This is a genomic window from Arthrobacter sp. CAU 1506, assembly GCF_005047635.1.
Taxonomy (GTDB): domain Bacteria; phylum Actinomycetota; class Actinomycetes; order Actinomycetales; family Micrococcaceae; genus Crystallibacter.
The window spans coordinates 54,146-94,980 of sequence record NZ_SUKC01000017.1; the positions used below are offsets into that span (position 1 = coordinate 54,146).

The 40,835-nt window shown below is 66.2% G+C and carries 43 protein-coding genes and 1 riboswitch (1 of these 44 cut by a window edge); of the genes, 25 read left to right on the forward strand and 18 right to left on the reverse strand.

The features are described from left to right. Positions 1-208: the 5' end (the start) of a SurA N-terminal domain-containing protein gene (locus E4J89_RS16515; RefSeq protein WP_240691940.1), read on the reverse strand. The gene continues 560 nt to the left of window position 1, outside the view; 208 of the gene's 768 nt are visible here — the first part of the coding sequence; the start codon lies at positions 206-208; its stop codon lies beyond the left edge, outside the window. 244 nt (positions 209-452) lie between these two features. On the opposite strand from E4J89_RS16515, the gene E4J89_RS16520 reads away from it, so the two are divergent. From E4J89_RS16520 to E4J89_RS19910, 4 genes are all read left to right on the forward strand, one after another. Next, a complete protein-coding gene (locus tag E4J89_RS16520; RefSeq protein WP_136787314.1) occupies positions 453-890 on the forward strand; it encodes a glutaredoxin domain-containing protein in 438 nt (145 codons plus the stop codon). Positions 891-1,048: 158 nt separating this feature from the next. Beyond that, positions 1,049-1,585 (forward strand): flavodoxin domain-containing protein, encoded by a 537-nt coding sequence (locus E4J89_RS16525; RefSeq protein WP_136787315.1) that lies wholly within the window; start codon positions 1,049-1,051, stop codon positions 1,583-1,585. A 26-nt stretch (positions 1,586-1,611) separates the two neighbouring features. Then, positions 1,612-2,142, forward strand: a complete 531-nt coding sequence (locus E4J89_RS16530) for a flavodoxin domain-containing protein (protein ID WP_136787316.1) — start codon at positions 1,612-1,614, stop codon at positions 2,140-2,142. Positions 2,143-2,187: 45 nt separating this feature from the next. Next, positions 2,188-3,978 (forward strand): DUF4389 domain-containing protein, encoded by a 1,791-nt coding sequence (locus E4J89_RS19910; protein WP_276606353.1) that lies wholly within the window; start codon positions 2,188-2,190, stop codon positions 3,976-3,978. On the opposite strand, the gene E4J89_RS16540 is transcribed toward E4J89_RS19910, so the two are convergent. Both E4J89_RS16540 and E4J89_RS16545 read right to left on the reverse strand, forming a co-directional pair. Continuing rightward, the gene (locus E4J89_RS16540) at positions 3,975-5,102 is read right to left on the reverse strand and encodes an EAL domain-containing protein (RefSeq protein WP_240691941.1); all 1,128 of its coding nucleotides are present in this window, start codon (positions 5,100-5,102) and stop codon (positions 3,975-3,977) included. The genes E4J89_RS19910 and E4J89_RS16540 overlap by 4 nt on opposite strands. Before the next feature lie 29 nt (positions 5,103-5,131). After that, positions 5,132-5,308 (reverse strand): DUF1059 domain-containing protein, encoded by a 177-nt coding sequence (locus E4J89_RS16545; protein ID WP_136787318.1) that lies wholly within the window; start codon positions 5,306-5,308, stop codon positions 5,132-5,134. A 237-nt stretch (positions 5,309-5,545) separates the two neighbouring features. On the opposite strand from E4J89_RS16545, the gene E4J89_RS16550 reads away from it, so the two are divergent. After that, positions 5,546-6,613 (forward strand): enoyl-CoA hydratase/isomerase family protein, encoded by a 1,068-nt coding sequence (locus E4J89_RS16550; protein WP_136787319.1) that lies wholly within the window; start codon positions 5,546-5,548, stop codon positions 6,611-6,613. 226 nt (positions 6,614-6,839) lie between these two features. Here the strand turns inward: E4J89_RS16550 and E4J89_RS16555 are convergent, their stop codons facing one another. From E4J89_RS16555 to E4J89_RS16570, 4 genes are all read right to left on the reverse strand, one after another. Further along, a complete protein-coding gene (locus E4J89_RS16555) occupies positions 6,840-7,643 on the reverse strand; it encodes an ABC transporter permease (protein WP_136787320.1) in 804 nt (267 codons plus the stop codon). A 10-nt stretch (positions 7,644-7,653) separates the two neighbouring features. Beyond that, positions 7,654-8,583: an ABC transporter permease gene (locus E4J89_RS16560; protein WP_136787321.1), complete on the reverse strand. Its 930-nt coding sequence runs from the start codon at positions 8,581-8,583 to the stop codon at positions 7,654-7,656. A 225-nt stretch (positions 8,584-8,808) separates the two neighbouring features. Further along, on the reverse strand, positions 8,809-10,005 hold the full coding sequence (locus tag E4J89_RS16565; protein ID WP_136787322.1) for an extracellular solute-binding protein: 1,197 nt from the start codon (positions 10,003-10,005) through the stop codon (positions 8,809-8,811). Between the two features lie 48 nt (positions 10,006-10,053). After that, the gene (locus tag E4J89_RS16570; RefSeq protein WP_240691942.1) at positions 10,054-11,121 is read right to left on the reverse strand and encodes an ABC transporter ATP-binding protein; all 1,068 of its coding nucleotides are present in this window, start codon (positions 11,119-11,121) and stop codon (positions 10,054-10,056) included. Between the two features lie 182 nt (positions 11,122-11,303). On the opposite strand from E4J89_RS16570, the gene E4J89_RS16575 reads away from it, so the two are divergent. After that, positions 11,304-12,089: a winged helix-turn-helix domain-containing protein gene (locus tag E4J89_RS16575; RefSeq protein ID WP_136787324.1), complete on the forward strand. Its 786-nt coding sequence runs from the start codon at positions 11,304-11,306 to the stop codon at positions 12,087-12,089. Continuing rightward, positions 12,086-13,096 carry a cache domain-containing protein gene (locus E4J89_RS16580; protein ID WP_136787325.1) on the forward strand — a complete coding sequence of 337 codons (1,011 nt, stop codon included), beginning with the start codon at positions 12,086-12,088 and terminating at the stop codon, positions 13,094-13,096. The genes E4J89_RS16575 and E4J89_RS16580 overlap by 4 nt, the downstream gene beginning before the upstream one ends. A 296-nt stretch (positions 13,097-13,392) precedes the next feature. Here the strand turns inward: E4J89_RS16580 and E4J89_RS16585 are convergent, their stop codons facing one another. The 4 genes from E4J89_RS16585 to E4J89_RS16600 all read right to left on the reverse strand — a co-directional run bounded on the left by E4J89_RS16585 (position 13,393) and on the right by E4J89_RS16600 (position 17,650). Next, the gene (locus E4J89_RS16585; protein ID WP_136787326.1) at positions 13,393-13,851 is read right to left on the reverse strand and encodes a hypothetical protein; all 459 of its coding nucleotides are present in this window, start codon (positions 13,849-13,851) and stop codon (positions 13,393-13,395) included. A gap of 11 nt (positions 13,852-13,862) precedes the next feature. After that, positions 13,863-15,368, reverse strand: coding sequence for an SDR family oxidoreductase (locus E4J89_RS16590; RefSeq protein WP_136787327.1), 1,506 nt, complete (start codon positions 15,366-15,368; stop codon positions 13,863-13,865). Between the two features lie 79 nt (positions 15,369-15,447). Continuing rightward, positions 15,448-16,941, reverse strand: coding sequence for an oligopeptide:H+ symporter (locus tag E4J89_RS16595; protein ID WP_136787328.1), 1,494 nt, complete (start codon positions 16,939-16,941; stop codon positions 15,448-15,450). 193 nt (positions 16,942-17,134) lie between these two features. Continuing rightward, positions 17,135-17,650 (reverse strand): DUF6328 family protein, encoded by a 516-nt coding sequence (locus tag E4J89_RS16600; RefSeq protein ID WP_136787329.1) that lies wholly within the window; start codon positions 17,648-17,650, stop codon positions 17,135-17,137. A 189-nt stretch (positions 17,651-17,839) separates the two neighbouring features. Between E4J89_RS16600 and E4J89_RS16605 the strand changes: the two genes are divergently transcribed. From E4J89_RS16605 to E4J89_RS16650, 10 genes are all read left to right on the forward strand, one after another. Continuing rightward, positions 17,840-18,394, forward strand: a complete 555-nt coding sequence (locus tag E4J89_RS16605) for a dihydrofolate reductase family protein (RefSeq protein ID WP_136787330.1) — start codon at positions 17,840-17,842, stop codon at positions 18,392-18,394. A gap of 87 nt (positions 18,395-18,481) precedes the next feature. After that, on the forward strand, positions 18,482-19,303 hold the full coding sequence (locus E4J89_RS16610) for a DUF4397 domain-containing protein (RefSeq protein WP_136787331.1): 822 nt from the start codon (positions 18,482-18,484) through the stop codon (positions 19,301-19,303). A 102-nt stretch (positions 19,304-19,405) separates the two neighbouring features. After that, positions 19,406-20,173, forward strand: a complete 768-nt coding sequence (locus E4J89_RS19800; protein ID WP_240691943.1) for a class F sortase — start codon at positions 19,406-19,408, stop codon at positions 20,171-20,173. Positions 20,174-20,240: 67 nt separating this feature from the next. After that, positions 20,241-20,813, forward strand: a complete 573-nt coding sequence (locus E4J89_RS16620) for an RNA polymerase sigma factor (protein ID WP_240691944.1) — start codon at positions 20,241-20,243, stop codon at positions 20,811-20,813. Next, the gene (locus tag E4J89_RS16625; protein ID WP_136787333.1) at positions 20,800-21,540 is read left to right on the forward strand and encodes an anti-sigma factor; all 741 of its coding nucleotides are present in this window, start codon (positions 20,800-20,802) and stop codon (positions 21,538-21,540) included. Before E4J89_RS16620 ends, E4J89_RS16625 begins: the two co-directional genes overlap by 14 nt. A gap of 57 nt (positions 21,541-21,597) precedes the next feature. After that, the gene (locus E4J89_RS16630; RefSeq protein ID WP_136787334.1) at positions 21,598-22,401 is read left to right on the forward strand and encodes a TspO/MBR family protein; all 804 of its coding nucleotides are present in this window, start codon (positions 21,598-21,600) and stop codon (positions 22,399-22,401) included. 149 nt (positions 22,402-22,550) lie between these two features. Continuing rightward, complete coding sequence (locus tag E4J89_RS16635) at positions 22,551-23,111, forward strand: DNA starvation/stationary phase protection protein (protein WP_136787335.1); 561 nt, start codon at positions 22,551-22,553, stop codon at positions 23,109-23,111. A gap of 14 nt (positions 23,112-23,125) precedes the next feature. Beyond that, on the forward strand, positions 23,126-24,154 hold the full coding sequence (locus E4J89_RS16640; RefSeq protein ID WP_136787336.1) for an acyl-CoA dehydrogenase: 1,029 nt from the start codon (positions 23,126-23,128) through the stop codon (positions 24,152-24,154). Next, positions 24,148-25,623 carry a bifunctional PIG-L family deacetylase/class I SAM-dependent methyltransferase gene (locus tag E4J89_RS16645; RefSeq protein WP_136787337.1) on the forward strand — a complete coding sequence of 492 codons (1,476 nt, stop codon included), beginning with the start codon at positions 24,148-24,150 and terminating at the stop codon, positions 25,621-25,623. The genes E4J89_RS16640 and E4J89_RS16645 overlap by 7 nt, the downstream gene beginning before the upstream one ends. After that, complete coding sequence (locus E4J89_RS16650) at positions 25,620-26,414, forward strand: glycosyltransferase (protein ID WP_169304038.1); 795 nt, start codon at positions 25,620-25,622, stop codon at positions 26,412-26,414. The genes E4J89_RS16645 and E4J89_RS16650 overlap by 4 nt, the downstream gene beginning before the upstream one ends. Positions 26,415-26,878: 464 nt before the next feature. Next, positions 26,879-27,010, reverse strand: a riboswitch (SAM riboswitch). An 88-nt stretch (positions 27,011-27,098) separates the two neighbouring features. On the opposite strand, the gene E4J89_RS16655 is transcribed toward E4J89_RS16650, so the two are convergent. From E4J89_RS16655 to E4J89_RS16665, 3 genes are all read right to left on the reverse strand, one after another. Further along, on the reverse strand, positions 27,099-27,488 hold the full coding sequence (locus E4J89_RS16655) for a VOC family protein (protein WP_240691945.1): 390 nt from the start codon (positions 27,486-27,488) through the stop codon (positions 27,099-27,101). A 165-nt stretch (positions 27,489-27,653) separates the two neighbouring features. Beyond that, on the reverse strand, positions 27,654-29,006 hold the full coding sequence (locus tag E4J89_RS16660; RefSeq protein ID WP_136787358.1) for a protein kinase: 1,353 nt from the start codon (positions 29,004-29,006) through the stop codon (positions 27,654-27,656). 147 nt (positions 29,007-29,153) lie between these two features. Beyond that, positions 29,154-30,074: a DMT family transporter gene (locus E4J89_RS16665; protein WP_136787340.1), complete on the reverse strand. Its 921-nt coding sequence runs from the start codon at positions 30,072-30,074 to the stop codon at positions 29,154-29,156. Between the two features lie 178 nt (positions 30,075-30,252). Between E4J89_RS16665 and E4J89_RS16670 the strand changes: the two genes are divergently transcribed. Together E4J89_RS16670 and E4J89_RS16675 are read left to right on the forward strand one after the other, a co-directional pair. Beyond that, entirely contained in the window at positions 30,253-30,999 is a 747-nt protein-coding gene (locus tag E4J89_RS16670) for a GAF and ANTAR domain-containing protein (RefSeq protein WP_136787341.1), read from the forward strand. A 191-nt stretch (positions 31,000-31,190) separates the two neighbouring features. Then, positions 31,191-31,508 carry a hypothetical protein gene (locus tag E4J89_RS16675; protein ID WP_136787342.1) on the forward strand — a complete coding sequence of 106 codons (318 nt, stop codon included), beginning with the start codon at positions 31,191-31,193 and terminating at the stop codon, positions 31,506-31,508. 72 nt (positions 31,509-31,580) lie between these two features. Here E4J89_RS16675 and E4J89_RS16680 read toward each other — a convergent pair whose 3' ends face one another. The 3 genes from E4J89_RS16680 to E4J89_RS16690 form a co-directional block, all read right to left on the reverse strand. Continuing rightward, complete coding sequence (locus E4J89_RS16680) at positions 31,581-32,981, reverse strand: FAD-dependent oxidoreductase (protein ID WP_136787343.1); 1,401 nt, start codon at positions 32,979-32,981, stop codon at positions 31,581-31,583. 137 nt (positions 32,982-33,118) lie between these two features. Continuing rightward, a complete protein-coding gene (locus E4J89_RS16685; RefSeq protein WP_136787344.1) occupies positions 33,119-33,769 on the reverse strand; it encodes a class I SAM-dependent methyltransferase in 651 nt (216 codons plus the stop codon). Further along, on the reverse strand, positions 33,766-34,827 hold the full coding sequence (locus E4J89_RS16690) for an NAD(P)/FAD-dependent oxidoreductase (protein WP_136787345.1): 1,062 nt from the start codon (positions 34,825-34,827) through the stop codon (positions 33,766-33,768). Before E4J89_RS16690 ends, E4J89_RS16685 begins: the two co-directional genes overlap by 4 nt. Before the next feature lie 74 nt (positions 34,828-34,901). Here E4J89_RS16690 and E4J89_RS16695 point away from each other — a divergent pair, with 74 nt between their 5' ends. Both E4J89_RS16695 and E4J89_RS16700 read left to right on the forward strand, forming a co-directional pair. Then, the gene (locus E4J89_RS16695) at positions 34,902-35,474 is read left to right on the forward strand and encodes an XRE family transcriptional regulator (protein WP_136787346.1); all 573 of its coding nucleotides are present in this window, start codon (positions 34,902-34,904) and stop codon (positions 35,472-35,474) included. Then, the gene (locus tag E4J89_RS16700) at positions 35,474-36,094 is read left to right on the forward strand and encodes a phosphoribosylanthranilate isomerase (protein WP_136787347.1); all 621 of its coding nucleotides are present in this window, start codon (positions 35,474-35,476) and stop codon (positions 36,092-36,094) included. Before E4J89_RS16695 ends, E4J89_RS16700 begins: the two co-directional genes overlap by 1 nt. Before the next feature lie 17 nt (positions 36,095-36,111). On the opposite strand, the gene E4J89_RS16705 is transcribed toward E4J89_RS16700, so the two are convergent. Next, the gene (locus tag E4J89_RS16705; protein WP_136787348.1) at positions 36,112-36,804 is read right to left on the reverse strand and encodes a TetR/AcrR family transcriptional regulator; all 693 of its coding nucleotides are present in this window, start codon (positions 36,802-36,804) and stop codon (positions 36,112-36,114) included. A gap of 111 nt (positions 36,805-36,915) precedes the next feature. Here E4J89_RS16705 and E4J89_RS16710 point away from each other — a divergent pair, with 111 nt between their 5' ends. From E4J89_RS16710 to E4J89_RS16725, 4 genes are all read left to right on the forward strand, one after another. After that, positions 36,916-37,644, forward strand: coding sequence for a DUF2306 domain-containing protein (locus tag E4J89_RS16710; RefSeq protein WP_136787349.1), 729 nt, complete (start codon positions 36,916-36,918; stop codon positions 37,642-37,644). Further along, positions 37,641-38,618, forward strand: coding sequence for an NAD(P)-dependent alcohol dehydrogenase (locus E4J89_RS16715; protein ID WP_136787350.1), 978 nt, complete (start codon positions 37,641-37,643; stop codon positions 38,616-38,618). Before E4J89_RS16710 ends, E4J89_RS16715 begins: the two co-directional genes overlap by 4 nt. 188 nt (positions 38,619-38,806) lie before the next feature. After that, complete coding sequence (locus tag E4J89_RS16720) at positions 38,807-39,742, forward strand: HNH endonuclease (RefSeq protein WP_240691947.1); 936 nt, start codon at positions 38,807-38,809, stop codon at positions 39,740-39,742. Between the two features lie 357 nt (positions 39,743-40,099). Further along, entirely contained in the window at positions 40,100-40,711 is a 612-nt protein-coding gene (locus tag E4J89_RS16725; RefSeq protein WP_205754519.1) for a MarR family transcriptional regulator, read from the forward strand. Positions 40,712-40,835: the final 124 nt, after the last annotated feature.

Below are 40,835 nucleotides of genomic sequence, written 5' to 3' on the forward strand. Positions count from 1 at the left end.
TGGTGATCTTCGTTCCGTTGACCTCGGCCACTACATCGGGGATGTCCTTCAGGTCCGGCTCCGGCATCTGTGCCTGTCCCTCGGCGCCGGCGCTGGCTTCGGCCGACGCGGCCGGGCTGGCACCGCCGTCAGAAGGCGCTCCGCCGCATGCGGTGAGGACGGCGATGGAGCCGGCAACAGCCAGGCTCAACAACCATTTTTTAGTCACACTGATCTCCCATCTCGGTGGCCAGTGTGCGACGTTAGTCGGCGCAGATGGGCGCCGCCATGGCAAAAGCTGGGAGAAACCTTGGCGCCGCGCGCGGAACGCCGTCCGGAACCTCGAGCGGGATGTCTCCCGCACCCGAACGGAAGGTCTCGCTGCCCCCGCGCACGGAACGTCGGGCTGCGCCCGAGGAATCCCGACCGGCGCGTTGGAAAGAGCGGTTTCCGCGACCGGGTAGTCTGTGGCCATGAAACGCTTCGAGCGCTGGTTTGGGGCAGTTGCTCTTGCTGCTGCCGCGGTGGCACTGCTGGTCTCGTCCGGGCGGGACGGGGACTGGCTGGCCGGCATCGTTTTTGCCGCCCTGCTGCTGGCCGCAGCCTGGGCGGTCAGCCCGTTCTTCGGCGGCCGGCAGGAGCCATGGGCGTCGATCAGAGACAAGAACGACGACGGCGGGGTGGTGATCTTCTGGCGGCCCGGCTGCGTCTACTGCCTGCGGTTGAAGGCATCCTTGGGCCGCGGCGGCCGCCGAGCGCAGTGGGTGAACATCTGGCGGGACCCGGACGGGGCCGCGTTCGTACGCGAACACAACGACGGTAATGAAACCGTCCCCACCGTGCTGGTGGGCAGCGAGGTGCTGACCAATCCGGAACCCGGGATTGTCAGCCGAGCGCTGGCCGGAAGGTAAGCACCGCCGTCGTCAGCCAGTGGCACTACCATCCGGTGCTGCCACAGCCCTATTCACGTAACGGGCGGCTGAGTACCATGGTGCCTGCAGCCGTACGGGGTCGTGGGGGCCAGCCATCCGGCGGAATGGGGAAGCACGCCAAGGGGGGTGGTGCCGCAGTGCGGGTCTTGATCGGCCATGCCAGCGCCCACGGATCTACCGTGGACATCGCGCAGCGAATTGCTGGCGTGCTGGAACATGACGGCCTGGCAGCGGACGTCGTTCCGATCCGCCAGCTGGGCGGCCTCAAGGGTTATGACGCAGCGGTGCTGGGCAGTGCCATTCACCAACAGGCCTGGCTGCCGGGGGCCATGGCATTCGTCCAACAGCATGTCAATGAACTGCAGGCCCGCCCGGTGTGGCTCTTCAGCGTGGGGATGTCCGCCAGTTTGCCGCGCCCGGTCCGCTCGTCGGCCCGCACAGCGCAGGACCGGCGCTTGGCCGGGGCGTTGCGGGATCTGGTGCGTCCGCGCGGGCACGGTTTGTTCTCCGGGGTAGCGCGGGAGGAGGACTTTCCGCGCTGGATCGGCGTCCTGTTCCGCATAGTGGGTGCGCGTTTCGGGGACTTCCGCGACTGGGACCGGATCGAGGACTGGGCACGGGGAATCGCGCATGACCTTCGCTCGGCCAGTCTTCAGACGTCCGGTGGGGTGTAAGGGGATACGGGCAGAAGGAGCATGGCATGGCAGTAGTAGTGGTTTACGAATCCATGTATGGCAACACCCACCAGATTGCACGAGCCATCGGCCGTGGCCTGACCGAAGCGCATTGCCCGGCCGAAGTTTTCTCCGTCGAAGCTGCTCGCGATCGGGGGACGCGTCCTGGCGATGTGCTGGTGGTAGGTGCGCCGACCCACGTGCACGGACTCAGCCGGGACTCTACCCGCAAGGCGGCAGCGACCGATGCCTCGAAGAATGAACTGGAGTTGGACCCTGCCGCCCAGGGACCGGCGGTGCGGGACTGGTTGGCGTCGCTGGGAAAGAGCACCGGCAAGGCCGCGGCGTTCGACACCCGGATCAAAGCTCCCGCGCTGTTCACCGGTCGGGCCAGCCACACCATTGCCAGGGCCCTGCGGCGGCACGGATTCGAACTGTTGGCCGAACCGGAGAGCTTTCTGGTCACCTCGACCAATCAATTGATGCCGGAGGAGGAGGCCCGGGCGCGTCAGTGGGGAGCCGATCTGGCCGCCAAGATTCTATCCATCCAGACCTAGGCGGCCGCGCCGACCACGGTATTGGCGCGGTGCGAAAGGATCGCCATGACCGCCCAACCAGCCCCATCGTACGCACCCCCTCCCGGCCCGCCACGGGCACACATGAAGCCCGGCAACTGGGTCATGCTGATCATTGGCGTGCTGCTGAGCATGCTCGGGATTGGGATGACCATCGCCGGATCGATCGTGTTGGGCGCCTCTGCCGCGCAAAGCGGCGGCGGCTACCTCACGGGCGGCACTGAGAGATTCCAGAGCACCGGCTACGCGCTGACCAGCCCGTCGGTGGTGGTCGACCCCTGGACCGAAGGGATGCCGCCGGTCGGAGACCTTGCCAGCGTGCAAGTGCGTGCCGAGGCAGCAGTCCCGGACCAGGAGGTCTTCCTGGGCATCGCCAAGGCCTCCGACGTCCAGACCTATCTGCAGGACGTACCGGTGAGCCCGCTGCGTGGTGCCTCATGGCCCCAAGCCGGAGACGGGCCCATGTCTTGGCGGAACGTTCACGACCGGACGACGCCCGGCAACCGTGCCCCGGCCGCACCGGCGGAGCAGGATTTCTGGACCGAATCCGCCACGGGTCCGGGGTCCCAAACCATCTCTTGGAAAGTGCAACCGGGACAGTGGTCGCTGGTGGTCATGAACGCCGATGCCAGCCGGCCGGTCTGGGTGGATCTGCAGGCCGGGGCGCGCTCTGACTTGCTGGGGCCGATCGGGAGCGGTTTACTGATCCCCGGCATCATCGGGCTGGTCATCGGAATTCCACTGCTGCTGCTTGGATCCGCGGGACTGGGCCGGAATATCGACCTCGCCCGCCCCCGCCCCGGCGAAGGCCCAGGCGCTGCGCTGGCCGCAAACGCGGGCTGGGAGAGGACACCGACGACGGTGTATCCCGTCCGGCTTGCAGGCTACTTGGACAGCCGACTCTCGCGGGGGCTGTGGCTGGTCAAGTGGTTGCTGGCGATCCCGCACTACATCATCTTGGCGCTGCTCTGGTTCGCCCTGCTGATCAGCACCATCGCCGCCGGAATCGTCATCCTGTTCACCGGCCGCTACCCGCGGTCCTGGTTCTGCTTCAACGTCGGTGTGCTGCGCTGGTCCTGGCGGGTGGGCTTCTACGGATACTCGGCGCTGGGCACCGACCGGTACCCGCCGTTCACGCTGGCTACCGCCGAATACCCCGCAGACCTGGACGTTGCCTATCCGCAGCGTCTCTCCCACGGGCTCGTGCTGGTGAAATGGTGGCTGCTGGCGATCCCGCATCTGCTGATTGTCGGCATCTTTACCAGTGGCAGCGGACTCGTCTGGAGCCGTGGCTGGGGCGACGATGTCTCGGTGTCCTCTTGGGGCTGGTCCCTGCTGGGACTGCTCATTCTGATCACCGCCGTGATCCTGCTGTTCACCGCCCGCTACCGCTATGACTTGTTTGCCTTCATCATGGGGATCAACCGCTGGACTTATCGGCTCGCCGCTTACGTGCTGCTGATGCGCGATGAGTATCCGCCGTTCCGCCTGGACCAGGGCGCCGACGAACCTCCGGCCGGAGCACCGCCCGAGGGGGCGGGAATGCCCGGCGCGCCCGGGACGGCAACGGGAACTTGGAGCCCGGGGCCGGGCGTCGGGCCTGGAGCGCCTGGAGCGCCTGGAGCGCCTAGAGCGCCGGGGCCGTATCCCGGTGGCCCGGGGACAGCGCCAGGAGCGCCGGGGCCGTATGACGGTGGCCCGGGGGCAGCGCCAGGAGCGCCGGGAGCCCCAGGAACACCGGGACCGGGTCCTGCCGGGCCGGGCCCCGATACTGGCGGCCCGGGAGCGGAACCCGGCGGCCCGAGGCCCGGCCCCTAGGAGGTCGCTGAGGATCCGTTCCCGGCCAGTGCCGTAATCAGGCGCTCCATGCGGACGATGCCCGCAAACCGGCCGGCATTGTCCGTCACGGCCATCGGCTCGAACCGGTGCTCTTCCGGGCGCGTCACGGCGCGGGCAAGCGCGGCGGGGATCGGCGTGTCCAGGTTCAGGCGGAGCCCGGGGGACGTCTCGCCGCGGGCCGCCGAGAATGGGGTGAGGACGCGGATCGGTCGCCGATCGTCGGACAGGAGCACAACGAACTGCAGCCGCGCATCCACGGCGAAGGCATCTGCTGCGGCTTCAACCGTTGACGCCGTGAACGCCGGCTCGACAAGATGGCGCACGGCGTGCCCCTGATCTGTCCTGTCCCGGGCGGCCAGACGATGCGCGGTTTCCAGCGGGATCGGTGCCCACGGGTCGGAGGGCTTGGCCAGGTAGTAGCCCTGAACCAGTGGGACTCCAAGGGCCGCGACCGTGTCCAGCTCCTCAGCTGTTTCGATTCCCTCGGCGAGGATCCAGGCATCCACACGATTGGCGAATGTGCCAAGCATGTCGATCAAGGCCCGCTTGGCTTCATCACGGTCAACGTCGCGGATCAGGTCCCGGTCAATCTTGATGATCGACGGGCGAAGGGAGATCAGATGCCGGAGTCCCGCATAGCCGGCGCCGGCGTCGTCCACCGCTATCAGCGCACCGGCCGCCCGCAACTGGTCCAGATCCGGCTCAAGGTGCCCGTAGGAATCAATCGGTACTTGCTCGGTGAGTTCAATGACGAGTCCGGAAAGGTCTCCCTGCTCACGCCAGACGTGGCGGATGACATCACCGGCGAGCAGGTCGGGCGAGACATTGACGGTGAGGAAGCAGTTGGCCGGAAGCCTGTTCCGCGCCCCAAGGGCCAGCCGGAGGGCAGCAGCCTCCAAGTCCGCGGCGCGGCCCGCCGCGCGCGCGGTCGAGAACCACACCTCGGGGCTCTTCTCATCGAATCCCGGAAACCGGGCCAAGGCTTCGTAGCCGACGACTGTGCCGCGGACGGTGTCCACGATGGGCTGGTACGCGACGCCCAGGCCCTCTCCGCGGCAAGCCTGATCCAGCAGGTCGGTCCACTCAGAGCGGTCTGGTGCCATCCCCAAAGTCATGGGTAGCGGAGGCCAGCTCAGCCGACCGACACGATGGACCCACGTACCGCCTGTTCAAGTTCATCGGTGATCTGGGCGAGTCCGTGATCTTCACGGGCATGGGAAGCGACGTTCACCAGGATCTCGTCCTCGGAACTGCACACCCAACGGGCCTCGCAGCCAGGAACAACATCTCCACAAGCAAACGCTTTCACAAATACTCCCTATCAGTGGCAAACGACAGCCCTGGCATCACGTGCCTTCAGCTGGCGCAGAGTCTCGACTCGATGTCTTCCACAGTCGGCGCCAAGGGACCATAAGTTAGCTGTTCATCCGACCGGATTCGACCAATCTGTGAGGCCGCCGCCCGAACTCGGACCGCCCGGACGTCGCCGGTCCGTTCTTGGTGCCAGCCCTGCCGGGCCGGCCGCGTCGGGGTAGGCTGTGCTGCGATGAGTACTCAAGAGATTCTGCTGCAGCGTACCGGCCGTCTGGGGCACATTGTGCTGAACCGCCCGAAGGCCATCAATGCCCTGAATGACTCGATGATCACCGCGGCCACCGCAGCGCTGCGCGAGTGGGCGGAGGACGACGCCGTGGAGACCGTCCTGATCTCCGGGGCCGGTGAGCGGGGGCTGTGCGCCGGAGGGGACATCGTGGCCATCTACCGCCATATGAAGGACGGCGGCGACGAAATCTTCTGGGAAGACGAGTACCGGATGAATTCGTTGATCTCCCGGTATCCCAAGCCGATCGTGGCCTTCATGGACGGGGTGGTGCTCGGCGGTGGCATCGGCATCTCCGCGCACGCCTCGCACCGGGTAGTGACCGAGCGGACCAAGATCGGCATGCCGGAGACCCGCATCGGCTTCATTCCCGACGTCGGCGGCTGCTTCTTGTACTCCAGGGCACCAGGGGAGCTGGGCACCCATTTGGCGCTCACCGCCGGCACCGGCACCGGGGCGGATGCCATCGCCCTGGGCCTGGCCGACTACTTTGTGGACAGTGCCGAGCTGCCCGCTTTGGCCGCCGCGCTCGCCGAGGTCCCGGCGAAGGAAGCTCTGGCGGCCTTCTCCCACACGGATGTGCCGGCGTCGGAGCTGATGAAGGAACGCGACTGGATCGACGAGTGCTACGCGCACGACGACGCGGAGCAGATCCTCGCCGCGCTGCGGAACTCGCCGGAGCCGGCCGCCCGGGCCGCCGCCGAGGAGATCGCGGCAAAATCGCCCACGGCGGTAAAGCTCACGCTTGAAGCGCTGCGCCGTGCCGGCACGATGCAGACGTTGGAGGAGGTGCTGGACCAGGATTACCGGCTGGGGGTCCGGCTGGTCAGCGCCCCGGACTTCGCCGAAGGCGTCCGGGCCCAGGTCATCGATAAGGACCGTAACCCCACCTGGAAGCCGGCCACGTTGGCCGAGGTGGACCGCGCCACCGTCGAGTCCTACTTCGCCGATCTCGGCGACGCTGAACTCGGCCTCGCGGCATCCGTGCAGGCGGAGCCGGCAGCCGGAAACTGAAACGACGCCTGCGCGGGCCGCAGTCGTCCGTACAGGATGCGCCACATTGGCTTCCGGCTGGTTAGTGAAACTGGTGCTGGGCCGCCTCCATGGCCGGGAACACAGGTGCACCGCCAATCAAGCATGAGGAATGCTGGCTCTCCAGCCACCAATGTGGCGCCCACTGTCCGCGCCGGCGGCACAACCAGGCCGGAGGCGGCCGGCAAAGGGCCGGCCGCCTCCGTACCTACTTCTTGTCGTCGCCGGTCATCCGCTGGCTCAGATACACCGGAATCATCGACACTATGATCAGTACGGCGGCGATCACGTTGACCACCGGCGCCTGGTTGGGCCGAGCCATGTTGTTGAAGATCCAGATCGGCAGCGTCTCAGTGCCGGGCGGGGCGGTGAACGTGGTCACCACAATCTCGTCGAAACTCAGCGCGAAGGCCAGCAGGCCACCGGCCACGAAAGCGGAGCGGAAACCGGGGAATGTGACGTGGAAGAAGGTCTTGACCACGTTGGCGCCCATGTCCATGGCCGCCTCTTCCAGGCCCTTGTTCATCCGGCCCAGCCGGGCCTGCACGTTGTTGAACACCATCACGATGCAGAACGTCGCATGCCCCACGATCACGGAGAACAGGCCCAGCCCGATGCCCAGCGGCTCCAGCACGGTCTTGAACGTGTTGTTCAGCGCGACGCCGGTGACGATGCCGGGCAGCGCAATCGGCAGCACCACCAGCAGGTTGACGGTGTTCTTGCCGAAGAAGTCGTAGCGTGAGAGCGCAAACGCGATCATGCTGCCCAGCAGCAGCGCGATCACGGTGGCTACCGTGGCCACTCGCAGCGAGGTCCAGAGGGCCTCGCGCACGCCTTCGTTGTGGAAGGCGGCCTCCCACCAGCGGGTGGTGAACTCGGTGATCGGAAAGGCGCCGGACGTGGTGGCGTTGAAGGAATTGAGGATCACCAGCAGCAACGGCAGGTAGATGGCGGCCATCACCAGGCCGGCGAAAACGCGCAGGGTGACCTTGGCGGAGGAGGAAAGTCTCATCGGTCGGCTCCTAAAGCTGCTTGAGGGCGCCGGACTTGCGGGCCAGGAAGAGATACAGGACAACCACCACAATGGGCACGGTGCCGAAGGCGGCGGCCAGCGGCGGATTGAGGTTGATGTTGGACGCGATCACGGTGCCGATCACCTGCGTCTTGCCGCCCACGAACTGCGCGGCAATGTAATCGCCCAGGCTCAGCGAGAAGGTGAAGATGGAGCCAGCGATGAACGCCGGCTTCAGCAGCGGGATGGCCACCGTCCGCACCGTGGACCAGGCCTTCGCGCCCAGATCGGAGGACGCGTCGAACAGGTTGTCCGGGATCTGCCGGAAAGCCGAGTACACCGGGACCGCCATGTACGGGAACCACAGGTAGGCCAGCGTGATCACCAGCGCCGTGGTGCCGTAGCCCGGCCCGGTCATGCCCAGCGGTGCCAGCAGCCAGTCCAGCGGGCCGCCGCTCATGAACGTGATGCGCCAGGAGAACACCTTCACCAGGTACCCGGCCCACAGCGGCAGCGTGATGCCAATGGCCAGCACTGCCCGCATCCGCGGCGAGGCCACCTTGGCCATGTAGAAACCCAGCGGCAGCGCCAGCACCGCGCACAGCACGGTCACGGCCAGCGCAATGCCGATGGTCCGCAGCGCGGTCAGTTGGTAGGCCTGCACGGTGAGGATCTCGATGAAGTTTTCCAGCGTGAACGCCGGGATCACCTTGGAGGTGAAGGTGTCCGTGGTCCAGAACGCGGTGATGAACAGCAGGATCAGCGATCCGATGTACAGCACGCCCAGCCAGGCCAGCGGCAGGGTCAGGAGCGCGGTCAGCCGCAGTTTGGGCCGCGCGTAAAGCAGGCGGGAGAGCTTGTCGCCCAGTCCGCCGCGCGTGCTGCCGGGCGCCGGGGCGGTGCCGGATTCGGCTTCCGGTTCGATCGTGGGTGCTGCCATGGCGGTTTCCGGCGGGCTGGCCGCCGATCCTCCTTCAGATGCGGTATTCATCAGGTGCGGTGCTGATCAACGTGTGGTGATCAAGGTGCGTTGTTGATCAAGGTGCGGTGCACACGGCCGGCGGGCACCGGCGTCGTGCTGGGGAAGTGCCTCCCCGGCAGGGGTACGACGGCGGTGCTCACCGCGCGCCGCACCCCTGCCTCTGGATGGGCCGCCGGGGGAGGGCTAGCCCTTGACCTCGGTCCAGGCCTTGGTCCACTCCTGGTAGTTGGTGCAGGTGACGTCGGTGCGGCCGTCAACGCACTGCTCTACCGGCGTGGTCCACATCCACACCTGTTTATAGTAGGCCTCGTCCGTGGCGTGGTAGGTGGCGCAGTGCTCCTCGTTCTCCTTGGAGCCCTCGCAGGCCAGCGCGTTGGCCGGGGCCATGCCGAAGTTCTGCGAGATCTTGGCATTCACCTCGGCGGAGGACGCCCAGTCCATCCACTGGTAGGCGCAGTTGGGGTTCTTGGACTTCGACGAGAGCATCCAGGTGTCGGACCAGCCGGTGGCGCCTTCCTTCGGCAGCACGGACTCGACCTTGCCGCCGTCGGCCTGGGCGATGTTCACGATGACCTGCCAGCCGGTGCCCAGCGACGCCGTGCCGGAGGAGATCGAGGAAACTGCCTTGAGCGCGTCGTTCCAGTACTCGCCGGCAATCTTGTTCTGGGACTTGAGCAGCTCGACCGCTGCGGCCAGCTGGTCCTGGTCCAGCGCGTAGGGGTTGGTGATGCCGAGGTCCGGCTGGGTGGCCATCAGGTACACCGCGGCGTCGGCAATGAAGATCGGCGAATCGTAGGCCATGATCTTGCCGGCGTACTCGCTGCTCGGGTCCCAGGTGGCTGCCCACGAGTCCGGTGCTTCGGGTACGGCTTCGGTGTTGTACATCAGCACGTTGGCGCCGCGGCCGATCGGGACGCCGTAGCTCTTGCCGTTCAGTGTGTCGTAAATCTGGCCCTTCAGGCCGTCCACAATGTGGCCGAAGTTCGGGATCAGATCGGTATTGATCGGAGCCACGTCGCCGCCGGCAATCAGGCGCAGCGAGGCGTCGCCGGAGGCGGAGACCAGGTCGTATTCACCGGTGCGCATCAGCTGGACCATCTCGTCGCTGGTGGCGCCGACCTTGCGGTTGACCTTGCACTGGGTCTCGGCTTCGAATTCGCTGACCCAGTCGGCGTCGGGGTTGGTGGAGCCGTCCTCGACGAAGCCGGCCCAGGCGATGATGTTGACTTCGCCTTCGGACTCGCCCACCTCGGTGGCGGCGGGGATGTCCGGAACCTCGATGCCTCCGGCCGAGGACGCGGGAGCGGAGCCGCCGCAGCCGGCCAGGACCAGCGAGAGCGAGGCGAGCGCCGCGAGCGGCAGTGCCTTGGTGATCTTCATGGTGGGTGCCTTTCCTTCAGGTGCGTAGTTGATGCGAGTGGTGCAGGTCTAGACGGTGTAGTTGAAGCGGGAGGACCACTGGAGCCGGACCCGGTCGCCGCGCTGGGCGCCGGAGGCCCGGGAGTCGTTCTGTTCCTGGACAATCAGGTGCTGGCCGCCGGCGGTGCGTGCCACGTAGCGGGTCGAGGGACCGGTGTAGATGATCTCCTCGATTACCGCTTCCACGGTCGATAGGCCGTCGGAGTCCACCGGCTCGTCCAGCCGGCGGACGTGGATCCGTTCCGGGCGGATGCTCAGCAGTGCCTCGGAACCGGTGAGCTGCTTGGCGAGGGCGCCTTCCACCAGATTCGTGTTACCTAGGAAGGAGGCCACGAACCGGCTGCCCGGGCGTTCGTACAGATCCTCCGGGGTGCCAACCTGTTCCACCACGCCGTCGTTGAACACGGCTACCCGGTCGGAGAGTGTCAGCGCCTCTTCCTGGTCGTGCGTGACGAAGACGAACGTGATGCCCACGGTGCGCTGGATCTGTTTCAGTTCCACCTGCATCTGCTCACGGAGCTGCTTGTCCAGGGCGCCGAGCGGTTCGTCCAGCAGCAGTACCTGCGGGCGCAGGACCAGGGCCCGGGCTAGGGCGACGCGCTGGCGCTGGCCGCCGGAGAGCTGCGAGGGAAGCCTGTCGGCCACCTGCGGCAGGCGGATCATCTCCAGCGCCTCGGCCACCAGCTTGCGGCGCTCGGTCCGCGGCGTCTTGCGCAGCTTCAGCCCGTACTCCACGTTCTGCGCCACGCTGAGGTGCGGGAAGAGCGCGTAGTCCTGGAACACGGTGTTCACGTCGCGTTCGAACGGGGCCTTGCGGGTGACATCGCGTCCGGCCAGGTCGATCCGGCCGGAACTGGGCAGTTCGAAGCCAGCGATCATCCGCAGCACGGTGGTTTTGCCGGAGCCGGAAGGGCCCAGCAGCGAGAAGAACTCGCCCTGCTGGATGTCCAGGTCGAGGCCCTGGACGGCGGTGAAGTCGCCGAAGGTCTTCACCACCTGCCGCAGCGAGATGGCCGGTGTAGCGGTGGCCGCCGTGCCGTCCGGGGCGGTGGTTGCGGAGGTGGCTGTGGCTTGCACGGCTGGATCCTTTCCCAAGTCTGATGTGGTGCGGGTTACTTCGTCCTGCGTTAACCTATGAAAGCAGATGTTAAATGTAAAGCGGGTCACATCGTGTAAATTTCTTGTTACGGATATTCGGAGCGGCTCCGCATGACCGCGTCGTACCATCAGCGACCGATCCGTCTGGAAGGATCTACCGCATGCCCAAGGACTCCCCGCCACGACAGCGGCTGCTCGCTGCGGTCTTCGCCCCGTTGGGTGAGGGCGGCAAGGCGCAGCGCGTGGAGGACCGGATTGTGGAGGGCATTGCCGCCGGCGTGCTGGCCGACGGCGACCGGCTTCCGAGCGAGGCGGAGCTGGCTTCGTCGATGGGCGTGGCGACCGTGACGGCCCGGGAGGCCCTGGTGGGGCTGCGTTCCCGGGGGCTGGTGGCCACCCGACGGGGCCGAGACGGCGGAACTTTCGTTACCGTTCCGACCGGCCGGCGAGCCGAGCTGGTGCGTGGCCGGCTGGGCCGCATGAGCCGGGTGGAGCTGCGCGATTTGGCCATCCACTACCGGGCCATCGCCGCCACTGCGGCCGAACTGGCCGCGGATTTTGCCGACCCCGACGACGCCGAGGCGCTGCGGCGGATCCTGCACGGTTCGCACCCCTCGGGAGTGGGCGGCGCCGTGGTCGGCGAGTTCCTCCTGGAACTGGCGGCCTTAAGCCAGTCGGCGCGGCTGACCCGCGAATTCGTCCGGCTCTACAAAGACTTTGGCCCGCTGATGTCGCTGCTGCATGAGGACGACGAGTTCGACGCCGCCATGGTGGCGTACTGCGAACGCATCGCCGACGCGCTCGCAGCCGCTGATGCCGCGGCTGCCCGCGAAACCGTGACGGCGCAGATCCACACCGGCCTCTCGGCACTGATTGATGAACATGCCCGGCTGACCGACCGGCCCGCCGACCCCACGTCCGCTACCGATCAAAGGAGAACGGGATGAGCTCACCGGCCGAACTGGCTGCAGAACGTCACGCGGAGCCGCTGGCCGACGTCACCGGATTCTTCGAAGAGATCCTGGCCGAGGTAGCGGGTTGGGTACCGGTTCTGGCAGAGCTTTTTGCCGATCCGGCGCGGCCGCCGGGTGGCAAACAGGTCACCACCACCATGCAGCCGCTGGCCGCTGCCCTGGTGAAGCGCGGCGAGTGGCCCGTGGTGGGCGCCGGTTTTGTGGCCGCTGACCAAGTGGTGGCGGACGCGGCGTGGCATATGGCGTGGTGGCAGGGCGAGACCATGGAGCGGCTGGTGCTGCCTGCGCTCGCCTCCGCGTCCGACGCCTATATGCGGCGCGAATGGTTCACCAGGCCGATGGCAACCGGCCTGCCGCATGTGACCGGGCCCTACGTGGACTTCCTCTGCACCGACGAATACACCATGACCATGACGGTCCCGGTGGCTGCCGGCGGGCGCAAGGTCGGCGTGGCCGGTGCGGACGTCTTTGTTGAATCGTTGGAACGGCTGCTGCTGCCGGCGCTGAAGAAACTGCACCCGGCCGCAAGCTTGGTCAACCATGTGGGCCGGGTGGTGGTCTCCGCCGACGCGCAACTGGCGGCCGGCACGCTGCTGGCGCCGGGGGCGGTGCAGGCTGAGGCGGCCGGCACGCTGCTGGTGCCGGGGGTGGTGCAGGCTGAGGCGGCCGGCACGCTGCTGGTGCCGGGGGTGGTGCAGGCTGAAGCGGCCGGAGCGCTGTTGGCACCGGGGGCGATGGAGGCTGGAGTGGCCGGAGCGCTGTTGGTACCGGGGGCGGTGCAGTCCATGGCGGACGAGCAGGGTGGGGTTGCCGCGGAGGCCCTGGCCGCGGCGGAATCGTCCAGTGGCTTCGAGGCGGTTGCATGCCTGCCCGCTGCGCCGAGGACCGTCCTGCCCCGCGGTGAGCACTACCCGGGTCTCAAGCTCACGGTTCTGGAGTGCGGACGGCTGCCGCTGGCGGTTGTCTACCCGGAGGGCTAGCCCGACCGACCGTCCAATCCCCGAAGGCGTTGCCCGACCGTCCAATCTGGAAGCCGTTCCGTAGGCAACCTGCGGTGGTTGTGCGTACAGGATGCGCCACATTGCCTTCCGGCCGGTAAGCAAAACTGGTGCTGGTTCGCTCGAACGGGCGGAGTTGTAGGCCTGACTCCAGGCAAGCATGAGGAATGCTGGTCAATCGCCAGCGAATGTGGCGCATCCTTCACACGGCTTGGAGGCCCACTGCCGACGGTGTGCAGAAATCTGCTGGGCCTCGCGGTCCCAGCAGGCGGCGGACCTTAGGAGCCGTGGCCGCGCAGGCTGGGAGGTGTTGCCTCGTGGTTCTTCAACCCGTGGGTGCGCCGGTCCTCTTTCATCTCGGCTTCGAACAAGTGCTTACGGCCGTCGGCCAGCTTCTCGCGGGCCTGCAGTTCCAGTTCCTTGCACGGGCCGTAGTAGGTCTCGTCGTACTCGTCGATGATCTGGAAGGTCCAGCGCCCCTCGATCACGTTCCGGCCCACCAATTCCTCGTTGATCCGCTCGGCGAGTTCGTGGTGCCCGGCCTTGCGGAGCAACTCGACGGCGTCGCCCAGGGCAAAGTCGGCCTTGCCGGTGAGCCGGTGGAACGCGTGGAGATGCCCACGGGCGTGTTCGATGATTTCCAGCGCCTCGGAGAGCTTGCCCAACGCCTCCACCGTGGCGTCGTCGAGTCCCTGGGGGCGTCGGTAGCGTTCCAGTGGTCCGTCGTCGGGGTTCATACTCCGTCAATTTAGCCGACGTTGGCCGCTGCGTCAGCAGTCTGCTCGCGGACGGCGGCCCGGTGAATGATGTTGCGCGCCATGGACGGGAAGATCAGACCGTGGAACGGCAGGACCAGCCACCAGTAGAGCTTTCCCGAGAGCCCGCTGGGGAAGTAGATGGCGCGTTGGCGGTACACGCTGCCGCCGTCTTTGGGGGCCACCGAGAGTTCCAGCCAGGCCTGCCCGGGCACCTTCATTTCCGCGTGCAGCCTCAGCAGCCGGCGCTCGGCGCCCTCCTCGATGGCTTCCACCCGCCACCAGTCGACGGCGTCGCCTACGACGAGCCGGCCGGCATGGCGGCGGCCACGGGTGAGTCCGGCGCCGCCCACCAGCTTGTCCAACACGCCGCGGATCGCCCACGCCGCCGGCCACGAATACCAGCCGTTCGCCCCGCCGATCCCTTGGATCACCCGCCAGACGTCCTCCGCGGGAACCTCGGATCCCCGCTCCCGGTTGTCTACAAACACGGTTTGGCCAGCCCACTCAGGGTCGCTAGGCAGCGGGTCCGATGGCGGCGCGCCGGACGCGTTGGTCCAACTGGTTTCCACCTCACCGCTGGCCATCTTCCCCAGCGCCAGCTGCACCGCCATGCGATAGCCGGTCAGTCCGCCGTCGGGCTGCGGGATATAGCGGTCAATGTCGTGTTCGGCAGAAACCGCATCATGCTGCAGCGACTGCACCAGGGGCACCGCCATGGCGTGGGGGATCGGCGTGGTCAGCGCCACCCACCAGCCGGCGAGTGCGGGAGCGGGAATTGGCAACGCATAGATCAGCCGCCGCCCCACCCCTGCCTCATGCGCATACCCGTACATCAGGCCCGCGTAGGTGATCCGCTCCCGCGAGCCGATGTCGAAGGTACGGTTGAGCCCCGCCGGCAGCTCCGGCGCACGTTCCAGATAGTGAAGCACATCGCGGATGGCAATCGGCTCCACCGTGCGCCGCACCCAGCTGGGCGCCGGCATGAAGGGCAGGTTTTCGGTCAGATGCCGGATCATCTCGAAGGACGCGGAGCCCGAGCCAATCACGACGCCGGCCTGGAAGACTGCCGCGGGCACCTCGCCTTCCAGCAGCGCTCGGCCCACGGCGGCGCGCGAGCGCATGTGGCGGGAGAGTTCGACGTTCTCCGGATGCAGCCCGCCCAAATAAACGATGCGGTTCACCCCGGCAGCAGCAGCGGCACCGGCCACAGTGCGCGCCATCGCCAGCTCGCGTTCCTCGAAGTCGGTTCCGGAGGCCATCGAATGCACCAGGTAGAACACGGTCTGGACATCCGCGCAGGCCTGCCGCGCGTCATCCTCGTCCGCCAGATCCCCGGCCACAATCTCGACGTCGTCATGCCAGGGCACGGCGGCGAGCTTGCCCGGGGAACGGACCAGCACGCGGACCGCGTACCCGCGCGCCAGCAGCCGCGGAACCAGCCGGCCGCCAATATAGCCGGTGGCCCCGGTGACCAGCACCCGCTGCGGCGTCACCACAGCGCCGCCATCACCGTGTGGGTCTCCACGCACTCGCTCGCGCTCGCTTGGTCGACCACCGTGTGGGTCTCCACCACGCTTAGTGCACCCCGCTCATCAGGCTCTTGATCGGCTTCGCGGCCAGGAACAGCGCCACGGCCAGTACCAGTGCCACCAGCCCGATCGCGCCGAAGTACGGAACTTCGTTTTCCGGGTTGTAGAAGCCGGCCAGCACACCGGAGAGCGCCGTGCCCAGCGAAACCGAAAGGTAGTTCAGCGCCACCATCTGGGTGCGGAAAATGTGCGGCGCCAGCTTGGTGGACAGCGACAACCCCACCGGGGAGATAAAGAGTTCGGCCAGCGTGAACATCAGCAGGATCCCCACCATGGCCAGCAGGGGAGCGGTGTTCGGCCCGCCGCCGGCCAGCGGGATGAAGGCCAGGATGGCCAAGCCCATTATCGCCAGCCCGATGGCGAACTTCACCGGCGTAATGGGCTGCCGTGGACCCAGCCGCGTCCACACCGCGGCGAAGACCGGGGCCAGCAGGATGATGAACACCGGGTTGATGGACTGGACCCACTCGATCGGCATCTCCCAACCGAGGATATTCCGGTTGAGCCGCTGGTCGGAGTACAGCGTCACCACGGTGAATTGCTGCTGGAACATGGAGAAGAAGGCCGCGCTGGCGATGAACATCGGGATGAAGGAGAGCACTCGCCGTCGTTCTGTTTCATTGATGTGCTTGCTGGACAGGATCACCACAAAGTAGGAGATCGCCGCGGCGACTGCCACCAGTGCCACCACCGTGGCCAGGTTTCCGGCATTCACCAGTCCGGTCAGCACCGCCACCACAATCAGGATCACCACTACCGCGACGATGCCGCCCACCACCGGCATTTTGCTCCGGGGCAGCGGGTCGGCGATCAGGTGGGATTCCTCCGGCAGGTTTTTGCGCGTCAGCGCATATTGGGTGAGGCCGATGGCCATGCCCACCGCGGCCAGCGCGAACGCGAAATGGAAGCCCAGCGTGTCCCGGGTCAGGCCGGTCAGCAGCGGCCCGAACAGCGCTCCGATGTTCACGCCCATGTAGAAGATGGAGAAGCCCGCGTCCCGGCGGTCGTCGTCGAGCGCGTACAGCGACCCCACCAGCGAGGTGGCATTGGCCTTCAGCCCGCCGGAGCCGAAGGCCACCAGGATCAGGCCGATCGCCAGCCCGGGGATATCGGGGATCAGCGCCAGCGAAATATGGCCCAGCATGATCATGATCGCGCTGTAGAACAGCGTGCGTTCGGAGCCCAGCAGCCGGTCGGCTACCCACGCGCCGACGATCGTGGACAGGTACACCGTGCCGCCGTAGGCGCCGATGATGCCGGTGGCCACGGCCTCGTCGATGCCCAGGCCGCCCTCGGCCACCTCGAAGTACATGTAGAGCAGGACCACCACCTGCATGCCGTAGAAGGAGAAGCGCTCCCACAGCTCCACGCTGAACAGGTTGGCCAGCATCCGCGGCTGGCCGAAGAAGGTTTTCCCTTCCGGACCGCGCTGATCAGTGCGGGCTCCGGTGGGAGGTGCCGGTTCTGATGGAATGCTCATGCGGCCATGCTTCCACTCGGGCGGAAGCCTGTCACGGGTTCAGCTGACCGCAGGGGCCTCGGTACCGCCCGCGACGGCGCCGCCCGCTCCGGTACCGCCCGCGACGGCGCCGCCCGCGCCGGCACGGCCCGCTCCTGTACCGCCCGCGACGGCGCCGCCCGCCCCGGCTTAGTCGCCGCACCTCAGCCGAGCGTCAGTCCTCGGTGCCCGCTCCGCTGTTGCGCAGCCCGCGCTGCAGCACGTGCGGCAGGATCCACAGCAGGAAGACCATCACCAGCAGCACCCCGCCGCCGATCGCCAGGGCAAGCACATCCCCGGCGATCACATCCACAATGAACGCCACGCAGCCGGTGGCCAGCAGCCCGATGCCCAGCACCGCGATCTTCACGATCCGGTGCCCCTGCGCCACCGTGGCGTCCTTGAGGTGCAGGCCGAACAGCCGGCGGTGGATCGCCACCGGCGTGAGGATCAACCCGGTCATCAGCGCGGCCAACACCAGCAAACCGATGTACAGGCCCACCTGGTACGGGGCCAGGTCCTGGAAACTGCTCTGGAACGGAAGCGTCATCAGGAACGCGGTGATGATCTGTGCGCCGGTCTGCATGACCCGCAGTTCCTGCAGCAGTTCACTCCAGTTGCGGTCCAGCTTCTCCTCGAAGGTCTCGTGGCGACCCCTCGAGTCCTCGTTAACGCGTTCATCCGTAGCCATACCTAAAACTTAGCGTCTCCGGTGGTCCCTCGCGTGCCGAAAAGCACGACGGCGGTGCCCTCCAAGGGCTCGGACGGTCGCCACCGTGGGCATCGGACCGCCCTTCCGGCACACTGTTGTCAGACCGGCCAGGAGCGTGGGGCCGGCTGCCCGGAACTGCTCGACTCGTGACCGTTCAGGAGGAACCCCATGACCCGCACCATTTTCTTTACCGCCACCACCTTGGACGGTTACCTGGCGGATGAAAAGGACTCGCTCGACTGGCTGTTCAAGCAAGACATCGACAGCGCCGGCCCGAACAGCTACGACGACTTCATCTCCGGAGTCGGGGCAGTGGTGATGGGGCGGACAACCTACGAGTGGGTCCGTGAACATTTGCTGGCGGCGCAGGAACCGTGGTCGTTCAAGATGCCTGCCTGGGTCCTCTCGCACGCAGAACTGCCGGGCGTCGACGGCGCGGACATCCGCTTTGCACAGGGCGACATCCAGCCGATCCATGCCGCACTCACTGCTGCAGCCGCCGGTAAGGACATTTACGTGGTGGGTGGAGGGGACCTTGCCGCCCAGTTCGCCGAGGCGGGGCTGCTGGACGAGCTGGTCCTTTCGATCGCGCCGGCCACCGTGGGCTCCGGCCGGCCGCTGTTCCCGCGCAAGTTCGACTTGGAGCTCACTGATCTGGCGCGCAACCGGTCCTTCATCTGCGCCATCTACAAGGTTTTGGGGCCGGCCAAAAATTCTTCATGAAAGTGCATCCAAGCACGCGGTCCGGGCAGTAGTAGGGGTGTAAGCAGCCACACGCCTGGTGCACCCGGGCCTTTGAAAGAGATTCACATGCGCAAGAGCATTTTTACTGTTTCCGCCTTGGGGTTTCTGGCGCTCGGAGCCGCAGCCCCGGCCCAGGCAGCCGACCAAGAGGCCGAGCTCTCGGTCCTGCACGGCGTCCCGGACCTGACCGTGGATGTTTGGGTCAACGGCGAGCGGACCCTGGACGACTTTGCTCCCGGCGATCTGGCCGGGCCGCTGGCGCTCCCTGCGGGTGAGTATTCGCTGGCCATTACCGCTTCGGACGCCGAGAACGCGGACAACCCGGCCATCGGCCCCGTCGATGTCCAACTCGAGTCCGGCGGCAACTACACCGCCGTCGCCAACCTGGACGCCGAGGGCAATCCAACCGCCAACCTGTTCACCAACGACGTCTCAACCATCGACGCCGGCAAGGGCAAGCTCACCGTGCGCCACGTCGCTGCCGCGCCCGCCGTGGACGTGTTGGCCGGCGGTTCCGCGGTGATCAACGGCCTGTCCAATCCGGACGAACAGACGCTCACCCTGGACCCGGGAACCATCTCGGCCTCGGTTGCCGCAGCGGGGACCACCGAGCCGGTGATTGGACCGGCCGACGTGCCGGTTGCGGAAGGCACCCACACCATCGTCTACGCGTGGGGCAGCCTGGACGACGGCAACCTGGCCGTGGCCGTGCAGAACATCGAAGGGCTCCACTCGGCGCCGGGTGCGGTGCCCGGCGGCCGCTCCGGTGCGGCCAGTGAGACCGGACCGGATTACACCAGCGCCGCAGTCGCCGGAGGGGTTGTCCTGTTGCTCCTCGGCGCCGGCGCCGCCGCCCGTCGCAAGCTAGCGATTCGCGCCACAGACTAGCTGCGGCGGGCTCCGAAGCCGGTGGCGCCTGCCCGGGGTGCCACCGGCTTCCTCCGCCCCCGGCCACTTGCGAAACCACACCCGAAACGTCAAGAAGGTGCCATGTCCAACACGACGACGACGGCGGCCCGGACCGGGGTCCTGCTCAGCATGCTCCTTGTTGCCGCTGCCGGCTGTGCCGCACCCCAGCCGGTCGGAGGCATCCCGCCGACCCCGGCCGCGGCGGACGCAGTTTCCGTGCGGCCGGTGGAAGGTCAAGGGGGCGGCGCCCCACCGGAGGGCAGGGACCCGGGCACCCCGGCGCCACCGGCATCCGCACAGCCGGAATCTGCCCCACGTGAATCCGCCCTGCCGGAATCTTCACTGATCCCGGACCCGGCGGCCATTCCGGTGCACCGTGCGTTGCCCGCAGCGGCCGATCAGGAAGCGCCGCCGCCCACGCGGTTGATGGTGGCCGGCACGTCAATCGATCTCAGCGTGGTCGCCGTCGGAATTGAGGAGGGCAACCAGATGGAGATCCCGGACTCCGTTGACCGGGCCGGCTGGTACCGGTATGGCCCGACGCCGGGGGATGAGACCGGAACCGCGGTGATCGCAGCCCACGTGGACACCCTCTCCGGATTGGCTCCGTTTTCCGAGCTCAGGCAGCTTCAGCCCAACACAGCCATCACCGTAGAACGCGCGGAGGCCGAAGCGCTCACCTACCGCGTTACCGAGGTTGAGTTGATGGACAAGGACGAATTCGATGCAGCTACCGTGTTCCGCCGGGACGGAAAACCGCTGTTGAAACTGGTCACCTGCGGCGGCACGTGGCTGGACGCACGGCAGGATTACAGCCACAATGTGGTTGTCACAGCGGTCCCTGACTGACTTTTCCGGCGCTTCAGCACCACGCCGCGGGGTAGCTTCCCCTCCCGACGACCGGAAGGACGCAGGTTTGGTACCTCCTCCTTTCGACGCATGGGACACCGGCATCGATACAGCGTTCGCGGCCGGTGACGAATCAGCCATCGCTGATGCCTACCGACACTTGGCTCCGCTGGTCCGGACGCTGGCCTCCCGGGCTTTGCGGGATCTGGCGGCCGCGGACGATGTGACCCAGGAGGTCTTCATCCGGGCGTGGCGGCTGCGGGACGGCTTCGACCCTTCGCTGGGCCGGCTTCCCGCGTGGATCGTAGGGATTACCCGGCGCGTCATCGCCGATGCGCAATCGTCCTCTGCCCGTGAGAATCGAAAACTCCATGCCGTGTCGGCGGTCCTGCCGGACCCCGAATACGCCGACAGTCGCCAGTCGCCGGAAGCGCTCGCGGACCGGTTGTTGCTGGACGGCGAACTGGAACGGCTCGGTGAACCCAAAGGCTCGATCATGCGCTTGGCGTTCTACGAGGACCTGACCCACGAACAGATCTCACGCCGGCTGGACCTGCCGCTTGGTACCGTCAAGAGCCATATCCATCGCAGTCTGCAGCACCTGAAGCGCCGATTGGAGGTTGACCATGCAGCACCTTGATCCGGAACTGATCAGTTTGCTGGCCCTGGACAACACCGTCGGCGACCGGTCCGACCGGGAACACCTCCGCACCTGCCCCGAATGCGCCGACGAGTACCGAGCCCTTCGCCGGGCAGTGATCGCTGCCAAGGCCGACCCCGATCCGGAACTCGAGTCTCCGGGCCCGCAGGTCTGGCAGGCCATCCACCGCGAATTGGGACTCGCTCCGGAACTCGCGGAAGATCCCCTGCGGTCCGCGCCCGGCCCCGCTCCGTTGCACGACGCCACTGCCGAGCGGCCTGCATCGGCAGCGCCCGCCCCGCGACCACGGCTCCGGAACTTCCCGGCTTGGCTCGCCGCGGCGGCAGCCGTGGTGCTCCTGGCCGCCATCGGGGTGTCATGGATCGTTAACCGGAACACTGCCACCCTGGCACAGGCGGATTTGAAGCCCTTGGAGCAGTACGCAGCCACCGGGACGGCGCGCGTGGTGGAGAACAACGGGATCAGGGAACTCGAGATCCGGCTAAGCGCCAACGAGGCCCGCGGCTATCAAGAGGTGTGGCTGATCGCGCCGGACCTTTCCGGGCTCGTCAGCCTCGGCGTCATGGATTCGGACAGCGGCCGGTTCCCCATCCCGCAGGGACTGGATCTGTCGAAATTCCCCATCGTGGATGTCTCGGACGAGCCGCTGGACGGAAACCCCGAACACTCCACCGTCAGCATCGTCCGCGGCAGCCTCGGCACCTGACCGACACGTCCACTGCTGACCCCAGCAGCGGACATCCCGACGACAGCCGGAGGAAGCATGCACCAGCAGACACAAAGCGAACAAGGACTTGGCTGGCCAATAGTGGTCCTCGTCAGCTCGCTGGTGGCGATCGTTGCGGCCTTCATGGGCAGCGGGGTTGTGGTCGGGACCCCCATCCAGGAGGCGGCAGACGGCTGGCTGAACGCAGACTCCACACCGCTGGCCCCGGCCTCGCCGGCTTTCCGGATCTGGTCCGTCATCTACCTGGGCCTGTTCGCCTACGCGGTCTGGCAATTGCTGCCAACCCAGCGGCGATCCGAGCGGCACGCTGCCCTGCGTCCTTGGGCGGTGGCATCCATGCTGTTGAACGCGGCATGGATCTGGGTGGTGCAGGCCGGACTGCTGGTCATCAGCCTCGCGGTGATCGTGGTGCTGCTGGCCGTACTGGCGCGCATCCTGGTGCTGCTGGTCGACACCCTGCCAGGCGGCAGGCTCGACATCCTCATCGTCGACGGCACGTTCGGTCTCTATCTGGGCTGGGTGACCGTGGCCACGGTGGCCAACTTCGCCGCCGTCCTCGCCGCGTCCGGTGTGGACGGCTCCGGGCTCTCCGTCACCTTGCTCTCATCAATCGTCCTCGCACTGGCCGCGGCCATCGGCGTGGCCACCGCGGTGTACAGCCGCGGCCGGCTTGCCCCGGCGCTGGCCACCAGCTGGGGCCTGGGCTGGATCGCCGTCGGACGCCTCGACGGGGGACTGGTGGATCAGGGCACCGCCATCGCCGCCGGTATCTGCGCGGCGGTGGTGCTGCTTTCCGCGGTGGTCATCCGGCTGGTCGCCGGCGGCAGCCCGCGCGATTAACCCGCGCGATTAGCCCAATTAGTAAGCTTGCTGAATTTCGCCCTTGGCTGACGAAGCGGCGTACGGCGGGACGTAGCGAGGGGTTCGCCGCTAGGTTGGAAAACAGCAGGATGCCGACAGGCGGCATCGCCGAGCAAGGAGGTTTTCTCATGGCGGAAACAACCCGATCCAAGGCAAGCTACACCGTTCCCGGCCTCAAGCTGGAAGACGGCCGAAAGGTCGCAAAGATCCTGCAGCAGCGGCTCCACGCGCTCAATGACCTGCAATTGACCCTGAAGCACGCCCACTGGAACGTGGTGGGCCGCGACTTCATCGGGGTCCACGAAATGCTCGATCCGCAGATCGAGAAGGTCCGCGCCATGATCGACGCCGTCGCCGAGCGCATCGCCACCCTGGGCGTCTCCCCGAACGGGCTGCCGGGCGCCCTGGTCAAGGAACGCACCTGGGACGACTATGACATTCACCGTGCCGGCACCGCCGAGCACCTCGCCGCGCTGGACGTGGTCTACAACGGGGTGGTCGCCGACCACCGCGGGGCCATCGAAACCATCGGTGAAATCGACCCGATCACCGAGGACCTGCTGATCGGCCAGACGGCCGAACTGGAACTCTTCCAGTGGTTCATGCGGGCGCACCTGGAGAACAGCGCCGGCGAACTCGCCAGCGGCGGTGAGAAAACGGAAAAGGGCGCGGCCAAGAACACCAAGTAGCCCGGCCGCACGCTGTGGAACCTAACAGCGCCTTCAGGGTCCGGCAGCAGCCCCGCCTCGAGTGGGGCGCTGCCGGGCCCTTGTTGGCAGAAGCTTCGCGGGGCGCGGGTGATCCGCTGCCGTTGCTCCCGATCCTCCGCGCCGCGCCGGCCCCTGCGCCCGTGCCCGGCTCCGGCAAGACCCTGGCCCTGTGGGAGTTCCTGGCGGCGCTGGCCGCCGAGGACCTGACCGCCGCCCGCGCGGTGGAGCCGCACCTGGACGCGGCCGCCATTCTGGCGCAGGCCGAAATGGAGCACCCGGCAGGAACAACCTGGGGTGTGTTCGCGGCGGAATCCGCCGGCACCCGTTTGGATGCCAAGAACAACGACGGCGGTGCCTGGCTTTTGTCCGGCACCAAGCCGTGGTGCTCCTTGGCAGCGCACCTGGACTACGCGGTGGTCACCGCGCACGTCGACGGCGGTCGCCGGGCGTTCGCGGTGGATCTGACACAGTCGGCGGTCAGCGTTGAGCCCGCCGACTGGATCAGCCGCGGCCTCGCCGCCGTGCCCAGCGGCCCGGTGGCCTTCGACCAAGCGGTTGCCGTGCCGGTCGGTGGAACCGACTGGTACCTGCACCGCCCGGGTTTCGCTTGGGGTGGGATCGGCGTGGCTGCGTGCTGGTTTGGCGGCGCCGTGGGGCTCTTCCGCACGCTCCGTACTGCCGCGACCTCCCGCACCCCGGACCAGCTGGCCCTGGCGTGGCTGGGCGAGGCGGACCGCTTGCTGGCTACCGGCGCGGATGTGCTGGTCGCCGCGGCCGCTGCGGTGGACGCCGGAGCGGCCGGAGCGGTGCAGGCACACCGCGTCCGCGCCCAGATCGCGGCAATCTGTTCGCGGATGCTGGAGATCTGCGGCCACGCGCTGGGACCAGGGCCGCTGGTGTGGGACGAGCCGCACGCCCGGCGGGTGGCCGACCTGACGGTGTACCTTCGCCAGCACCATTCCTCCCGTGACGACGCGGCGCTCGGCGCCCTGGTCTTGGAACAGGCGGAGCCGGCATGGTGACCTTCTCCCACGTCGATGCCGGAACCCCGGAAGCAGAGTGGCGCGCGGCGGGCATCGAGCGACTGCCGGCGCTGGCCGAGGGAGTAGCACCCGGCCGCGGCCGCCGGCTGGTGGTGGCCGCGGCACATCCCGATGACGAGTCACTCGGCGCGGCAGGGCTGATCCACTCCGCGCTGGCCTGCGGCGCGGATGTCACCGTGCTGCTCTGCACCGCCGGCGAAGCCTCCCACCCGGATTCGCCCACGTACTCCGCCGCGGACCTGCGCAGACGTCGGCTGGCGGAATTCCGCGCCGCGATGCAGGCGCTGGAATCCTCGGCACAGGCACAGGCACAGGCACAGGCACAGGCACAGGCACAGGCACAGGGGCGGGCCCAGGCTGAGGCCAATGATCAGGCCCAAGTCATCCCGGAGGACAGGACGGGCTCCGGGCGGCTGGAATGGAGGTTCCTGGGCATCCCGGACGGGAAGGTCAGCCAACATGCTGACGTCCTTGATGCAGCCTTCGCCGCAGCCTTGGACGGCCACGCGCAGACGGTGGTCGCCGCACCTTACCGCCAGGACGGCCATCCGGACCATGAAGCTGTGGGCCACGCGGCGGCCCGGGCAGCCACCGCCCACCGTGCAGACCTGCTGGAATTCCCCATCTGGTACTGGCACTGGGCTGCCCCTGGCGCGGACAGCCGCTGGACGGAGTGGCGGTCGCTGGGGCTCTCGGCGCCGGATGCGGCCGCCAAGCAGTTGGCCCTGGCCTCCCATGTTTCGCAGACGCAGCCGCTGTCCGCAGCAGCCGGCGACGAGGTGCTGCTCAGCGAAAAGTTCCAGGAACACTTCGACCGTAACGTCGAAATCTTCGCGTGGACCCCGGCCGGTCCCGCCGGATCCGAGCACGCAGAGCACATCTTCGACCGGCTGTACCGCAGCAATCCGGACCCGTGGAACTACTTGTCCAGCTGGTACGAACGCCGGAAGCGGGCGGTCACGCTGGCGTCCCTCCCGGCCGAACGGTACGGCAATGCCCTGGAGATCGGCTGTTCCATCGGTGTGCTGACCGCCGAACTCGCCCTTCGCTGCAATCGGCTGACGGCGGTGGACGCCAGCAGTGTTGCACTGGACCAAGCGCGCCGCCGGCTGGCGGACGTCGGCAACGTGGAGTTGGTGCACGCGCAGCTGCCCGCCGGGTGGCCATCCTCGGCGGAGAGCGGCCTGGATCTGGTGGCCATCTCGGAAATCGGCTACTTCCTCACCGGTCCGGAGTTGCGGGAGCTGCTCCGCAAGGTGCAGGAATCCGTGAACCCTGGAGGGCACCTGCTGTTGTGCCACTGGCTACATCCGATCGACGGGTGGGAACTGGACGGCGAACAGGTCCATGCGATGGCGAAGGAAACCACCGGCTGGGACGTGGCCGCCCTCCACCGCGAACGGGACTTCCTGCTGGAAGTCCTGCAGGCACCGGAGCGTGCGCCGTGACCGCCGCCCCGGTAGCCGGCCCCGCCTCGGGCATACCCACCGCCTCCGCCGCGGGAGGATTGGACGAGGCACCCGCGCTGCGGCACATCGCCGTCGTTGTCCCGGTGCACAACGAGGAACAGCTGCTGGGAAGATGCCTGCGGCGCCTGCAACGGGCGATGGACGCGCTCATTACCGGGCAGCCGCACTGCAGCGTGGAGCTGGTGGTGGTGCTGGACCGGTGCACCGACCAGTCGGCCGCCATCGCCGAGCACACGGCCCGCTCGGATGAACGGATCGCCGTACTGGCCGGCGACTTCGGCTCCGTCGGAGCCGCGCGGGCGGCCGGGGTGTGCGCCGCGCTGGAAGCCGAAAGCCACCACGTCTCCGCCGAGAAGACCTGGCTGGCCTGCACGGACGCGGACACCCTGGTGCCGGAGAACTGGCTGACCTCCTTTGTGCGGCTGGCCGATGCCGGTGCCGACGCGGTGGCGGGAACGGTGGAACCCGACACCGCCAGCCTGGCGCCCGGGCTCCTGCGGGCCTGGCGCCACAACTACGCCGGCCAGGAACCGAGCACCAGGGTGCACGGCGCCAACCTCGGCGTCAGAGCCTCGCTGTATCTGGCGGCCGGCGGTTTCCCAGCGCTCGCGGAGCATGAGGACGTCCGACTGGTCGAAGCCATCCGTTCCCTCGGCGGCGTGGTCCTGCCGGCAGCCCATCTGCAAGTCACCACCTCAGGCCGGCTGAAGGGCCGGACGCCGGGCGGTTTCGCCGGCTACCTGGCCAACCTGGAAGCCGCTAGCAGCTGACGTGCTTCCGCGCCCAACCGGCACGGAAGCACGTCAGCCCACACCTTAGTCCCGGCGCGTCAGTCCCGGCGCGCTGAGCCTAAGCCCGGCACTCCACTGCCTTGCCAACCGGTCCTAGGTTGAAAAGGCGTCGGTCCAAGATCGTCTCGATCATCAGCACGCTAAACCGCGCGTACCATGTGATATCGCCGCACGGGAGAGCCAAGGCGTCGGCGAGGCCTTCCGTGTCATGGTGCCAGTAACGCAGCTCCTGCCCTGCATCGTCCAGGCGGACTCTTCCTTCTGCCTCCAGATGAAGGGTGACCGGAATACCAACATCGTCGTGGAGTGCTTTCCGAGCCTGGATCCAATGGACGTTGTGTCCCGGGCCAAACCACGAGCACCGTTCCGTTCTGATGTGAGGCTCATCGTTGGCTCGGTTTGTGTAGCTGGGCATGCCAGTTCCTTTCAAAGGCCCGCCAAGGCGGGCGCTCTTGCCTGCTCCGGTTGGAGACGGGCCGCTTCGTCATCCGAACCACCCATGAGGTTGGGGTTGGTGTGCGGCCATGTCGGAGCAAATGCCCTCCTAGCCGGAGGGCGGCGCGCATCTCGTGAAGCTGCTTTCAACCTAGTAGCCGCATCTGACAAGATTGCGGGGCGCAGCTAGCCTGACCAGCGCGACCGCTGGCAGAGGAACCGGGGCGTTCAGGAGCCGGTGCGGGAGCGCAGCATCTCCAGGTAGTGCGGGTTCTGCATGATGCCCAGTACGTTGCCGAACGGATCGACGACCGAGGCAGTGATGAAGCCGTGCCCCCGGTCGATGACGGGTTCCAGTTCCGTCGCGCCTTTCTCCAGCAGTCGACGGCGCACGGCCTCTACATCGTCCACCTGCCAGTAGAGGATGGCGCCACCCGGATCAATGGCGTGGCCCGCCGGGGCATGCCGGGTGTCGATCAGGCCGAGCTCATGCTGATAGTCGCCGATCCGGAACTCGGCATAGCCGGGCCGCTCGAAGTACGGCTTGGTGCCGAGGAAGTCCGAATACCACTCCACCGCTGCCGGCAGATCCGCGGTCCAGTAGCTGACCGTGCTCATTCCTCGCAGCATGGGTGCCCTTCCGGTCGTTAGCCAGCACCGCCCCGGCGACGGTAGGCGTGATGCTGGGACGCTACCGCAGATCGTTCTGGCTGTCTGCCCTTCCCTGCGACTCGATGGACCGCTGCGACGCGGCGGGCAACGCCAGACGGCCTCGGGAGAGCACTAGGAGGCCAGCGGCTCGGCGGAAAGGTGCCGGCCGCTGTCCAACTGCAGGTCAAGGCTGTTCATCACCACGGCCGCCAGGTCCTCCAACGTGAGGGTGTCTTCGGCGCTGAAGTCGCGAGGCTCGAAGTCCATCACACATAACGTGCCCAGACTGAAGCCATCCCGGGTCTTCAGCGGCACACCGGCGTAGAACTTCAGGCCGAAGCCGCCGGCCACCAAGGAATTCGCTGACGCGCGCGGATCCGTGGGGGCATTGTTGATGATCCACGGTCCGTTTTGCAGGATGGTCGATCCGCACAGCCCGGGCTCGCGGTCGATCTGCTGGATGCCCAGTCCGTGGTGCGATTTGAACCAGATCCGGTCGTGGTCCACCACGCTGATCGCGGCGATGGGTGCCGCGAACAGGCGCGCGGCCATTGCCGTGATGCGGTCCAAGGTGCCGTCCGGCGGGGTGTCCAGGATGTTGTAGCGATGGACCGCTTCCATGCGCAGCGGCTCATCGACCGGCAGGACGGACACGTCCCGGTGCCGGCCGCGCAGCGAGAGGGCCAGATCGGACAGCGCCAGCGCCACGTCACGGCCGGTGGGGCGTGCCTCTGGCTCGTGTGCGGTCATCGCGGTCAGCAGTGGCACCCAGTCCGGCCCCAGCTCGGACGGGACCTCCGGGTCGCGCAGCAGCCGGGCGACCGCTGCTTCCAGCGGCGGCCCGGGAAAAGTTGTCACACCGGTCAGGCATTCCAACAGCACCAGGCCCAGTGCGTAGATGTCGCTGGCGGGGCCGGCCGGTTCGCCCTTGGCCTGCTCCGGGCTCAGGTAGGCGGCGGTCCCGTACATCCCGGATACGTGGGCATCTTCTGAGATCACGACGGCGATGCCGAAGTCGGTGAGTTTGGCACGCAGGCGGGCGCCGTCGTCGTCGTAATTGAAGAGCATGATGTTGCCGGGCTTCACGTCCCGGTGGACCACGGAGTTGTTGTGGATGAAGGCTAGGCCCTCGGCCAGATCGTGGCCGATCTGCGCCACATGTAGCGGCGGCAAGGATCCGACCTTCAAGCGGGCCTTCAGGTCTGCGCCTTCGATCATTTCCATGACCAGGTAAATCTGCGGATGTCCGGCCTCGATCCGGTCGATGCCCGCATCCAGCAGGGTCACCAGGTTGCCGTGGTTCAGCCGGGCCAGGAGCTTGATCTCGGCGTCGTCGTGGTGGAACTCTTCTTCATTCATCGAGGGGCGCTGAATGACCTTGACCGCTACCTCGCGCCCCAGCACTTGGTCTTCGGCCCGGTACACCTTGGCGTTCGCTCCGGTGCCGACCAAGTTTATTAGCCGGTATCGCCCATTAAGCAGCATGCCGGATCGATCCAGATGAGGCGCCAACGTCTCCTGCTTTCTAGCCGTTACATGACGGCACACCGGCCATCACTTTGACAGCATCCTTACTAATCGTACGGGCGCCGGATCCAGGATCGGGCCATAACGAGTCGGAATGCTGAATCGTTATGACTCTTCCACCGTCACAGAGGAGCACTCTTCGTTGCGGACGAGCACCCGGCGGCTTCGAGTTGTGAAGAAAACGCCCAGGATCACTGCCACAGCGCCGAGGATCTGCATCAGGCTGATGGCCTCGCCCAACAGGACATAGGCACCCAGCATGGTTAACACCGGCACGAAGTTCAAGAACACAGATGCCTGGGAAGCGCCGAGCGTGGCCACCGCCCGGTTGTAGAGGAGCAGGGCAATCACTGAAGGAAAAATCCCCAGATACAGCAGGCCAGACCACTGCCCGCCACTGATCGGGGGAATGCCCACCACCGCCCACTCCGCCAGCAGCAGCGGCAGCATGAACAGCACGGACAAACCGGTCATCACCAGGACGGCACCGTGTGCCGGAAATAACGGGAGGTACCGCCGGACGGCGATGGAGTAGAGGGCCCAGGACAGCGCTCCAATGGCCATAATCCCGTCGCCGGCGTTCCAGGCCATCTCTGTGAGCCGCAGCACTTGGCCGTTGGTAACCACCCACAGCGCCCCGCAGAGCGAGAGCAGGACGCCGGCCCACTGCAGCGGCCGCAACCGCTCGCGCAGCAACCAGAAACCCAGCATCACGGTGACGGCAGGGATGGACGCCTCCAGGACCGAAACGTTGGTGGCGGAGGTGAACTGCAGTGCCGAATAGATCAGGGTGTTGAATCCGGCCACCCCGGTGACTGTCATCAGCAGCAGCGGCTTCCAATGGCGGATAAAGCGGTGCCGGGAACGCCACGCGCTGCGGTAGCCGATGAGGAGAAGCACCAGGAAGGCGACGGCGATCCGACCGAACGCTATGGTCAGCGGCGGCAGCTCGCTCAGCGCTTTGCCGGTCAGGATGTTGCCGGCATAGAAGACCACCACCAGCATCAGCAGGAGATAGGCGCGCATGGTTCTCCTCCTGCTTGCGATGGCGGGTATCCGACAAACACTAGTGCCAAAGGCGTCGGCAGGCAGCAGGGAGGCTAGGCGCCCGACGGAGTGATGCAAGCAACGGCAGGAAAATCACACACAGCCCGGCAGGCTTGGGCTAAATTAACGTCGGGAAGAACGGAGAAAGGGCAGCGTCATGCCGGGCGAAAATCTTGATGCTTCTGAATTGACGGTGGAGCAGTTCCTCCACGACGCGGCAGTCTGCAGTACGGACATTGAGGTTTTCCTCAATGCCCTGGCGCGCCTTGCGGTACATAATCTTTCGCATTCGAACGAAGAACTGCTCTGCGGCATCACGCTGCTGCGGCGGAAGAAGGCTGTCACCGTGGCCAGCAGCAGTAGCGAGCGCGCACAGAGGCTGGATGAGATCCAGCACGACTACTCCGACGGCCCGTGCATCAAGGCGGCCCGGGAAGGGGTGCTGGTACACATCGCGGATGTGAAGGAGGACGATCGTTGGCCCGAATATGGCCTTAGCGTCATGGAGGAGGACGTCCGGTCCATCCTAGGCGTGCCAATTACCGTTGATTCCGGCGACGCAGCCGGCCTAAATCTCTATTCGAGCGAAGCCGGCAGGTTTGACGAGGAGTCCATCGAAGCTGCGCAGAAGTACGCGCGTCAGGCGTCCCGAGCCCTAACGTTGGCAGTGCGCCTTGCCCGCCAGCGCGATGCAGAAGCCGACCTGCAAGCGGCGCTGGAGTCGAGGACGACTGTTGCGTTGGCTATCGGAATCATCATGGGCCAGAACAGGTGCAGCCAGGACGAAGCATTCCACCTGCTCAGGTCCGCCTCCAGCAACCGCAATATGAAGCTGCGGGACCTGGCAGCAGATCTAGTAACCTCCGCCGACCCGTCCACCGAGGGAGTCCATTTCGACCGATAACGGGCGTGGAACACACGCCGCGTTGACACAGGGGTGTGGTGCTGTAGCGTGGAACGTGGTTAAGCAGTTGGCCATCGAACACTCGTCTGGAAAGAAATGTTCATGAAGTTCCAGCTGCCCTTAAAAAGCAATCCACATTCTTCCCGCTGCCTCGCGTTGCTCCTCGGTCAACGCACGTCGGAGGTGGCGACATGAGCACAGCATTCGCCGACTCCGGCCAATACGCTTGTGAACCTGCCGCTTCCGCGCCAGCTGTTCCGGACCAAGCAGCCGGGCCAGCCGTCCTGGACCAATCTTCCGGCCTGGCTCCTTCCGGTCAGGAAATTGCCGTCCAGGAAACGGTTCCAGCCACTGTTCCGGCGAACTTGTCTGAATTGACGGTCGAGGAACTCCTGGAGCTCAGCAGCCGGTCCTTCCGACAGTTGGACCGCAAGCATCCCGTTCGCGATGCGCTGGTCCAGTATTACGCCATCGCGCGCGAGCTCGAAGCCCGCGAAACATCAGGCTAACGGAGCCTAGCGCTCATAGATCCGGAGGACTAGGCGATCCCCCCTACGCCTAGTCCTCCATCCCTGTTCTGCTTAGTCCTCCAGCCATGCCGGCGTGAACAGCAGGTTCAGCCCCTCGGCGATGGTCGGATGGGTGATGACGGCGTCGCGTACTGCGGTGTAGTCGAGTCCACCGATCATCGCCATCTGCAGGACGGCGATCGCCTCGCTGGCGTTTACCCCTCGCAGTGCTGCTCCCAAGATCTTGCCGGTCTTCCGGTCCAGCACTGCCTTCCATGCGCCGTCCAGCTGTCCGACCGTCCGGGCTCGCGGGATCGCGCTCACCGGCATCCGTGCAATCCGCACATCATGACCGGCATCGCGTGCCTGACGTTCGGTCAGGCCCACCCGGCCAAGCTCCGGCGTGGTGAAGACGGTGTAGGGGATGAGCCGACCTACCGTGGACCGCGGCTGTCCCTCGCCGTGGGCAGCGGCCAAGTTCGCCTTGAGGATGCGGTAGTCGTCATAGGACGCGTGTGTGAACTGCGGGGAGCCTGCCGCATCGCCTGCGGCCCAGACACCGTCGGCCGACGTGTGCAGCCGGTCGTCCACTTGGATGATGCCCTGGTCCGAAAGCTGTACGCCCACGTCCTCCAACCCGATGCCGTCGGTCACCGGTCGGCGCCCGAGCGCCACCAGCACATCCTCGGCACTGACCGACTCCCCGGTGGACAGGCTCACCGTAACGGTCCCGTCGTCGGCGCGTTCAATTTTCTCCGCGGACGCCTCGAGCTTCAAAGTGATGCCGGCGTCGGTAAAGTCCTGCGCCACTGCCTCGGCCACGTCCGCATCCTCTCGCGGCAGCAGTTGGCCGGCGCGCTGCACCACGGTGACCTGCACGCCCAGGGTGTTCAGCAGATCCGCGAATTCACAGCCAATGTAGCCGCCGCCCAGAATCACCAGGCTGGCAGGCAGCTCATCCAGGTGCAGCAGCGTGTTGCTGGTCTGGACATTGGATTCGGCCAGCCCGTCGATGTTCGGCAGGGCCGGCTCGGTGCCCAGATTAATCACGACGTCGGTGCCCCGCAGCACGCGGGCGCCGCCGTCATTCAGCGAGACCTCGACGGTCTTGGGCGCCACGAACTTTGCCTCGCCCAGGATGAAGTCCATGCCGGAGCGGGTGAACAGCTTTTCCTGTCCGGCCACCATGGTGTCCACTACGTCTTCCTTGTGGTGGCGCAGCAGGTTGATGTCCATCCGCGGGTTCTCCGCCCCGGCTACGCCGAACTCTGCCGCCCGGCGCACCGTTTCCAGCACCCGGCCGGAATGGATGATGGTCTTGGTCGGGATGCACGCCACGTTGATGCACGTTCCGCCGATCATCGCCCGCTCGACCATCGCCACCGTCTGTCCCGACTTCGCCAGGTCCATCGCCAGAGACTTGCCGGCTTTGCCGCCGCCGACCACCAACAGATCGAATTCCTCGGGTTCCATGACCGTCCTTCCCTCGGGTTGCGGCAGATCCAGCCGCCTTATCGCCACCCTACGCCTGGGCACAGACCCGACGAGGCCGCTGACCGTGCTCCGGGGCCGTCCCAGCCCGCGCGGACCCGAACCGGCCCCACCGCAACTCAGCGGCGCCGGGCAATCACCACGGTGTCCTTCAGCAAGCCCGGTTCACCGTCAGGTCCCGTCGCCTCGCGGCTCCTGACTTCGGCGCAGCGGACGTCCCACGCATCGTCCTGCAGGTCCAGGGTGGCGAGCTCCTCGTCCGGGGTGGGGAAGAAGTGCCGGTGGCCGGCCGCGTTCCCGGCCCAGGGCGGAGCGCCGGCGTGGGACACCACCAGCAAGGTTCCGCCCGGGGCAACGGCCTTGGCCGCCCGCTGCAGGATGGCCGCGCGGGGAAGGTGGATGGGGGAGGCCAGGAAACAGGCGGAGACCAGATCGAATTCGCCGGCGGGGAAGTCCTCCGCCAGATCCATCTGCTGCCAGCTGATCTGTTCCTTTTCCAGTCCGCGGGACTCGGAGACCTCCCGGGCGCGTTCCAGTGCTGTGGCTGAGATGTCTACTCCGGTGACCTGCCAGCCGTGTTCGGCCAGCCACACCGAATCGCCGCCCTCTCCGCAGCCCAAGTCCAGAGCGCGCCCCGGTGTGAGTCCGGGAGCCGTATCTGCCAGGACCCGGTTGACCGCTCCGCTCCAGATTTTGGGGCGCTCGCCGTAGCGGGCATCCCAGAAGGTGCGGGGGTCTGTCGCTTGCTCGGGGGAGAAGTGGCCGCTCATGATGCCCTCTCTTCGCCCGCGGCAGCAGAAGTCGTTGCGCCGGCTGCGGTGGAAGTTTCGGCGGAAACGGCAGAAGCTAAGGCGGAGTCCGCGGGGGAGCTTTCATCAGAGGCCCCGGGAAGGCTTTCAGCGGACGCCGCGGCCAGTGCGAAGTCCTCGGTCACCAGATCCGCGTTGATCATTCCGCCGGCCATGGCGCCGGCGGCGATGCTGATCGGCACATTAGCGCCCGGCGATGTGATGTTGCCTGCGGCCCAGATCCGGGGATGGCTGGTGCGGCCGGTCGGATCGACCTTGAGGAAGCTGCCGAACGCCGAGTCCTCGCGCTCCAGCTCGAATCCGGCGAGGTAGCCGTCCTGCGGGATCAGCGTGGCGGCAGTGAAGACCGCGTCGACGTCCACCACCTCGCCGCCCTCAACGCGGATGCCGGTCAGCGCGTCGTCGCTGACCACCAGCTCGGTCACCGGCCGCGGGTCTCTGCTGACGTTCCGCGCCGCGAGCTGGGCGGCGATGTCGCCATCCACCGGTCCGGCCAGGGCCGTGAAGAAGACCACGTCCGGGCTCCACTGCGGGATCAGCTGGGCCTGGTGGATGCCCATCGGGGAGGTGGCCAGCACGGCCAGTCGCTTCCCACGGACCTCCCAGCCGTGGCAATACGGGCAGTGCAGAACGTCCCGGCCCCAGCGCTGCGCCATCCCCGGGATCTCCGGCAGGTCGTCGCGCACGCCGGAGGAGGCGATCAAACGGCGCGCGGTGAGCCGGCCGCCGTCGTCCGTCTCCACCGCGATGCCCGCGGCGGTCTCGCTCACCTGATTGACGACGGCGGAGCGCACCTCCACACCGTAGCCCGCCACTTCGGCGCGGGCCCGGCTGAGGAATTCCAGCGGGTCGGCGCCCTCGTTCCCCAGCACCCCATGCATGTGGCTGGCGAAGCGGTTGCGCGGACTGCCGCCGTCGAGCACCAGGACCTTTCGCAGCGCCCGGCCCAGCATGAGGGCCGCGCTCAGCCCGGCAGCGCCGCCGCCGATGATGATGACATCCCATTCGTTGTTTTCCATGGGTCAAGGGTGTGGGAGCCGATGATAGGATTGCAAGTATCTTTGCGGAAACAGCAAACTGAGGGAGGAGGGGCATGAAGGATTCGGTGCTAGAACAGATCGGTCCGCGGCTGCGAGCCGCCCGGATCAAGCAGGACCGCACGCTAGAGGACTTGGCAACCCGCACCGGGATGTCCGTGTCCACGCTCTCGCGGCTGGAAAGTGGCAAGCGGCAGGCCAGCCTCGAAATCCTGCTGCCGCTCACCCGCGAGCTGCGGATCACCATTGATGACCTGATTCCGGCCGAGGTGCCGGATCCGCGGATCAAGCCCACGCAGTCCATGCGCAACGGCGTGCAGATTGTCCGGCTGTCCCCGCCCGGCTCGCCGACCCGCACTTTCAAGATGACCTACCCGGCGCGCAAGACCATGCCACCGCAGCGAACGCATGACGGCTACGACTGGCTCTACGTGCTCTCCGGCCGGCTGCGGCTGAAGCTGGGGGAGAAGGACCTGGTGCTGGAACCGGGCGAGGCCGCGGAGTTCGATACCCGCGTGCCGCACAGCATGGGCTCCGCAGACGGCAAACGCGTCGAGATCCTCAGCATCTTCGGTCCCGACGGCGAGCAGATGCATACCTACACACACGGCACAGAGGGGCAGGAATAATGGCTGAAACCTACGTCAAGATCTGCGGACTGCGGACCCCCGAAGCAGTCACGGCCGCCGTCGACGCCGGCGCAGACGCCATCGGATTCGTCTTCGCGCCGGGCGGCCCGCGCACCGTCACTGCCGCAGCAGCCCGTGCGCTCGGCGAAGCCGTGCCGGCGGAAGTCGAAACCGTCGGCGTGTTCCGCAACCAGCCCATCGGCGAGGTGATCGAGACCGCCCGCGCCGCCGCGGTGAGTACCGTCCAGTTGCACGGTGACGAACCGCTCAGCGACCTCCGCCTGCTGGAGGACGCCGGGTTCCGCACGCTCCGTGCCTTCTCCGCGGAGGACTACAGCGCACTCCCGGACGACGAAAAAGCCGACTGGGAAACCGGCCGGATCCTGCTCGACGCCGTTGAACCCGGTGCCGGCGTCACCTTCGATCCGACGGCCATCCAGGCGCAGCCGCCGCGCGGTTACTGGCTGCTGGCCGGAGGGCTGACCCCGGCCAACGTCGGCATGCTGGTTGCCGCGCTCCGGCCGCAGGGCGTGGACGTCTCCAGCGGCGTCGAATCCAGCCGCGGCGTCAAGGACATCGGCCTCATCCGCGACTTCGTCCACGCCGCCAAAATGCGCTGAGCCCGCGGCCTGCCGCGTCAGCGCCGGGCCGAGGTCCAGCCCTGCTGGTGCAGCCGTTCGAACCCGTCCAGCAGCAGGTCCAGCGCAAACTCGAACTCGAACTGGTCGTCGCAGCCCAGGCCCACCACGGACCCGTCGTCGTGCGCGCCGGCCATGGCCATCTCGGCAATATGCGGGTACCGCGCGGCCATCATCTGCAGCATCTCCGGCGGCACATCCGCCGGCGCGCTTTGCGAATCGTCGAACAGTTCCTGGGTGAAGCCCCACATCCGGCTCCCCAGCGCGTGCATCACGTGGTGCGTCAGGTCCACCGAGAACCCGCCGGCCCGGAACATGCCGATCACCGAGTCCATGTAGTCCAGGACCACCGGCGTCTTGTTGGTCCGCGACTCCAGCACCCGGTGGGCCCATGGGTGGCGCAGCAGTACTGCCCGGGCCGAGAGCACCCGCTGCCGGACCTCGCTCCGCCAGCCCGACCCGGCGGGCCGCGTATCGATCTCGCCGACGATGACGTCCACCATCCCGTCGAGCAGTTCTTCCTTGTTGGCCACGTGCTTGTACAGCGCCATCGGCACCACGCCCAGTTCCTGGGCCAGCTTCCGCATGCTGAGCGAATCGACGCCGGCTTCGTCCGCAAGGACGACGGCGGCGCTCAGCACCCGCTCTCTGTTCAGCGGTGCGCGGTGCACCGCCTCCGACTGCTGTGCCATCTGAACCACCTTTGGCGAGCTGGAAACTTTCTCTTGACAAGTGTACGCCGTACACCTAGTTTTAGAGGCATCGAGGTGTACGCCGTACACCAACAACCCGAGGCTCAGATGATGGTTACAGAAACCACTGGCGCCGCTCCGGCGGCCAAGCGCTCCCGAGCCGGCTGGCTGGTGCCCGCCGGCTTGATATTAATCAGCATCATCCCGGTGATCTTCGGGTCGCTGCGGATGGCGGAACTGACCGGCGGCGCTGCGGTGACTCCGGCGAACCAGCGATTCTTCGACTCGCCCGTCCCGGTGCTGATCCACATCCCCGCCGCCATCGTGTACAGCTTGGTCGGGGCCTTCCAGTTTGTTCCCTCGCTGCGGCGGGGTAAGCGCGGCCGGCGCAACTGGCACCGCATCGCCGGGGCGATTCTGATTCCCGCGGGGCTGCTCTCGGCCCTGTCCGGACTCTGGATGGCGGTCTTTTACGATCTGCCGAAGGATGACGGCGTCATCCTGCTGATCCTTCGGCTGGTCTTCGGCACGGCAATGGTCGCGAGCATTGTCCTGGGCATCGTCGCGATCCGGCGCCGGAACTTCGTTGCCCACGGCGCCTGGATGGCCCGCGGCTACGCCATCGGCATCGCGGCCGGAACCCAAGCCTTGGTGAGCATCCCCTGGTTCGTGTTGGTCGGCCCGACCAATGAATTAAGCCGGGCGGTCCTTTTGGGGGCGGCGTGGGTGCTCAACCTTGCGGTCGCCGAATACTTCATCCGCCGGCGCGCCCACCGGTCCGCGTCCTCGCGGCGGCTGTTCGGTAGGTCCGCTGCCCTCCCGGCTGGAGCTTCCCGATGAGGGCCGCGGTGTACCGGAAGTTCGGTGCTCCGGAGGTCGTCAGCGTGGAAGAGGTGCCGCAGCCCTCGCCCGGTACACGCGATGTGCTGGTCAAAGTCCACGCGAGCACGGTGAGCGCGGCTGACTACCGTTCCAGGAGTCGCCGGGTCCCCAAAGGCCTCGGATTGTTGGCCGCGAAAGGCCTCGGTCTCTTCCGGCCACGCAACCAGATCCTTGGCATGGACTTCGCCGGGGTTGTGGCAGCCGTAGGCACCGACGTCACCAAATTCCACCCCGGCGACAACGTCGTCGGAATGCTCGGCGCGAAGTTTGGCGGCCACGCAGAGTACGTGTGCATACCCGAGGACGGTGTCATCACCGCAAAGCCCCGCAACTTGGGATTCCAAGAAGCCGTGACGCTCGTCTTCGGCGGACTCACCGCACGCAGCTTCCTGAACCGCGCCGACGTCAAACCCGGGGACACCGTGCTCATCAACGGTGCATCCGGCGCTGTAGGAACGGCTGCGGTACAGCTCGCCAAACAACTCGGTGCCCACGTCACCGGCGTCAGCAGCGCGGCCAACGCCGATCTCGTCGCCTCGCTCGGCGCCGACCGGACCATTGACCACGCCCAGACCGACTTCGCCGCTGAAGGCAAGACCTACGACGTGATCATGGACTGTGTCGGCAACGCACCCTTCGAGCGAGTCGAGGCTTCGCTCAATCCCGGCGGCTCACTGCTGCTGGTCATCGCCGATCTCAAAGCGATACTGAGGGCGCCGGGTCGCACCCGGAGAACCGGCAAGCAAGTCGTCGTCACCAGCAAGTACTCCGCCGACGACCTCAAACACCTCGTCTACCTCGCAGAAACCGCCCACTTTCGAGCCGTCATCGACAGAACCTACAACCTCGATGACATCGTCGAAGCCCACCGCTTCGCCGATGCCGGCCGCAAGACCGGCAACGTAGTCCTGCGAAATCCCCGGATGCAATAGAGAATCCACCAACGTAAGTACCGGCAATGTGTGACCGTTGCCCGGCGGCCGACTATTTGCTACGCGTAAATCCCTGGTTTTACATTCAACCTGTGAAATCCTGGCCGCATAGGGCGGTTGACGAATAGGGAGTCGCATGAGCTTTGGTGTTGTAGCTACTTCGGCATGGGCGGGAATCTAGAGCAGCCATGCGTGATGAAGTTGCGCATGCAGACGCACAGGACATCGAGCGACGCGTGCGCTTCGAGGCGATGGAGTGGCTAGCCGCGAGAACCAATGACGGCTCAGAATGGCTAACTCGCGAAGAAATATTGGATTTCAGGCTCGACGGGGAAAGGTTCCGGCTCCAACCGACGCAAAACGGAATCCACAAACCTAGGGCCTTTCAGGCTGCTCTTTCGATTCAGACGGTCTATCGTCGTCCTGGCCAGAAGCGGCCTTACGAAGACGCCATGGGGGTTGATGGCGTCCTGAGGTATAAGTGGCAGGGTACGGATTACGACTCTTGGGATAACAAGTCGCTTCGTGTGGCTATGGAGAACAAATTGCCACTCCTATGGTTCGTCGGGGTCGGTTTAGGTCCGGCTGTTTTCCAAGTCGTCTATCCCATCTACGTGCTGTGGGAAGAACCGGAGTTGCATCAGTTCGCCATTGCTCCCAACGTCGACAAGGCGGTTGTAAATCAGGCAAACGTTATGGAGGAGGCCATCCGGCGATATGTTCGGGTGGAGACGAAGCGGCGCTTGCACCAACCAGTGTTCCGATCAACCGTCTTGCATGCTTATGAAACTCGTTGTGCCGTGTGTAATCTAGGGCACGGTGTTCTGCTGGATGCAGCACATATTGTGCCCGACTCCGACGAACGCGGAGTCGCCTCGGTGGTCAACGGTCTTGCTCTTTGTAAGATTCACCATGCCGCTTTCGATGCTCATATTCTGGGAATTAGTCCAGATCTGACAGTTCATATTCGTCCTGAGCTATTGGCGGAAATTGACGGGCCAATGCTTCAACACGGGCTGAAGGAACGTCATGGGCAAAAGCTCATGAAAGTGCCAGATCGTCTGTCGGAACGTCCTCGACGTGACTTACTGGACATATCCTTTCAAAAATTTTTGGCAGCTTAAGTTCAAGTGTGTCCCCGGCACAGGGTTCGACTGTCTCAGTCACGAAGGAGTGAAGTAATTCTCCCGGCATACCTAGGCCCACCCTATGCCTGCCCTTAGCATGTGCGATGCCAGTTAAAGTGAGTGATGGCTGCGGTCGTTTACTTCACCGCAGCAACCTGAAGAGACAAAGACGATGGGTCGCAATCAAATAGATGGCGAGTACAACGGATGGTACGACCACGACATGAGTTTGAGTTCTAGTACAGAATTCGTAGACGGCATTATGCGAGTTGGGTCGGGCAAGGCGCTGGCCACCGACAGACAGCGCTAGAAGAGCTAGCCCGCTGACCCTGGCGTGCGGTGGCGGACCAGCAGATGGAACTGCTACAACAACCTGCTCTCATTTGGCTCCTCGACAAACCCACTTATTTAGACCATCATGTAGCTAAACTTTCTGATGATCAGTTGGGTTGGGATTTGCGCGAGGGTGAAGGGCCTGGAAGTCCGGAGATGCATGCCGCGTCAGTGTTGATGCGTAGGGTGCTGGTGCTCAACGACATGGTGGAGTACCAGATGCGTCGCGTCATGGGGACGAACGAGACGGACTTTCAAGCGATGCAACATCTGATGGCGAAGGGGCCGATGACGCCGTCCCAATTGGCGGATGCCCTGCACATCACCACTGCCGCGGCCACCACGGTGGTGGACCGTTTGGTGCGGGCCGACCACGCACGCCGAGTGCCGAATCCTTTGGATCGGCGAAGCACGATGGTGGAGCCGACAACCCATGCGGCCGACTTCGCGATGGCCAAGCTGATGCCGATGATCCAGCAGACGGACCAACTGGTCCGGGACATGCAACCGGACCAGCAGGAGGCGGTGGTCGCCTATTTGGGTGGGGTTATCCAGGCGATGGAGCAGCACATTGTAGAGCTGGCGGGGGAACAACCCGTTGTCCCCCAACTGACCGGGAAGGGCCCGTTATGACGGCTCTCCAAGGTTCGTGGTGAATGACGGGTCGTGTCTTTAGACAGAAGGGGCCCGTAGCCCTGTTGTGATGGATGTTCTTGACGCATTCATCAATGACAGGAACTACGAGCCTTGACCGAGC

Excerpts from the sequence above, each read along its gene's own strand:
- E4J89_RS16600 (WP_136787329.1), bottom strand. The coding sequence starts at position 17,650 with ATGGCTACGGATGAACGCGTTAACGAGGACTCGAGGGGTCGCCACGAG.
- E4J89_RS16700 (WP_136787347.1), top strand. The coding sequence starts at position 35,474 with ATGGCTGAAACCTACGTCAAGATCTGCGGACTGCGGACCCCCGAAGCA.
- E4J89_RS16710 (WP_136787349.1), top strand. The coding sequence starts at position 36,916 with ATGGTTACAGAAACCACTGGCGCCGCTCCGGCGGCCAAGCGCTCCCGA.
- E4J89_RS16530 (WP_136787316.1), top strand. The coding sequence starts at position 1,612 with ATGGCAGTAGTAGTGGTTTACGAATCCATGTATGGCAACACCCACCAG.
- E4J89_RS16695 (WP_136787346.1), top strand. The coding sequence starts at position 34,902 with ATGAAGGATTCGGTGCTAGAACAGATCGGTCCGCGGCTGCGAGCCGCC.
- E4J89_RS16660 (WP_136787358.1), bottom strand. The coding sequence starts at position 29,006 with ATGCTGCTTAATGGGCGATACCGGCTAATAAACTTGGTCGGCACCGGA.
- E4J89_RS16580 (WP_136787325.1), top strand. The coding sequence starts at position 12,086 with ATGAGCTCACCGGCCGAACTGGCTGCAGAACGTCACGCGGAGCCGCTG.
- E4J89_RS16705 (WP_136787348.1), bottom strand. The coding sequence starts at position 36,804 with ATGGCACAGCAGTCGGAGGCGGTGCACCGCGCACCGCTGAACAGAGAG.
- E4J89_RS16625 (WP_136787333.1), top strand. The coding sequence starts at position 20,800 with ATGCAGCACCTTGATCCGGAACTGATCAGTTTGCTGGCCCTGGACAAC.
- E4J89_RS16630 (WP_136787334.1), top strand. The coding sequence starts at position 21,598 with ATGCACCAGCAGACACAAAGCGAACAAGGACTTGGCTGGCCAATAGTG.
- E4J89_RS16555 (WP_136787320.1), bottom strand. The coding sequence starts at position 7,643 with ATGAGACTTTCCTCCTCCGCCAAGGTCACCCTGCGCGTTTTCGCCGGC.
- E4J89_RS16645 (WP_136787337.1), top strand. The coding sequence starts at position 24,148 with ATGGTGACCTTCTCCCACGTCGATGCCGGAACCCCGGAAGCAGAGTGG.
- E4J89_RS16565 (WP_136787322.1), bottom strand. The coding sequence starts at position 10,005 with ATGAAGATCACCAAGGCACTGCCGCTCGCGGCGCTCGCCTCGCTCTCG.
- E4J89_RS19910 (WP_276606353.1), top strand. The coding sequence starts at position 2,188 with ATGACCGCCCAACCAGCCCCATCGTACGCACCCCCTCCCGGCCCGCCA.
- E4J89_RS16675 (WP_136787342.1), top strand. The coding sequence starts at position 31,191 with ATGAGCACAGCATTCGCCGACTCCGGCCAATACGCTTGTGAACCTGCC.
- E4J89_RS16680 (WP_136787343.1), bottom strand. The coding sequence starts at position 32,981 with ATGGAACCCGAGGAATTCGATCTGTTGGTGGTCGGCGGCGGCAAAGCC.
- E4J89_RS16595 (WP_136787328.1), bottom strand. The coding sequence starts at position 16,941 with ATGAGCATTCCATCAGAACCGGCACCTCCCACCGGAGCCCGCACTGAT.
- E4J89_RS16575 (WP_136787324.1), top strand. The coding sequence starts at position 11,304 with ATGCCCAAGGACTCCCCGCCACGACAGCGGCTGCTCGCTGCGGTCTTC.
- E4J89_RS16550 (WP_136787319.1), top strand. The coding sequence starts at position 5,546 with ATGAGTACTCAAGAGATTCTGCTGCAGCGTACCGGCCGTCTGGGGCAC.
- E4J89_RS16665 (WP_136787340.1), bottom strand. The coding sequence starts at position 30,074 with ATGCGCGCCTATCTCCTGCTGATGCTGGTGGTGGTCTTCTATGCCGGC.
- E4J89_RS16520 (WP_136787314.1), top strand. The coding sequence starts at position 453 with ATGAAACGCTTCGAGCGCTGGTTTGGGGCAGTTGCTCTTGCTGCTGCC.
- E4J89_RS16610 (WP_136787331.1), top strand. The coding sequence starts at position 18,482 with ATGCGCAAGAGCATTTTTACTGTTTCCGCCTTGGGGTTTCTGGCGCTC.
- E4J89_RS16585 (WP_136787326.1), bottom strand. The coding sequence starts at position 13,851 with ATGAACCCCGACGACGGACCACTGGAACGCTACCGACGCCCCCAGGGA.
- E4J89_RS16540 (WP_240691941.1), bottom strand. The coding sequence starts at position 5,102 with ATGGCACCAGACCGCTCTGAGTGGACCGACCTGCTGGATCAGGCTTGC.
- E4J89_RS16635 (WP_136787335.1), top strand. The coding sequence starts at position 22,551 with ATGGCGGAAACAACCCGATCCAAGGCAAGCTACACCGTTCCCGGCCTC.
- E4J89_RS16655 (WP_240691945.1), bottom strand. The coding sequence starts at position 27,488 with ATGAGCACGGTCAGCTACTGGACCGCGGATCTGCCGGCAGCGGTGGAG.
- E4J89_RS16685 (WP_136787344.1), bottom strand. The coding sequence starts at position 33,769 with ATGAGCGGCCACTTCTCCCCCGAGCAAGCGACAGACCCCCGCACCTTC.
- E4J89_RS19800 (WP_240691943.1), top strand. The coding sequence starts at position 19,406 with ATGTCCAACACGACGACGACGGCGGCCCGGACCGGGGTCCTGCTCAGC.
- E4J89_RS16605 (WP_136787330.1), top strand. The coding sequence starts at position 17,840 with ATGACCCGCACCATTTTCTTTACCGCCACCACCTTGGACGGTTACCTG.
- E4J89_RS16690 (WP_136787345.1), bottom strand. The coding sequence starts at position 34,827 with ATGGAAAACAACGAATGGGATGTCATCATCATCGGCGGCGGCGCTGCC.
- E4J89_RS16725 (WP_205754519.1), top strand. The coding sequence starts at position 40,100 with ATGGAACTGCTACAACAACCTGCTCTCATTTGGCTCCTCGACAAACCC.
- E4J89_RS16720 (WP_240691947.1), top strand. The coding sequence starts at position 38,807 with ATGCGTGATGAAGTTGCGCATGCAGACGCACAGGACATCGAGCGACGC.
- E4J89_RS16670 (WP_136787341.1), top strand. The coding sequence starts at position 30,253 with ATGCCGGGCGAAAATCTTGATGCTTCTGAATTGACGGTGGAGCAGTTC.
- E4J89_RS16560 (WP_136787321.1), bottom strand. The coding sequence starts at position 8,583 with ATGGCAGCACCCACGATCGAACCGGAAGCCGAATCCGGCACCGCCCCG.
- E4J89_RS16715 (WP_136787350.1), top strand. The coding sequence starts at position 37,641 with ATGAGGGCCGCGGTGTACCGGAAGTTCGGTGCTCCGGAGGTCGTCAGC.